The sequence below is a fragment of the Achromobacter deleyi genome (assembly GCF_902859705.1).
GTDB lineage: Bacteria > Pseudomonadota > Gammaproteobacteria > Burkholderiales > Burkholderiaceae_B > Achromobacter > Achromobacter deleyi.
Genome location: NZ_CADIJO010000027.1, coordinates 1 through 54,425, shown reverse-complemented (window position 1 = coordinate 54,425; position 54,425 = coordinate 1). Strand labels below are relative to the sequence as shown.

Below are 54,425 nucleotides of genomic sequence, written 5' to 3'. Positions count from 1 at the left end.
GTGGCGCCCAGCGCGATTGCGGCGGACGGGCACGTGAGCCTGGTGCGACCGAAGCGCGGCTATGTGGTGCCGCGCGCGCTGGAAACGGATGAAATGCCGGGCGTGGTCGAGGCCTACCGCCGTGGCGCGCTGCTGGCCAAGGAAGCGGGTTTCGATGGCGTGGAAGTGCACGGCGCCAATGGCTATCTGCTGGACCAGTTCCTGCAGGACAGCACCAATCACCGCACGGATGGCTACGGCGGTTCGCTGGAAGGCCGCGCCCGCCTGATGCTGGAAGTGATCGACGCGTGCGTGAGCGTGTGGGGCGCGGGCCGGGTTGGCCTGCACCTGTCGCCGCGCGGCGATTCGCACACGATGGGCGATTCGGATCCGCTGACGACGTTCAGCTATGTGGCGCGTGCGGCGCGCCGCCGTAGCCTGGCGTTCCTGTGCGTGCGCGAGCACGAGGGCGCGGACAGCATCGGCCCGCAACTGCGCGAAGCGTTCGGCGGCGTGTACATCGGCAACGAAGGCTACACGCGTGAATCGGCCGAAGCCGCCATCGAAGCAGGCCGCGTGGATGCGGTGGCGTTTGGCGTGCAGTACATCGCCAACCCGGATCTGGCGCAGCGTTTCGCCAAGAACGCGCCGTTGAACGCGCCGGACTCGTCGACGTTCTATTCGGCGGGCGCCGCCGGCTATACCGACTATCCGGCCCTGGCGGCCTGAATCTCAATGCAGGGCCGCGCGCATCGGGTAGGTGAACAGCCCGTAGTGCGCGGCGTTCAGGCCCAGGTGGGCCAGCACGGCGGCGGCCAGGCCGCCATAGCGATAGGCCACGCCGTAGCCGACGCCGGCAATGCCTGCCAGCAGCATCCACTGCCAGCCGCCGGCGTAGTGCGCCAGGCCGAAGAGCAGCGCGGCGACCGCTAGCGCGGCCGTCGCGCCCCAGCGCTGGCCGCGCCAGCAGTGCGCCAGGCGCTGCTGCACGTAGCCGCGAAACAGCGCTTCTTCAGCCAGGGTCACCAGCAAGGCGTTGTTGACCAGCCAAAGCCAGCCGGACGCCGGCCATTTCGGCGCCCATCCCACCACACCCAGCAACAAGGCCAGCCCCAGGCAGGCTGCGATGGCGGCGGCGCAGGCGGCCAGCGCAGCGCCGACCGTGGCGCGCGCGTTGGCGCCGGCCATGACGGGTGCGGCGGCCAGGATGACCCAGAATGCGACCAGCGGCTTGTCCAGGTTCAGGTACATGCCGAAGGGCACGGCGTCGGGCGTCAGCGCGGTGCGCGGGATGACCAGCGGGTTGTGAAAGCCCGGCAACCAATGCAGGAACAGCAGCACGGCCAGCGCCAGGAACAGGGTGTGGCCGGCAGCGCGCAGGGCGGGCGGCGAGGCAGGGCGGACCAGCATGGCGGCCATGAACAGCAGCGCGGGCCAGGCCAGGGCCAGCGGCTCGATGCCGCCTTCGGTCCAGGCCCAGGCGTAGGCCGCGGTCAGCGGCAGCAGCGACCAACGGCGGGTGGCCGGCAGCCACAACAGGGCGGCGGCCAGGAACAAGAGCGAACCGGGAGAGGCGAGCGGCATGAATCTTCCTGCGATGAAACGGCAGCCAGTGTAAGCGCCTCGGGCTTTTCATTTCCGCGCTTTCAGGCGACCATGCCGCAGCGGCGGCAAGGGCCGGCCGCGAATCGGCGGGCCTGCCCGCACAAGGAGCAACAATGAAAATGATCGCCTGGTTGATGTTGGCGGCAGCAATCCTGCCGTTCGTGTCGACGATCGTGGCCAAGGCCGGCGGCAAGAAGTTCGACAACAACGATCCGCGCGCCTGGCTGGCCCGCCAGGAAGGCTGGCGCGCCCGCGCCAATGCGGCGCAGATCAACACCTTCGAAGCGCTGCCGTTCTTTTTCGGCGCGGTGCTGTTCGCGCTGTACACCCAGGCGCCGCCCGCGCACGTGGCCACGCTGATGGCGTGCTGGCTGGGCGTGCGGTTGGGCTATCTGGCGATGTACCTGGCCGGCTGGGGCGCGCTGCGTTCGCTGGTGTGGGCGATCAGCATGGGCTTTACGATCGCCATTCTGTTCTCGGGCGTGTAGCCGCGTGCGCAAACGGCGTATCGCGGCGGGCGTGGCCGTCGTGGCGGTGGCGCTGCTGTATGTGGGCAATGCCGACTGGACGACGTCCGAGCCGGGCGCGCTGCCGACGCTGCTGGCGCACCGCGGCATCGCGCAGCGCTACGATACCGCCGGCATGCAGCCCGATACCTGCACGGCCACGCGGATCGTGCCGCCCGTCCACGGCTACCTGGAAAACACGATCGCGTCGATGCGCGCCAGTATCCAGGCCGGCGCCGACATCGTCGAAATCGACGTGCATCCGACCACCGATGGCCAGTTCGCCGTGTTCCATGACTGGACGCTGGACTGCCGCACCGACGGCCAGGGCGTGACGCGTGACCATTCCATGGCCCAGCTCAAGGCGCTGGATATCGGCTATGGCTATACGGCGGACGGCGGCAAGACGTTTCCGTTCCGCGGCCTTGGGGTGGGGCTGATGCCGACGCTGGACGAGGTGCTGGCTGCTTTTCCGCGCCAGCGTTTCCTGGTCAACATCAAGAGCCGTGATCCGGCCGAGGGCGAGGCCCTGGCCCGCGTGTTCAATGCCATGACGCCCGAGCGGCGGCGCGACTTCATGGCCTATGGCGGCGACGAGCCGATGGCGCGCCTGCGCCAGTTGGCGCCGGAGGTGCCGACCTTGACCCGGTCCGGCCTGAAATCCTGCCTGCTGCGCTACGTGGCGCTGGGCTGGTCGGGGCATGCGCCGCAGGCCTGCCGCGGCATGCTGGTGATGGTGCCGATCAATGTCGCGCCGTGGCTGTGGGGCTGGCCGGGGCGATTCCAGGCGCGCCTGCGCGATGTGGGCAGCGTCCCGTTCCTGATCGGACCCTATCACGGCGAAGGCTTTTCAACCGGCATCGATACGCCGGACGACATGCGCCGCGTGCCCGCCGGCTATACCGGCGGGATCTGGACCAACGAAATCGAAGCGGCGGCGCATGCCTTCAAGGGCCGCAGCCCCTCGGCGTCGTTTCCCTGAAGGCCACGAGGCGCTGCGTCACTTCCATTCGAACACGGCGCGCGCCGTGCCGCTGTTCTGCACGGTCACTTCGCGATCTTGCGCCTTGCCGTTGAAGGTGGCGGACACCTTGTAGCTGCCGGCCGGCAGTTTCACCAGCATGTACGGGCCTTCGGATTCGGCTTTCAGCACCTGCTTGCCATGGGCGTCCTGGATGCTGACGGCGACGTTGGCCACGTAGTCGGCCTTGCCGTCGCGCTGGGCGGCGAAGGTCAGGGCCAGCGGGTAGTCCTTGGCGGCGGCCTTGAGGGCTTCGGATTCGTCCAGGCCGATGCCGCCGCTGACGTACTGCACGCTGCCCTGGTGCTTGACGGCGGGCAGGGCCGCCTGGGCGGTAGTCAGGATGCCGGCGACGGCCAGGCTGCCCAGGGCCATCACGGCGGCCACGGTGCAGCGTTCGATGCGCTTGTTCATAAGGGTCTCCTTACGGATTGATCACGCGGATTGATCACGCGACAGAAATTCGACCGTCTTGCGCGCCGCGAGTTCGCCGCGGATGCAAACGGATGCCCGTGGATGGTTTCCGAGGCTCATTTCAGGATATCGCTTGCCGCGCCGTCGCGCCAGGCAAAGGCCAGGGCGCTTTCGCCGTTGGCCGAGCCGTCGGGGGCGAAGCGCCTTTCGGTCAGCTCGGCCGCGCCGCCGTCGTGCAGCGCCAGCACGGTGGAACTGCGGGTGCCATAGTTTGGGCTGATGATGAACGGGCTGCTCAATAGTCTTTCACGATCCAGCGGCAGGCCGGTGGCGGGCAGGTCGGCATCGTCGGCGGGCTGGCGGTCGGCCAGGGCGGCGAACAGCGCCGGCAGGTCGGGCTGGGGATCGTGCTGCAGCACCCGTTCAAAGGCCGCCCGGGTGCGCGCCAGCTTGGGCCAGGGCGTGTCCAGCAGGTGGTTGGACAGCGCGTAGACGCCGGGCGCCAATGCGCGCGGCGCGCCGTCGCGGTTGCTGGCGTACCAGGCGCCGCGGGCGTCGCCCACGATCAGGTTGAAGCCGTTGTAGGCCTGGCCGGCGGCGTGGACCGCGGCAAGGTACCCGGCGGGCGTGGCCGTGCCGCGCAGGAAGTCTTCGACCAGCGCGCCGCGCGAGGGCGCGTCGGCGATCTGCCGGCCGGGCTCGCGAAAGTTGGTGACCAGGGCATAGCGGCCGCCCGTGGTCGCGCCCATCCAGGTGCCGCCGGCCAGGCCGTCGCGGCCGCCATAGACGTTGGGCGCGTCCGGCCATTGCGCCGCGGGCAGCGTGGGCCGGGCGTGGAATTCGTCGCGGTTGGCGGCGATCAGGACGGGGATGCCCGGCACGGCGTGCAGGGCCAGGACGGCGAGACACATGGTTCAGACCTGGTGGACGTTCGATGAGGAAGGGGCGGGCTTGCCTGGCGTGGCCGCGAATTCCGGGCCGGCCAGCGTGGCGCGCAAGGACTCGATGGCGGCGGCCGCTTCGTGCAGCGCAGGCACGGGCGCGTCGATGACGTCAGCGGCCACGGGGCCGCCCTGCGCCACGGCCTCGGCCATGGCATGCAAGGCGCCGGCCAGTTGCGCCAGTTCGGCGGGCGTGGGCGGCGTCTGGTCGGCGGGCAGCGACCAGGCGGTGTCCGATATGGCGTTGGCCACGCGTTCCAGCGCCACTTCCACCGGCCACCACGCCAATGCCCGGCGGCTGACCAGGCGAGGTTCGGACAGGCCGCGTTGCAGCGCGATGCGCAGGTCCGACAGCCGAGCGTAGGCTTGTGCGCGCAGGTCGTGGCGGGTGGCGCCATCGGCCTGGAATACGGTGTTGAGATAGGCGGCCAGCGTATCGATGGCGGTGGCCACGGCCTGGTCCAGGTTGTGGCGTTCAAGGCGCATCCAGGGCAGGTAGCCCACCGCCAGCACGATGCCGGCGGCCACGGCCACATCCACTAGCCGCGCCAGCGCGATGGGCCAGCTGCCCGGCTGCAGGGCGCCGATCAGCAGCATCAGGATGGGCAGCAGGATGGCCGAGAACAGGCCGTAGTTGCGGCGGATCGACCAGGGCAAAAGCGCCGCCAGCGCCACCACGGTGACCAGGCTGGCGATGCCGCTGCGGTCCAGCGCCAGCACGGTGGCGCTGATGGCCACGCCCACCACGCTGCCGGCGCAGCTTTGCAGCGCGCGGGCAAAGACTGAACCGAAGTTGGGCTTGAACACCACCACGACGATCAGCGGCACCCAGTAGGAACGCGGCAGCGCGAAGGCGTGGGCGACGACTTCGGCGGCGATCAGGCATAGCCCCAATCGCACCAGGTAGCGCACCGTGGTCGGACCGGGCCGGTAGGTGCGCGCCAGCACGCGCCACGGGGTGCGCGGCCGCGCGGGCGGCAGGGCGGGAAAGGCGTCGGGCTGGGCGGGGCCGCTGCCGTCCAGCAGCGGCTGCACGCGCGCCAGCGCATCGGCCAGGGCATCCAGCCCCGCGCTGCGCAAGGTGGCGATGTCGTCGGCGGGCGCGGGCGGGGCGTCGTTTTCGACGCGGTCGGCCAGGTGGTTCATGACGCGGGCGCCTTCGTGCGGCAGCACCCGTCCGGCGCGGGCCAGCGCCAACGCGGCGTCGGACAGCGGCGTACAGGCTTGCAGTTGCGCGGCCAGCCGGGCCAGCCGGGGCGACGGGCCGGCGGCGCGGCGGCGGGCGGCCAGCACGGTGTCGTAGGCGGTGGTCAGCGCGGCTTCCATGTCGCGCCGCGCCGCCATGATGCGCGAGGTGCCGATGGCCGCGAACATGGCCGCCAGCTTGCGATAGGCGGTGGCGACGGCGGCGCGTTCCGGCGCGATGGGGTTGACGACCCAGCCCAGCAGCGTGAGTGCCAGGCCGAACAGGCCGCCGGCCCCCACCAGCACCGACGGCAGCCAGGGCGGCAAGGTCGAGGTGAGGCTGGTGCCGACGATGACGTAGGTGGCGAATTGCAGCGTGGCGACGGCGGCGATGTTGTTGAAGGTGCCGACGAGGCTGGCAATGAGCACCAGCACGGTCATGCCGGCGGCGCTCCAGAGGCCGTGGCCGGACAGGAGGTTGCCCAGGAAGTAGCCCAGCGCGCCGCCGAAGACGGTGGACCCGATGGACAGGGCGCGGTTGCGGTAGGGGCCGCCGTTGTCGCCGGTGATGGCGGGCAAGGCGCCCAGCGCGACCAGGGCGGCGGCCGCGCTTTGGTCCAGGACCAGGCCGACGGCGGTGGGCAGGCCGATGGCCAGGGCGGCGCGCAGGGCGACCCAGCGGCTGACGGGCGACGGCTCCATGTGCGCCAGGCTCATGAGCCAGCGCATGTTGGAAGCGCGTGCGCGCGGTGGGTGGGTCGGGCGGGACAAGGCGGCCTCGGGGCGCGGGTTCGTGGGGGGTCTAGCCTTTGATGAGCGGGGCTTCTTGCGGCGAGGCGAGCCGGAAGTAGTCTTCGGTGCGCATCAGGATCGACGCATCTAGCCGCCCGGCGTTGAAGACGATTTCATCGTGGCGTTGGCGCAGGGTGGGGTCGACCATGAGGTGCAGGTCGGGGTTGAAGCTGAAGGGCGGGATGGCGCCGATTTCGCAGCCGGTGAGTTCGCGGGCAAGGTCCTGGGAGGCCAGCGAGGCTTTCTTGCCGCCGGCGGCGCGGGCGATGGCTTCCAGGTCGGCCTGCTGGTCGGCGGGGAAGACGGCGAGGACGTTCTTGCGTTGGTTGGACGAGATCTTGACACGGCAGACCAGTGCCTTGGCGCCTTGGCTGACGGCAGTGCCGCGGACGGCGGCGACTTCTACCGAGCGGCCGGCAGCGGGGTGGGAGATCAGGCGGAAGGTAGCTTGGTGTTGGGTCAGCAGTGCTTGTAGGCGGGTGTAGACGTCCATGGTTGATGTCTGTTTGGGGGTGTTTGGGGAGCTATGGGGATGATACGCCGGGTGGGGGCTTGGGCGGTTGGGGTGGGCTTCGTAGGTCGCCCTGGGGGCTGGGCCTTGTTGTGGCGAGCGCCCACGATTGCGGTCCGGAGCCTTCGCTCCGGACTTCCCCCTCGTCATCTTCGTCCGCCTTCGGCTCCCTTCAGATTCCCTCGGGCGCATCGAGGTTGCTCGCCACAACAAGGCCCAGCCCCCAGGGCTGCGGGTGGCGAGGGTTGGGGCGTTGTTGCGCTTGGAGGGGGGGTGGGTTAGATGTCGCCTGTGAAGGCGTAGCCCCAGCCCCAGACGGTTCTTATCGGGAGTTCCATGTTGGTTTCCTGGGCTTTTCTTCTCAGGCGGCTTACGACGACGTCGGTGCGGCGTACGGATTCGCGGCCGGCTTGGGGGTCGCCGGGGGGGAGGTCGCCGCGGGGCAGGCGTTTGTCGGGGCTGGTGGTGAGTTTGAGGAGGAAGTCACGTTCGGCTTGGGTCAGGGCCAGGCGGGCGCCGCGGGGGCTGACCAGGGTCCAGGCGGCGTCCTGGAATTGCCATTTGCCGTTGCCGTCGGCGGGGGCAGAGTGGGTGGGGCGGGGGTCGGAGTCGTGGGGGCGGCGGCCGGTGATGGGGACGCGGCGGACCAGGGCTTGCAGGGCGGCGGCGATTTCGGCGGTGGCGACGTCGGGTTGGAAGCAGGCGTCGGCGCCGCAGTGCAGGCCCAGGATGCGGTTTTCGGGGGAATCGAAGGTGGAGACGGCGACGATGCCGGCGGTGGTATCCATGGCGCGCAGACCTGCGACGGCCATGCAAAGGTCGGTGAGTTCGGCTTCCATGACCAGCAGCGGGGTGCGGCGGGCCTGGAACAGGCGGAACAGGCCGTTGGAATCTTCGCAGCAGCGGGGCGAGAAGCCCATGCCGGCCAGGGCGTCGCTACGGCGGGTACGTTGGCGGGAATCAGGCGAGAAGACGATGAGGTCTAGTAGGTCATTCATGAATCGTTGTCGAGATCTGTGCAGCTTCAGCGCATGCATGATGCATCGGATACAACGGATTCCTAAACGTCGCTCAACACCACTTTCTGACCCGAATTCTCGGACATGGCCTCGCAAGGCCTGATTTGGCGCGGGTTTGCGGGCTATTGCGAAGATTTTGCGGCGGCCTGGGCGGGGGGCGTTTCGTTCCACCAGCCACCACCCAGCGCTTGCAGCAAGGCGGCGGTGTCGGCGTAGCGCGCAGCGTCGGCGGCGCTGCGCGACAGTTGGGTCTGCAGCAGCTGGCGCTGGCTGTCGAGCAGGCTCAGGTGGCTGATGCCGCCGGCCTGGTAGCGGCCCTGGGCGATGCGGTCGGCATCCGCCGCGCGGCGCCAGGCGGCGTCGTAGGCGTCGTAGGCGTGCGCATCGGTCTGCACGGCGCGCAGCGCGTCGGCGACCTGGCGGAACCCGTCCAGCACGGTCTGGCGGTAGGCGGCCTGGGCGGCGTCGTAGGCGGCTTGCGCCGAACGCGTGCGGGCGCGCAGTTCACCGCCACGAAACAGCGGTTGCACCACGCCCAGCCCCAGGTTCCATACGTTGACGCCATCGGTGATATCGCCGGCCCGCGTGCGTTGCGACCCGAAGCTGGCGGTCAGGGTGAACCGGGGATACTGGTTGGCCGTGGCCACGCCGACGTCGGCCGAGGCCTGGTGCAGCAAGGCCTCGGCGGCCAGGATGTCGGGCCGCTGGCGAGTCAGCGCCGATGGCACGCCGGCGGGAATCTCGGCGGGCAGCGTCAGGTCGGCCAGGCGTAGCGGCGGGGCCTGCCAATCCGCGGGCAGTTGGCCCAGGTAGGTGGCCAACTGGTGGGTGGCCTGGGCCAGCTGGTATTGCAGCGGCGGCAAAGTGGCCTGGGTCTGGGCCAGCAGCAGTTCCTGGTTGCGCAGATCGGCCTCGGCGATGCCGCCCGCGGCCAGGCGCTGGCGCATGATGTCCTGCTGGCGTTGCTGCGCGGCCAGCAGCTCGCGCGTGACGGCGATGCGCTCGGCCAGGTCGGCCTGGCGGATGGCGGTGGTAACGACGTTGGCGGCCAGCGTCATGCGGGCCGCCTGCCATTCGTGCGACTGGTAGTCCACCTGGGCGGCCAGGCCTTCCAGCGCGCGGCGGTTGCCGCCAAAGACGTCCAGCGTGTAGGACACGTCAATGGACGCGTTGTACAGCGTGAACGGGGCCGGCTGTTCGGTCACGGGCACGCCATAGGCCGACGGGTCGACCTTCTGGCGGGTGGCGGACAGGTTGGCATCCACGGCGGGCAGCAGGCGGCCGCCGGTCTCGGCGCTCAGGTCTTCGCCGGCCTGGCGCAGGCGGGCGCGGGCCTGGTCCAGCGTGGGGCTGGCGTCCAGCGCCTGGCGCACCAGCGCGTCCAGCGCGGGCGATTGAAACAGCTGCCACCACTGCGCGGGAATGTCGGCGGCGGTGATGCGCGGCTGCGCGCCAGTGTCGGCGTCTTGCGGCGCGGCGTAGGCTGACACGGCAGGCGCGGCGGGGCGGCTGAAATCGGGGCCGACGGCGCAGCCGGGCAGCAGGGCGCAGGCGGCCAGCGCCGCGGCGCGGCGGGCGAGGGGCAGGCGAGGGCGGGGGCAGGACATGGCGGCCTTCAATCCAGGGTGCGGCGGTAGAACTTCACGGCGGCGGTCATGACGATGACGGTGAACAGCAGCATGGGCCAGATGGTGGGCCAAAGGTCCCACCAGCCGTTGCCCTTGAGCAGGATGCCGCGGATCAGCCGGTTGAAGTGGGTCAGCGGCAGCAGGTTGCCCAGGTACTGCGCCCATTTGGGCATGCCCAGGAACGGGAACATGAAGCCGGACAGCAGCATGTTGGGCAGGAAATAGAACATCGTCAGCTGCATGGCCTGCAACTGGTTCTGCGCCAGCGACGACAGCGTGATGCCCACGGTCAGGTTGGCGGCCACGAAGATCAGCGCGCCCAGGTACACCGTCAACAGGCTGCCCAGGAACGGCACATGGAAGACGAAATACGCGGCCAGCAGGATGATGGTGGCCTGGATCAGGCCGATGGCGATGTACGGCACGATCTTGCCGGTCATGACTTCCAGCGGCCGCACCGGCATGGCCAGCAGGTTTTCCATGGTGCCGCGTTCCCGCTCGCGTGTCATGGCCAAGCCGGTCATCATCACCAATGTCATGGTCAGGATCACGCCCATCAGGCCGGGCACGGTGTTGTATTGCGAGATCTGCTCTTCGTTGTAGAGCTGGTGCACCCGCACGTCGAACGGCGGCTGGCCGCCCGCCAGGTGCGCCAGCGGACCGGTCAGGTCCTTTTGCGCCACGGCCTGCGCCAGCTGGTTGGCCGAGCCGATCGCCAGGCCGGTCGCCATGGGGTCGGTGGCGTCGGCCTCGATCAGCAGCGCCGGGCGCTCGCCGCGCAAGAGCTTGCGGGTGAAGTCGGGCGGAATGGTCACCACGAACAGCACGCGGCCTTGCGCCAGCGCTGCGCGGCCGGCTTCTTCGTCGGCCAGTTCTTCCACGATGTTGAAGTAGTCCGACGACTTCATCGCCGCCACGAAACTGCGGGTGAACGGGCTGTGGTCCGCCACGATGACGGCGGTGGGCAACTGCTTGGGGTTGGTGTTGATGGCGTAGCCGAACAGCGCCAGCTGCATGATGGGAATGCCCACGATCATGCCGAAGGTGATGCGGTCGCGCCGCAATTGCAGGAATTCCTTGAGCACCATGCTCCACCAGCGCGACCACGAGAAACCCTCCAGGTGACGTCTCATGCCGGGCTCGCGAAGTTGTCGGAAGAACGATTCATCAGGTAGATGAAGACGTCTTCCAGGCTGGTGTCGATGCGTTCCAGCCGCAGGTCCTGGCCGGCCACGGCGTCGTTCAGCGTGCGTTCGAGCTGCGCCGCGTCGCGCCCGCTGATGTGCAGCGCCGACCCGAAGGCCACCGTCTGGTCCACGCCCGGCGCACCGCGCAACTGCTGCGCCAGCGGCACCAGGTTGTGGCCGTGGATGGCCCAGGTGGTCAGGTGCTGCTCGGCAATGACCTCGTCGGCCGTGCCCTGGGTCAGCAGCTTGCCGTAGGAAATGTAGGCCAGCTTGTGGCAGCGTTCGGCTTCGTCCATGTAGTGGGTGCTGACCAGCACCGAGATGCCGCGCGCGGCCAGCTCGTGCAGCTGTTCCCAGAAGTCGCGCCGCGCGGTCGGGTCCACGCCCGCGGTGGGTTCGTCCAGCAGCAACAGGCGCGGCTGGTGCAGCAGGCAGGCGGCCAGCGCCAGCCGCTGTTTCCAGCCGCCCGACAGCGACCCCGTCAGTTGCCCGGCGCGGCTTTGCAGCCCCAGGTCTTGCAGCGCGCGGTCGACGGTTTCGCGGCGCTGGGGCATGCCGTACATGCGGGCCACGAAATCCAGGTTCTCGCGGATGGTCAGGTCGTCCCAGTAAGAGAACTTCTGGGTCATGTAGCCGACCTGGCGCTTGATCTGCGCGCTGTCCTTGATGATGTCGTAGCCCAGGCAGGTGCCGCTGCCCGAATCCGGCGTCAACAGGCCGCACATCAGGCGGATGCTGGTGGTCTTGCCGCTGCCGTTGGGGCCCAGGAAGCCGAAGATCTCGCCTTCGCGCACTTGCAGCGACACGTCGTTGACCACGTGCTTGTCGCCGAAGTGCTTGTTCAGGCCATGCACGTCGATGACGTAGCCGCCCGGCGCCGTGGGCGATGCGGTGGGGCCGTTCATTGCAGTGCCGCCTCGACCGGCTGGCCGGGATGCAGCCGCGTGGCGGCGTCGGGCGCGGGGCGCGCCTCGACCATGTAGACCAGCTTGCCGCGGGTTTCGCGGCTGTAGATCACCGGCGGCGTGTATTCGGCCTGCGGCGAGATGTAGTCGATGCGTACCGGCACCGGGTCGCCGCAGCCATCGCAGCGCACGGTGGCGGCCTGGCCGGGTTTCAGCGCGCCGGCCACGGCCTCGGGCACGAAGAAACGCACCTTGATATTGCCCGGCGGCAACAGGCTGACGACCGGGCTGCCGGCCGGCACCCATTCCCCCACGCGGTACAGCGTGTCGAACACCAGTGCGGCGGTGGGGGCGGCCTGGCGCTTCTGGGCGAGCGTCCAGTCGGCCTGGGCCAGCGCGGCGCGGGCAGCCTCGACCTGGGCGGCCTGCGCCCGGCGTTGATCCTGGCGGCCGGGCAGGTTGGCCACGTCCAGCTGGGCGCGCAGTTCGCGCACGCGCGCCGCGTCCGACTGCGCCTGTTCACGGCTGTCGTCCAACTGCGCGCGGGCCACGCCGCCGATGCGGAACTGGGCGGTGTCGCGCGCCAGTTGCGCGGCCGATCGCCGGCTGGCGGCTTCGGCCTGGGCCAGCTGGGCGCGGTTGACGTCGACTTCGGCCGGGCGCTTGCCGGTGGCGATGTCTTCCAGCTGCGCATCGGCGGCGGCCAACTGCGCGCCAGCCTGGTCGCGGGCGGCGGTTTCGCGGGTGGCTTCCAGCGCGAACAGCGGCGCGGCGGCGGCCACCTGTTGGCCGCGTTGCACTGCCAGGCTGTCCAGCCGGCCGGCCTCGGACGAGGCGATGTACAGGTATTCGCCTTCGACATAGCCCTGGTAGACCGCGTCATTGCCCTTGCCGCAGGCGGCCAGCAGCAACAGGCAAAGGGCGGCGGCGGTGGGGCGCGCGAGGCGCAAGGCAGGGTCGGTGCGCATGATCAGCGTCCTGGGGCGGGCGTGGGGGGAAGCAGGGTGTCGGCCATGGCGTCGGGCGGCGCCAGGTCGGCGGAATCGGCGGGGGCGAAATGCCTGGCGTCGGCTGTGGTGTCGGCGTGGGCCATGTTGGCGGTGAGCGGCGTGATGGGCGTGAACAGCCCGCCCGTCAGCATGGCCACCGCGTGGGCCGCGATGGCCTCGTGGCCGATCGCCTGGGCGGTCGGGTCGTCCTGCCAGATGCGGCGCCACAGGCTGGATGTGGCCAGCGGCAGCAAGGTCAGCCCCAGGATCGACAGGAACACAAGCCGCGGCTCGACCCCCGGCGTGATGGCGCCAGCGCGCTGGCTGTCGGCGATCATGCCGGCAAACACCTGCAGGCGCTGCGACGGCAGGTGGCGCAGCACGCGTTCGCGCAGCTGGCCGCCTTCGTTGACCACCTCGTGCATCCACAACGCCGGCAGCCACGGCCGGTCGGCGGCGCAGCGCACCAGGCGCGAGACGATTTCGGTGATGACGGCGCGCGCGGTATCGGCCGGGCCGACCACGCGGCGGGCGGTTTGCGGCACCGGGCTCCAGACGAAGCTGATGACCGGCACCACGCGTTCCAGCACCACGGCATCGAGCAATTGGTCGCGGCTCTTGAAGTAGTAATGCAGCATGGCCGAGGTGACCCCGGCGCGCTCGGCGATGTGGGCGATGCGGGTAGCGGCCACCCCCTGGGCAGCGAACAGGTCGGTGGCAGTGTCCAGCAGCTGGTCGCGGACGGCGGCGTTGTCGGGGCGGGGCGGGCGGCCCGGACGGCGGGCGGGGGCAGGCGAAGTCGGCATGCGGCAGATTCTAATTAAATATTTAATTAATTAAAAGGGGGGAGTGCGGCAGGGTTGGCGGACAGGCCGGCCGGCAACGATGGTGTAATGCCCTGAAGGCTTGCCAGCGCGGTTCGTTTTGCCGCGTTTCCCAGGGCAGGCCATGATCCGGAACAGAAGGAGCCTGCACGCCATGCCGCAATCGTCCTCCCTCAACCGCCGCGTCGTCCTGGCCGCCCGCCCGCAGGGCGAGCCTGCCGACAGCGATTTCCGCCTGGAAACCGACGCGGTGCCTCAACCCGGTCCCGGCCAGCTGCTGCTGCGCACGGTCTACCTGTCGCTCGACCCCTATATGCGCGGCCGCATGAGCGATGCGCCGTCCTACGCCGAACCCGTGAAAGTCGGCCAGCCCATGGTGGGCGGCACGGTATCGCGGGTGGTGGCGTCCAACCACCCCGACTATCCGGTAGGCGAGTGGGTGCTGGGCCAATCAGGCTGGCAGGACTATGCCGTGTCCGACGGCGCCGGCCTGCTCAAGCTGGGCCAGTCGCCCGACCGGCCATCCTATTCGCTGGGCGTGCTGGGCATGCCGGGCTTTACTGGCTACATGGGCCTCTTGGATATCGGCCAGCCCAAGGCCGGCGAAACCGTGGTGGTGGCGGCGGCCAGCGGCGCGGTCGGCGCGGTGGTGGGCCAACTGGCCAAGATCCACGGCTGCCGCGCCGTGGGCATTGCCGGCGGCGCCGACAAGTGCCGCTATGTCGTCGACACGCTGGGCTTTGACGCCTGCATCGACCACAAGGCCCCCGACATGGCCGAACAGCTGGCGCGCGCCGTGCCGCAAGGCATCGACGTGTATTTCGAAAACGTCGGCGGCGCCGTGTTCGACGCCGTGCTGCCGCTGCTCAATCCGCGCGCCCGTGTGCCGGTGTGCGGCTTGATCTCGGCCTACAACGCGACGAGCCTGCCCGACGGCCCGGACCGCCTGCCGCTGCTGATGCGCACCATCCTCACCAAGCGCATCAAGATGCAGGGCTTCATCATCTTCAATGAATACGCGCACCGCTACGGCGAATTCCGCGAGGCCATGCAGGGCCTGCTGAAAGAAGGCCGCATCCAGTACCGGGAAGACGTGGTCGACGGCCTGGAAAATGCGCCGCGCGGCCTGATGGGCCTGCTCAAGGGCGAAAACGCGGGCAAGCGCATCGTGCGCGTCGGCCCCGATGCATAGGAGCGCAACATGAATATCCTGATCGTGCTGACTTCCCACGACACGCTGGGCAACACGGGCCGCAAGACCGGCTTCTGGCTGGAAGAGTTTGCCGCGCCGTACTACGCCTTCCTGGATGCGGGCGCGACGCTGACGCTGGCCTCGCCGCAGGGCGGCCAGCCACCGCTGGACCCCAAGAGCGACGACCCCGACGCCCAGACCGACGACACCCGCCGCTTTCGCCAGGACCCCGCCGCGCAGCAGCGCCTGGCCGCCACGCGCCGCCTGGCCGAGGTGCAGGCGGCCGACTACGACGCGGTGTTCTATCCCGGCGGCCATGGGCCGCTGTGGGACCTGGCCGAAGACCCCAAGTCGGTCTCGCTGATCGAGACCATGCTGGCCGCCGGCAAGCCCGTGGCCGCGGTGTGCCATGCGCCCGGCGTGCTGCGCCACGCCAAGACCGCCGACGGCAAGCCGCTAGTCCAAGGCCGCCAGGTGACGGGCTTTTCCAACGCGGAAGAAGCGGCGGTGCAACTGACCGACGTGGTGCCTTTCCTGGTGGAAGACGAACTGGCCGCGCTGGGCGGGCTGTACACCAAAGGGCCGGACTGGCAGCCGTATGTCGTGTCCGACGGGCTCTTGATCACCGGGCAGAATCCCGCCTCGTCGGTGGGCGTGGCGCAGGCGCTGCTGGACCGCCTGAAGGCGTGATGCGCGGGCGCGTTGGCAGGCTGGCGGGATGCCTGCCGACGCCATGCCGATGTCTGCATCGTTGTACGGCCCGATGCGCCGCGCAGGCCGCGCGCTTGTGTCAGAATTGATACTTTCTGACACAGGCGCGCGGTTCCGTTGCAACCGCGCGCGCCATGCCTAATGCCTCCAGACTTGCCCCCGCAGGACGCGTCCGCGCCTGCTGCCTGTTCCGCCGGTTCTTGTGAAGCCGCGCTGTTCGCCGCGATGCAGGCTCGCGATCTTGCCACCGGCCGTCATTGCCATCGCGTCGTCGCCCTGAGCGTGGCGCTGGCCCACGCTTGCGGCTTGCCCGAAGACGAACAACAGGCCGTTGCCGTGGCCGCCCGCCTGCACGACGTAGGCAAGATCGGCACCCCCGACCGCGTGCTGTTCTCGCCCAAGCGGTTGGAAAAAGAAGATTGGGAAATCATGAAGTCGCACGCCGCCGTCGGCGCCGACATCATCATGCATAGCGACATGCCGCAGCGTGAACAGATCGCGCTGGCCGTGCGCCATCACCACGAACACTTCGATGGCTCAGGCTATCCCGACGGCCTGGCCGGGCACGACATTCCGCTGCATTCGCGCATCATCTCGTTGGCCGACTCCTACGATGCGCTGGGCGACGCGCGGCCCTATCACCCGGCGCGCACGCACGCCGAGATCCTGCGCATTCTGAATGTGGAAGCCGGGGCCAAGTGCGACCCGGACCTGCTGCGCGTCTTCGAGACGATGATCCAGCACAGCCCGCTGCGCGTGCCTTGACCGCAGAGGGTGAGGCGCGCGCCGCGTGGGCGGCGCGCGCGAGATCACTTCAGCTTGTAGTGCGCGGCCACGCCGGCCAGCTCTTGCAGCGTGCGCTGCTGCCAGGCGGCGTCGTGGCCCAGTTCCTCGGCCAGGATGCGCGCGACTTCCGGCGCGGCCATCAGGGCGGCGTCGGCGTCCAGGAACAGCGCGCGGTTGCGGCGCGCCAGCACGTCTTCGGCGCTACGCGCCAATTCGAAACGCGCCGCGAAACGCACGTGTGCTTCGGACAGGCCGCTGCTTTTCACCAGCATGCGGTCCGCGCCGGGCAGGGCCTTGAGCGCGGGCAGGTCGCTACCGTAGTAGCTGTCCGGCGTGCCGGCGTGTTCCTGCGAGGGCGCAAGGCCGTTCGCGCCATGCAGCGCCAGCGATTCGGTGCGGCAGCTGGCCTGCGTCAGCAACTGGTGCTGGATCGCCGTATCCACCACATCCTGCGCCATGCGGCGGTAGGTCGTCCACTTGCCGCCCGTGACCGTCACCAGCCCGGCCTGCGACACCAGGATGGTGTGCTCGCGCGACAGCGACTTGGTGGAGGCATCGCCGGTGGCCTTGACCAGCGGCCGCAGGCCCGCCCAGACGCTGGTGACATCGTCGCGCGTGGGCTTGCGGCTGAGGTAGCGCGCGGCCGTCTGCAGGATGAAGTCCACGTCCTGCGCGCCGGCTTCCGGGTCCAGCGGCAGATCGTTGCGCGGTGAATCGGTGGTGCCCACGATGGTGTGGCCGTTCCAGGGCACCACGAACAGCACGCGGCCGTCGTCAGTCTTGGGAATCAGGATGGCGCGCTTGCCGGGCAGGAAGTCCTGCGGCAGCGTCAGGTGCACGCCCTGGCTGGGCGCCACCATGGTCGGCGCGTTCTTGTCTTCCATGCGGCGCACGCTGTCGACCCATACGCCGGTGGCGTTGATCACGCAGCGCGCGCGCAGCGTGAAGGTGGCTTCGCCCAGCGCGTCCTGCGCGGTCACGCCGTCGACCTTGCCGCCGGTGGTGGTCAGGCCCGTGGCGCGCACGTAGTTCACCGCCGTGCCGCCCAGGTCGAACAGGGTGCGCATCAGGCTGAGCGCCAGACGCGCATCGTCGAACTGGCCGTCGTAGTACAGCACGCCGCCTTTCAGGCCGCGGCCGTTGACGTTTTCGGCCAGCGTGGGCGCATTGGCCAGCGTGTCGCGGCGCGACAGCCAGCGGCTGGGCGCCAGGTTCAGCTTGCCGGCCAGCATGTCGTACATCTTCAGGCCGATGCCGTAGAAGGGCTGGTCCAGCAGGTTGTAGGCCGGCACCACGAAGCCCAGCGGCCACACCAGGTGCGGCGCGTTCTGGTTGAGCAGGCCGCGTTCGTGCAGGGCCTCGCGCACCAGGCTGATGTTGCCTTGCGCCAGGTAGCGCACGCCGCCGTGGACCAGCTTGGTGGCCTTGCTGGACGTGCCCTTGGCAAAGTCGGCGGCTTCGATCAGCAGGGTGCGGTAGCCGCGGCTGGCGGCGTCGACGGCCGTGCCCAGGCCGGTGGCGCCGCCGCCGATGACGATCACGTCCCAGGCGGGCGTGTTGTCCAGTTGCGCCAGCAGGCGGTTGCGGTCGGGCGGGGTGACAGAGGCGGACGTTTGGTTCATATGCAAGGGGGCGGCTGGGCCGCTAGGTAATCAGTGCGGTGTTTCGTAGGGGCAGGGCCCCGCGTCAGGCGGCCTTGGCGGCGTTCGGCGCGGCGGCGACCTCGCAGCGCACGCCGGAATCCAGCAGCACCTGGGCCAGCGGTTCCTGCGGATGCGCGTCGGTGAAAAAGCGGTCGATCTGCGAAATGTGCGCCAGTTCCACCATGGCCTGGCGCTTGAACTTGCTGCTGTCGGCGGCCAGCCAGACCTCGCGCGATTGCTCGATGATCGTGCGCGCCACGCGCACTTCGCGAAAATCGTAGTCGCGCAGCGTGCCGTCGGCCTCGATGCCGGAAATGCCGATCAGGCCGATGTCGACCTTGAACTGGCGAATGAAGTCCATGGTGGCTTCGCCGACGATGCCGCGGTCGCGCGAACGCACCACGCCGCCGGCCACGATGACCTCGCAATCGGGGTTGTCCGACAGGATGTCCGCCACGTGCAGGTTGTTGGTGATGACGCGCAGGCCGCGGTGGCGCAAGAGGGCGCGCGCGATGGCCTCGGTGGTGGTGCCGATGTTCAGGATCAGCGAACAGCCGTCGGGCACGGCGCGGGCCACGGCCTCGGCAATGCGTTGCTTGCCGGCCGCGTGCAGCCCCTGGCGCTTGCGGTAGGCGATGTTCTCGATGGTCGACGCTTCGATGCGCACGCCGCCATGAAAGCGCGACAGCAGGCCGGCTTCGGACAGGATGTTGACGTCGCGCCGCACGGTCTGCAGCGTGACGTCAAAGCGTTTGGCAAGCTCTTCGATCGTGGCCGAGCCTTGGGCTCGCACCATTTCGATCAAGGCGCTTTGTCTAGGATTCAGTGTCATGTTCGCATCATAAAACAACAAAAGCGAAAAATAATGACGCACTGCAAGATTGTTTTTTGTTCGCTTCTTCGGTAAAACGCACAAAAAACGAAAGCGATCTGAAAGAAAACCCCCGCAGGAGACCAGATGCAGCTGACCCTGGACAGGATAGGTTTGCGAGCCGGCTCGCAGACGCACCTGTATCCGATGACCCTGGCCCCGGTGCCGGGCGCCATGACCGTTTTGCTGGGGGCCACCCTGGCGGGCAAGACATCGCTGATGCGCATCATGGCCGGGCTGGACCGGCCTACCGAAGGCACGGTGCTGGCCGACGGCCGCGACGTGACCGGGGTGCCGGTGCGCCAGCGCAATGTCGCCATGGTCTACCAGCAATTCATCAACTATCCGTCCATGACGGTGTTCGACAACATCGCCTCGCCGCTCAAGCTGCGCGGCGAAGCGGGCATCGCCGACAAGGTCGGCGCCATGGCGGCGCGGCTGCACATCGATCACCTGCTGGCGCGCTACCCGTCGGAACTGTCAGGCGGCCAGCAGCAGCGGGTGGCCCTGGCCCGGGCCCTGGCCAAGAACGCGCCGCTGATCCTGCTGGACGAACCCCTGGTCAACCTGGACTACAAGCTGCGCGAAGAACTGCGCGACGAGCTTTCAGCCTTGTTCGCGCAGGGCCGTTCCACCGTGGTGTATGCCACCACCGAACCGGGCGAAGCCCTGTTGCTGGGCGGCCACACCGCGGTGCTCGATGCCGGCGAACTGCTGCAATATGGCCCCACGGCCGAGGTCTTTCACCGGCCCAATTCCATCCGCGTGGCGCGCGCGTTCAGCGATCCGCCCATGAATCTGTTCGCCGCGCACCGTAACGAACAGGGCTTTGCGTTGCAGGGCGGCATCACCGTGAACCGGCATCTGCCGCCCAGCACGGGCGCCGACCTGACCGCCGGCCTGCGCGCCGGGGCGCTGGACGTCACCCCGCGCCCGGGCCACATCGCCCTGGACGGTGTGGTCAAGCTGGCCGAGATTTCCGGGTCCGACACCTTCGTGCATGCCCGCACGGCGGCCGGCGACGTGGTCGCGCAGTTGCCCGGCGTGCATCGCTACACGCTGGACCAGCCGCTGACGCTGTATTTCGACCCGGCGCAGACCTACGCCTTTGGCGCCGATGGCGCCTTGCTGGCCGCGCCCGCGCGCCGCACCGCAACAGGGGCCGAGTGATGGCGCAGATCGAGCTGGACCTCTCTCATTCCTACGTCGCCCACCCCCAGGCCGACGAGGACTATGCGCTGCTGCCGCTGAAATTCACCTTCCGCGACGGCGGCGCCTACGCCTTGCTGGGCCCGTCGGGCTGCGGCAAGACCACCTTGCTCAATTGCGTATCGGGCCTTTTGCGCCCGTCCCACGGCCGCATCCTGTTCGACGGCCAGGACGTCACCGGCAAGACGCCGCAGGCGCGCAATATCGCCCAGGTGTTCCAGTTTCCGGTGGTGTACGACACCATGACGGTCGCCGAGAACCTGGCTTTTCCGCTGCGCAACCGCGGCGTGCCGCCCGAGCGCATCCGCGAACGCGTCGGCCGCATCGCCGAAATGCTGGAGATGTCGCACGTGCTGAATCGCCGCGCCAGCGGCCTGACCGCCGACGCCAAGCAGAAGATCTCGCTGGGCCGCGGCCTGGTGCGCAACGACGTGTCGGCCATTCTGTTCGACGAACCGCTCACCGTCATCGACCCCCAGCTCAAATGGGAACTGCGCAGAAAGCTCAAGGAAATCCACCACGAATTCAAGCTCACGCTGATCTACGTGACGCATGACCAGACCGAGGCGCTGACCTTTGCCGACCAAGTGATGGTGATGGCGCGCGGACGCGCGGTGCAGGTGGGCAGCGCCGACGACCTGTTCGAACGCCCCGCGCATACCTTCGTGGGCCACTTCATCGGTTCGCCCGGCATGAACTTCCTGCCCGCGCAGTGGCGCGATGGCGCGCTGCGGGTGGGGCAGTGCCGCGTCGATGGCGTATCCGATGCCCTGGCGGCCAGGCTGGCTCAAGCCGGCCCGGTCAAGCTGGGCGTGCGCCCCGAGTACCTGCGCCTGACCGACGCCCAGGCGCCCGGCGCCTTGCCGGTGCGGGTGGACAGGGTGCAGGACGTGGGCACCTACACGCTGCTGGTGGCCGACTTCGAAGGCACGCCGCTGCGGGCCCGCCTGGGCGCCGACATTCCCGCCATCGCGCCCGGCGCCACGGTGTGGCTGTCGGCCCTGAATCCGCACACGTGCTTTTACCGCGACGAGGAACTGATCCGATGAAACCGATCAATCACCGGGCCTGGTTCCTGGTTCTGCCCGTGGTGCTGTGCGTGGCGTTTTCGGCCATTCTGCCGCTGATGACCATCGTCAATTACTCGGTGCAGGACATCATCTCGCCCGAGCGCCGCGTGTTCGTCGGCACCGAATGGTTCGCCGCCGTGCTGCAGGATGAAGAACTGCACGGCGCGCTGTTTCGCCAGATCGGCTTTTCGCTCGCCGTGCTGGCCATCGAGATCCCGCTGGGCATCCTGCTGGCGCTGTCGATGCCGGCCAGCGGCTGGCGGGCATCGGCGGTGCTGGTCATCATCGCGCTGTCGCTGCTGATTCCCTGGAACGTGGTGGGCACCATCTGGCAGGTGTTCGGCCGCACCGACATCGGCCTGCTGGGCGCGACGCTGTCGTGGCTGGGCGTGGACTACAACTACACCGGCAATGACGTCGACGCCTGGGTCACCGTGCTGGTGATGGACGTGTGGCACTGGACGCCGCTGGTGGCGTTGCTGTGCTATGCGGGCCTGCGCGCCATTCCCGACGCCTACTACCAGGCCGCCCGCATCGACGGCGCTTCGCGCCTGGCCGTGTTCCGCTTCATCCAGCTGCCCAAGATGCGCGGCGTGCTGATGATCGCGGTGCTGCTGCGCTTCATGGACAGCTTCATGATCTACACCGAACCCTTCGTCCTGACCGGCGGCGGGCCGGGCAACGCCACCACCTTCCTGTCGCAATACCTGACGCAGAAGGCCGTGGGCCAGTTCGACCTGGGCCCGGCCGCGGCGTTCTCGATCATCTACTTCCTGATCATCCTGCTCTTGTGCTTCATCCTCTACAACTGGATGCAGCGCGCCGGCACCACCGGCGGCTTTGACGAGGAGCGTGCCAATGCGTGACCCATCCACCTGGTGGCGCGGCGCCTTCCTGGCGCTGTACCTGGTGTTCGCCATCCTGCCGCTGTACTGGATGCTGAACATGTCGTTCAAGACCAATACTGAAATCGTCAGCACGCTGACCCTGTGGCCGCGCGATTTCACGGTGGAACACTACCGCAAGATCTTCACCGATCCTGCCTGGTATTCGGGCTACATCAATTCGCTGATCTACGTCGTCATCAACACCGTCATCTCGCTGGCCGTGGCGCTGCCCGCCGCGTATGCGTTCTCGCGCTACCGCTTCATCGGCGACAAGCACGTGTTCTTCTGGCTGTTGACCAACCGCATGACGCCGCCGGCCGTGTTCCTCTTGCCGTTCTTCCAGCTGTACAGCTCGTTCGGGCTGATGGACACCCACCTGGCCGTGGCGCTGGCGCACCTGGTATTCAACGTGCCGTTGGCCGTGTGGATCCTGGAAGGCTTCATGTCCGGCGTGCCGCGGGAAATCGACGAAACCGCGTATGTCGACGGCTACTCGTTCCCGCGTTTTTTCCTGACGATCTTCCTGCCTCTGATCAAGTCCGGCGTCGGCGTGGCGGCGTTCTTCTGCTTCATGTTCAGCTGGGTCGAACTGCTGCTGGCCCGCACGCTCACGTCCGTCAACGCCAAGCCCATCGTCGCCACCATGACCCGAACCGTCTCGGCATCAGGCATGGACTGGGGCGTGCTGGCTGCGGCGGGCGTGCTGACCATCGTGCCCGGCGGCATCGTCATCTGGTTCGTGCGGCACTACATCGCGAAGGGCTTCGCGATGGGCCGCGTTTAGGACAGGGGGCACACATGTTCAGCTGGATGGTATGGACCACCCCGGTCGCCGTGTTCTTCTCGTGCATCGTCCTGATGCTGGTGGGCATGACGGTCTGGGAACTGAAATCGCCCACGGTCGAGCGCAAGGGCTTCCTGCCCCTGCGCACCACCCGCGGCGACCGCCTGTTCATCGGCTTGATGGCCGCGGCCTGGCTCAACCTGGCGTTCCTGGGTTTCGGCCAGAAGGCGGTGGAATGGTTTTCGCTGGATGAGCCGCCATCGGTGTGGATCAGCTTCGTGCTGTCCATGCTGCTGCTGGCGTTCATCATGAGAAAAGGCTGAAAGGGGCAACAGAACCCCACGCGACATCAGCGGTTTGGAAGGACTATCGGCCAGCGTCTTCCCCGGCCAGCGGTCCGCAGCACGATACGGGAAGACTAATCGAGGAGACAGGTCATGAAATTGCGCATGCACGCCATGGCGGCCGCCATCGCCCTGATCGGTACGTCAGGAGCCTGGGCCGGCGAGCCGGAAGCGAAAAAGTGGGTCGATTCGGAATTCCAGCCGTCGTCCCTGTCCAAAGACCAGCAGATGGCCGAGATGAAGTGGTTCATCGAAACCGCTGCCAAGCTCAAGGCCAAGGGCGTCACGGAAATCAACGTGGTGTCCGAAACGATCACCACGCATGAATACGAGTCCAAGACCCTGGCAAAGGCCTTCACGGAAATCACCGGCATCAAGGTCAACCACGACCTGATCCAGGAAGGCGACGTGGTCGAGAAGCTGCAGACCTCGATGCAGTCCGGCAAATCCATCTACGACGGCTGGATCTCCGATTCCGACCTGATCGGCACCCACTACCGCTACGGCGCCATCCTGCCGCTGTCCGACTACATGGCCGGCGCCGGCAAGGAATGGACCAACCCGGGCCTGGACCTGAAGGACTTCATCGGCACCAAGTTCACCACCGCGCCGGACGGCAAGCTGTACCAGCTGCCCGACCAGCAATTCGCCAACGTCTACTGGTTCCGCGCCGACTGGTTCGCCCGGCAGGACCTGAAAGACAAGTTCAAGGCCAAGTACGGCTACGACCTGGGCGTGCCCACCAACTGGTCCGCCTACGAAGACATCGCCGATTTCTTCTCCAACGACGTCAAGGAAATCGACGGCAAGAAGGTCTATGGCCACATGGACTACGGCAAGAAAGACCCGTCGCTGGGCTGGCGCTTCACCGATGCGTGGCTGTCCATGGCCGGCGCCGCCGACAAGGGCCTGCCCAACGGCCTGCCGGTGGACGAATGGGGCATCCGAGTCGCCGACGACAAGTGCACCCCCGTGGGCGCGTCGGTCGCGCGCGGCGGCGCCACCAACAGTCCGGCCGCCGTCTACGCGCTGACCAAGTACGTCGACTGGATGAAGAAGTACGCGCCGCAGCAGGCCATGGGCATGACCTTCTCGGAATCCGGCCCGGTGCCCGCGCAAGGCCAGATCGCCCAGCAGATCTTCTGGTACACGGCCTTTACCGCCGACATGACCAAGAAGGGCCTGCCGGTCGTCAACGAAGACGGCACCCCCAAGTGGCGCATGGCCCCGTCGCCGTATGGCCCGTACTGGAAGGACGGCATGCAGAACGGCTACCAGGACGTCGGCTCGTGGACCTTCTTCAAGTCCACCAACCCCGACAAGATGGCCGCCGCCTGGCTGTACGCCCAGTTCGTCACGTCCAAGTCGGTCTCGCTCAAGAAGTCCATCACCGGCCTGACCTTCATTCGCGACAGCGACATCCACAGCGACTACTTCACCAAGAACGCGGCCAACTACGGCGGCCTGATCGAGTTCTACCGCAGCCCGGCACGCGTGGCCTGGACCCCCACCGGCAACAACGTGCCCGACTACCCCAAGCTGGCCCAGCTGTGGTGGAAGAACGTCGCCACCGCCGTCACTGGCGAGAAGACCCCGCAGGCCGCCATGGACAACCTGGCCAATGAAATGGACCAGGTCATGGCCCGCCTGGAACGCGCCGGCATGGCCCAATGCGCGCCCAAGCTGAACGCGAAGGGCGATCCGAACAAGTGGCTGTCGGATCAGCACGCGCCGTGGAAGAAGCTGGGCAATGAAAAGCCCAAGGGCGAGACGGTGGCTTATGAAAAGCTGCTGGAAGCCTGGAAGGAGGGCAAGGTGCGGTAAGCGCATCGACGCCTGAGGTTTTTCATCCCGCGCCACGGCTGGTCCGTGGCGCTTTTTTCTGGATGTCAAAAACGTAATCTCCCTATCCGCTTTCTGTCTGCATCGCCTTCCTAGAATGAATTCCGTGCAGTACCCAACGTGATTCTTAGGAGTGTGAAGCATGCAGATTCTTCGTAAAACCGCTTTGTTCCTGGCCCTGGCGACGGGCGTGTCGGGCGCCGCGCTGGCGCAGCCGGTGGCATCGGCCGGGGCGCCGGCCACGGCGTTGACCAGTCCGTATGGCCAGTCGTTGACCCGCGCCGAAGTGCTGGCCGATCTGGCGCTGTGGAAGCGGGCCGGGGTGGACCGGTTCTGGCGCGGCGAGGCCACGCCGGATATCTACAGCCCGGAATACAAGGCCGCGTTTTCGGAATACGTGCGGCTGCGCACGGGGCCGGATTACCAGGCCGAGGTGCAGCGCCAGACTGACGCGCGCCGCTAGCCGCGAGAGGGCCTGGACGTGAGCCACATCCTGCTCACCGGCATGCCCGAGTCCGGCGACAGGTTGCAATTCGCGGACCTGGAGCTGGACCTGCTGCGCTTTCGGGCATGGCGCGATGGCCAGGCGCTGCTGTTGACGCCCAAGGAATTCGGGCTGCTGGCCTTGCTGATGGGCAGCCCGGGCGCGGTGTTCACCAGCTGGCAGCTGGCCGAGCAGGTCTGGAAGACCAAGGCGCATGTCCACGGGCCGCAGCACGTCAAGTGCCAGGCGGTGGCGATCGCCATGCGGCGATTGCGCAAGAAGGTCGATGGCGGCTGCCGGCCGCGGCTGCTGCACGTGATCCGCGGCGGCAGCTTCATGTTGGCCGCCGGGCCGCTGTGACGGCGCGCGTCCGGCCCAGGTCGCGCGGCAGCCATCCGCCTGGTTGTGGGGCCAGCCCATCGGCATCTTGGCAGGCCACGCCGCCTTCGGCTATATTCCTGCCAACGGAGATGGTGTTCCTCCTTTAACCACCGCGCCTTGCGCGGTTGATGACGCCTACAGAAACCTGACCAACGTCGGGGCTGTAGGCGTTCGCATTTTTGGCCTCATCTGGCTTTAATTGCGACTTCATCTGCGGCTTCTGTTCAGCCTTGAACCATTGGTCAGCCCGAGTCCTTTCGAGCCTTGACCCATGCCGCGATTTCCCCGTGTAGAACCCTTTGAGCTCTTGCCCTACGCCGGCAAGTGGTTCGCAATTGCGTCCCTGGTCGGCGCGCTGGCCGGCTGCGCGTCGGCGATCTTTCTGGTCGCCCTGGACCTGGCCACCGGCTGGCGGCAAAGCCACGCCTGGGTGATCTGGCTGCTGCCGGTGGCCGGCTTTGCGGTGGGCTACGTGTACCACCGGCTGGGCAAGTCGGTGGATGCCGGCAACAACCTCATCATCGACGAGATCCATGACCCCAAGAAGGTCGTGCCGCTGCGCATGGTGCCGCTGGTGCTGGGCGGCACGGTCGTGTCGCATCTGTTCGGCGCGTCGGTCGGGCGCGAAGGCACCGCGGTGCAGATGGGCGGCGCGCTGGCGGACCAGCTGACGCGCCTGCTCCGGCTGGAACGCGAAGACCGCCGGGTGTTGCTGATGTCGGGCATCAGCGCCGGTTTTTCGTCGGTGTTCGGCACGCCGCTGGCCGGCGCGGTGTTCGGGCTGGAGGTGCTGGCCATCGGCCGCATGCGCTACGACGCGCTGTTTCCCTGCCTGGTCGCCAGCATCGTGGCCGATCAGGTCTGCCTGGCCTGGGGCATTCACCACACGGCGTATGCGATCGGCGCGATCGCACCCGTGGGCGTGGCCAGCGTGGCGGCGGTGTTTGCGGCGGGTATCGTTTTTGGCCTGGTCGGCATGTTGTTTGCGGCCGCCGTGCACAGGCTGGCGGGCGGGGTCAGGCAGGCTATTGCCTACGCGCCGCTGCGCCCAGTGGCGGGCGGCATCGTCATCGCGACGGCGGTGTGGGCGCTGGACGCCTACCGCTACATCGGCCTGGGCATTCCCGACATCGTGCGTTCGTTTCAGGCGCCGATGGCGCCGTGGGACTTCCTGGGAAAGTTCGCCTTTACCGTGGCCTCGCTGGGCACGGGCTTCAAGGGCGGCGAAGTCACGCCGCTGTTCTATATCGGCGCCACGCTGGGTAATGCGCTGGCGCCGCTCTTGCACATGCCGTTCGCGATGATGGCCGGTATCGGCTTCGTGGCTGTGTTTGCCGGCGCGGCCAACACGCCGATCGCGACCACGCTGATGGCCATGGAACTGTTCGGCGCCGACATCGGCCCGCTGGCGGCCATCGGCTGCGTCACGGCCTATCTGTTTTCCGGACATGCGGGCATCTACCGGGCCCAGCGTGTCGGCCATCGCAAGCATCACCGGCAAGGGCAGGGCGGCGGTTCGGCCGACTTATCCTTGTCAGACCCGCCGCCGGGTGTTCACGCTGTCGCCGCCAAGGCGGCACCGGCCCGGCCACTTTCGCGCCATCAACAGGAGAAGCGCACATGACCAAGATCATCCTGGCCCGCCATGGCCACGTCGACTGGATTTCACCGGAACGGTTCCGGGGCCGGGCAGAGGTGCCGCTGTCCGATCTGGGGCAGCGCCAGGCCCGTGTGTTGGGCGCACGGGTCGCCAAGTCGTGGCGGCCTGATGCCCTGTACACCAGCCCGCTGTCGCGCTGCGTGCGCACGGGTGCCGAAATCGCCAGCGCAACGGGTGCCAGCGCCGGCATTCTCGACGCCTTGGCCGACACCGATTACGGCGAATGGCAGGGGCTGACCCACGAAGAGGTGCGCGCCCGCTGGCCCGAGCAGCATCGGCTTTGGCTGCAAGCGCCCGACCTGGCGGCGATTCCGGGCGGCGAGACGCTGGCGGGCGTGCTGGCGCGAGGCATCGGCGTGCTGCAGTACGTGATGCAGGCGCACGCCGGGCAGACCGTGGTGCTGGTGGGGCACGACAGCATCAACCGCATCCTGCTGTTGCAGGCGCTGGGGCTGCCCTTGTCGCGCTACTGGCGCATCACGCAGCAGCCGTGCTGCGTCAATGAAATCGACATCGACGGCGAGACCTTCACGCTGCATCGGCTGAACGAGACCCTGCATACCGAGGGCATCGTGTAGCGGCCAGGGTGGCGTGGCCGTTCGGGATCAGGCGTGCTCGGCGCTGGCCTGCGGGGTCTCGCGGGCCGCCAACTCCGCCAGCGTGTCGGCCTGCCAGGCGAATTCGATGGTGAATGCGTCCGGGTCCGAGATTGCTCCGTAACCGCCCTGGCCGTACACCGCGGCGTAGGCGGCGTATTCCGCGGCGCGCAGCGCCTTGCCGGCCAGCGCGGCGGCGACAGCGTACGTCGCGGAGACGGCGGCATGGCCGCAGCCGTCGATGGAGGTCGAGCCGGGGTGATGGTTGGCCAGGCGCGCAGCCAGCGCAGAGGCGTCGGCCAATTGCGCGTCGGTGGCGGTGCCCACGAGATAGCGGCCCAGCGTCGCCAGGCAGGCGATGGCCTGCGGCGCTTCCAGCAGGTGTTCGACCCGCTGCGTACAGGCGTGGCCAAAGGCCAGGCGCAGGGGCGCGTGGGCAGGGGCATCCAGGTCCAGCTGGCTGGCCAGGCGTTCCAGGGCGATGTTCATGGTGAGGCTCCTTGCGAGCGGTCAGGGCGGGGCGACCGGCGTCAGTCAGGCCTTGTCAAAGCGCGGCGAAACAGGCTGGCGTGATGGCGCCGACGCTTCATTTTTACGCCGCCGCCCGCTACAGGTGAAATGAAATAAATTCGCTGATTGATGAGAAAAATCGCTCAGAACCGCGACCGCGGCAACGGCATGCCATCGACCGCTTGCCCTTGATGCCCTGCGGTATGCTGTGCGCTTTTCCCGCCTGCCGCCGCCACCTGCTCCATGTTCAAGCGCACGCCCGCCACCACCGCCGCCATTGTCGAAGGCCGCATCGAGCAGATGCGTGTCGCCGTGCCGCTTGTCCGAGGCAACGTCCATATCGTGGTGAATGGGGTGTCGGTGTTTGGCGCCTTCGAGAACGCCGCCGACATCCGCACGTTGCAGGGCCTGCAGCAGCAAGGCGTGCCCGTGCGCGTCGGCGTGCTGGATGGCCCGCAGTCGCTGCGCCACTTTTCGTGGCTATCCGCCGCGCAAGGTCCCGGTATCCCGCCGCGCTACTACGTGGACCTGCGGCGCCGCGCCTGGCGCAGCATCGGCATCGGCACCGCGCTGGCGGCCGCGTTGATCGCGGGCTGCTTCCTGCTGGACCTGGGGTCCTTCGTGCAGGTGCTGATGCTGGTGGTGGCGCTGACGGTGGCGCTGTTCGCGTTGATCCTGGCGGGCTGCTCCCTGTACGGCCTGTGGGACAACCGCCTGCACCGGCCGGCCATCTTGCAGAGCGAAGCGGGGTATCGCCAGCAGCAGGGCAGGCCGGTCTCGCCGGGTGCCGCTGCTTCCTCCGCCGCTTCGGCGCTGCAGGCGGACAAGCAGCGGCTTGGCGAACCTCAGTTCAGTGAACGACTCATCGCCGATGCATCGCCCGAGATCCTCCATGTACACGGCGTATTGACGTCCTTGACCCACGAGGCGCGGCCCGGGACGCGGCACCGTCCCAGCTCCGGCGTCTACCGCTTTCAGGTCGGCCGTCATCCCTACGCCTTGCATGTCGGCGAAGACCTGGGCAACGTCCAGCCTTTCCTGGCCGAGGGCGACCGCGTCGAATTGGCCGCCTATGCCGGCGAGATTCCCGGCGCAGGGCCGCACCGGCTGGTCTACGGCCTGCGCAATTGCGAAGATGACCGCGTCTATGTCTGTCATCGGCACTTTCGTGGTGCCCATACCCGAATCGGCCCGGTCGGCGTCGGCTTGAGCCAGCGCGTGCCGATGCTGGCGCTGCTGGGCAGCCTGCTGCTGGTGACCTGGCTGGTGGTCGTGGGCTTTCTTCATTTCGGCGGATCGCCCCAAGAGCATGCCGACCTGCCGGAGCTGGCGGCATTCCTGTTCGCGATCCTGCTGTTCGTCTGGGCCTGCTTCGCCGTGCCGCTGCTGTATCTGGACACGCGCTGGCGCCTGGGGCGGCCGACGCGGCGTCAGCGCATTCTCGAGCGCATCTACCGTACGCTGGATCTGGGCACGCCGTTCGCGCCCAAGGTACGCATCGAAGAAGTGTAGTGACCGGTCACCGCCGTGTCAGCACAGGGCCGATGGCAGCGGATATAGTTGGCAGTTCCATTGACCCCACAGGTGCTTCGATGAAAAGCCATTACCCCACGTTCCGCGCCGGCGCGGCGCCCGGTCTCGTGCACAAGCTGGGCGGCCTGCCGTGGGGGCTGCCCATCGCACACTGGCCGATATGCCGGGAGTGCGGCCGGGCCATGAGCTTTCTGGCGCAAGCGCCGGGGCAATCGGCCGAGACCAATGCGCCCGACCTGGATATCCCCGCGGGCGAAGTCCTGTTCGCCTTCAAGTGCGAATGGGACAGCATCTGCAGCTTCTGGGAAAGCGACGGCGGCGCCAATGCCGTCTTCAGCCTGCCGCGCGCCGCCCTCGGCGATGCCCCCACGGCCCCGCCTGAGCACGCCGAAGATGGCTTGCCCGAACTGATCCCGGAATTGGGCATTGCCCGTTGGCGCATCGACGACGATGGCGCCCCGCCCGAACTGGAAGCGGATTTCTACGACTACGGTCGCCACGACGGCCTGCCCGACGACATTGCGCATCCCCATGACTGGGCCACCGAGTGGCGCACCAAGTACAACGGCGTGCCGTACTGGACCGCCAACGGCGCGCAGGGCGTGCCGCCTGGACGCCTGCTGTTGCAGATCGACAATTGCGTGCCGATGCAAGACGGCGGTTACCAGGAAGTCGCCAACTTCTGCTCGGACGGCACGGCGTTTGTCTTCGTCGATGCATCGCAGAAGCCGCCCGTGTATTCGCTGCTGATCAATCGCTGAGCGTCGGGCAGGCGTTGCTGCCACGCCCCGGCTTCTCGGAACCTGACCATGTCCCACCCCGCTGCCGATGACGTGATTGCGCTGTATCAGGACCATGCCGCCGCATTCGAGAAACTGCGCGGCGCGCACGCCTTGATCGAGCGCGCCTGGCTGGCGGATTTTCTTGGCCTGATGCCGGCGGGCGCCGCGCCACGGGTGCTGGACCTGGGGTGCGGCGCCGGCACCCCGATCGCGCGGCACCTGATCGAGCAGGGTTGCCACATCACGGGGGTGGATACGTCACAGCCGCTGCTGGATATCGCCCAGGCGTCGTTCCCTGAGCACCGCTGGATTGCGGCCGATATGCGGCAGTTTTCGTGTCCCGACACGTTCCAGGGCGTGATTGCCTGGCACAGTTTTTTCCATCTGACCCCCGACGACCAGCGGCCGATGTTCGCCCGGTTTCGCCGCCTGGCCGCACCGGGCGCGGCCTTGATGTTCACCAGCGGCCCCGCGCAGGGGCATGCCATCGGCCAGTTCGAAGGCCGGCCGCTCTACCACGGCAGCCTGGACCCGGCCGAATATCGCCAACTGCTGGCCGACAACGGTTTCGAGGTGCTGCGCCACGTGGCAAACGATCCGAACTGCGGCGGCGCGACGATCTGGCTGGCGCGTCAGGCGATGGCCGCGTAAAGGCCAGGTGCCGGGACTTGGCGTTAAAAAAAGCGCGCCCCGGTCCCCCGGCAGCGCGCGTCGACGCGCCATCCCTCCCTTCGCGGAGTCTGGCGTCATCAAATCAGCCTTCGCCATCAACAGCCTGTTATGACTTGCCGCTCCTAGAACCGGTGCCGGATGCCCATGTTGACTTCGGTGGCCTTGGCGTTGTCCAGGAATGCCCAGTTCGTCGTATACGACGCAACGGCATACAGGTCCGTGCGCTTGGACAGGTTGTAGTTGTAGCCCAGGCTGTACGTATTGCTGGCCGAATCGCCGCCGGTCAGCTGCTTGCTGTTGGCATCGGCGCGCTGCCACGACGCGAATGCGCCGCCGGATTTGCCCACGGGCGCGGCCACGGCCAGCATGTAGGAATTGGACCGGAAGCCCTTGGCGAATGCATACGACGGCGTTCCAGTGAACGTGCCGATGCTGCCGCCGTTGGGCAGGCTCTTGCCGGCGAACCAGCCGTCGGTGATGCGGTTGTAGGCCAGCGCCACTTTGAAGACCTCGAAGTCGTACGAGCCGCCGACGATGTACGAGCGCGGCGTGGCGTCGACCTGGTTCTGGTTGAGCTGGTTGGACGCGTTGAGCTGGTCGTAGGTGGCAAAGCCCATGAGCGGGCCGTTGTCGTAGCGCAGTCCGGCCGTGATGGCGCGGGTGTTGTCGGCGGTGGCGAAGCCGGTCTGCGCGGTGCGGCGGTCGTCGGCGTTGAAGGCGTAGCCGACCGCAGCCTTGAAGCCGCCCAGGGACGGGGTTTCATAGACGACCAGGTTGTCGTAGCGCACGTAGTAGGCCGAGCTGAAGCCCAGGCCGGCGCCGGTGCTGAGCTGGTTGAAGCCGCCGCCGAACGACGACCCGAACATGCCCGAGAAGTAGCGCGCGGCCACGTTGTACTGGCGGCCCAGGCGGATTTCGCCCCACTCGGCGCTGCCCAGGCCTACGGTGGCTTCGCGGCCGAACAGGCGGCTGTTCTGCAGCGAGCTGCCGTTGCGGCTGTCAAAGCCGGATTCCAGCTGGAACACGGCGTACAGGCCGTCGCCCAGGTCTTCCTTGCCGCGCAGGCCCCAGCGCGAACCGGCGGTGGTGCCGGTGGTGGACCCGATGCGGCTGTTGTCGATGCTGGTGCGGCGGCCGGTGGCGGGGTCGGTGTAGGTGCCGTCGACGTTGGCGTAGCCGATGCCGGTGTCGATCAGGCCGTACAGCGTGACCGACGATTGCGCGGACGCCGCGCCGGACAGGGCGGTGGCGGCCGCGGCGACGAAGAGTTTTTTCATGAAGAGCTCCGGAGGCGGAATGCAGGAAAGAAGCGGATGCGCCACGCAGACGGAAGGCTTGACGTCCTGCCGCGTGGCGAATCAAAGTCTGACCGCCGCGGACCGACAGTTCGCGAACATTAAAATGACAATTCCGATCGCGGCCCGTCTCACGGCGGGTCATGGTTTTCTGCTAGATCCTTCACCCCGACTCGTTGCCCCTATGTCCGCCGCCGCCGCTTTCGTTCGTTCCCTTCGCCTCTGCCTGGCCCTGTTGCTGGCATCTGCCGGCACGGCCCAGGCCGCGGGCTTTCAGCGCCTGAGCCTGCCCATGGACATGAACGGGCCGGCCTTGCAGGGCGGCATCTGGTATCCCTGCGCAGCGCCGGCCGGCCAGGTCAAGATCGGCCGCGTCGAGATGGCGGCCACGCCGGACTGCCCGATCACCGAGGGCGCCAAGCCGCTGATCGTGATGTCGCACGGGTCGGCCGGATCATTCCTTGGCCATCACGACACCGCGGTGGCGCTGGCGGACGCGGGCTTCGTGGTGGCGGCCATCAACCATGTGGGCGACAACGCGCTGGACAAGTCGCGGCAGGGGTATCTGTCGATCTTCTCGACCCGCCCGCGCGAAATGCGGCGGCTGATCGACTACCTGGCCGGCGCCTGGCCGGGCAAGGCGCAACTGGATGGCCGGGTGGGGTTCTTCGGGTTCTCGCGGGGCGGCTATACGGGGTTGGTGCTGGCGGGGGCCGTGCCCGATTTCAAGCAGGGGCTGAGTCTCTGTGCGGGCGAACCGGGGCTGCCGATGTGCCGCGATATTCGCGACGGCAAGATTGCCGCGCAGCCGTATGTGCGCGATGAACGGATCCGCGCGGCGGTCATCGCGGACCCCCTCAATGCGTTCACGGCGGACACGCTCAAGGCCGTCTCGATCCCGGTGCAGTTATGGGCGTCGGCGCAAGGCGGCGATGGCGTCACGCCGTCCAGTGTGGATGCCGTGCGCGCGGCTTTGCCGCAGGCCGAGTTTCACCGGGTCGACGGCGCGGGGCATTTCGCGTTCCTGGCGCCTTGCTCGGCGGGGCAGGCCGAGGCCATGCCCGCGATCTGCGCCGATGCGCCCGGGTTCGACCGGGCGGCATGGCATCGTGAATTCAACGCGAAGGTGATCGCGTTCTTTCAGTCGGCGCTGCGCTGACGCGAAGCGCGTCAGCGCGCCGGCCCCTGCCGGCGAGCCTGCTGCGCCGCCCGCTGCCGGGCCGCGGCCCGCGGGCCGTCGCGCTGGGTGACGTAATTGCGATAGTGCTGGAAATCCTTGCCGGCCAGCGCCAGGTACAGGCCGGTGGCGACCATGAAGCTGCTGAACACATAGACCTTCAGCCAATAGCCGATGGGCAAGTCGAGCAGCGAGATGCCCAAATACATGTTCATGATGCCAAAGCCAAGCAGCACCAGCATCAGCAGCCAACGCGCCCATTCGCTGCCGCGGTACAGCCAGATCAGCAAGGCCGCCGGCACGATCATCTTTTGCAAGACCGAGAAATCGCCCTGCAGCAAGGGCATGATCTGGTAGCTGGACGAGGCCACCGTGCCGCCCAGCGCGATGAACCAGAAGCGCTGGCTGGTGGGCGCGCGGCGCCGGGGCGCGGGACGGGATTCGCTATCGTTCTGAAGCATCGGGTCTCCTTGGCGAAGCGGCCAGTGTAGCGTGCGTGGCGCGCACGGCACGGGTAGACTGGCACCTGGATTTTTTCCGGAGCGCCGCCTTGGCTACCTCGTTGCGCCGATACACCGAGCTTCCCTATCTGATCGATTTTCTCCAGTCCGGCGAACTGGCACTGCTCAATCCGAAGGCGTGGGACGATCGCAACGATTCGTTCTACATCGAGGAATATGCGCGGGCCAAGCGCTTGCAGGGCATCTACGCCTTGTGCCTGGCCGAGGCGTCCGAGACCTATCATCACTGGCGCGTGTTCTCGCACGGCAGCGGCGGGGTCTGCATCGAATTCGACAAGGAAAAGCTGGTGGCGCAGGTGGCCGGCGTGCCCGATATGCGCGCCGAGACCGTGCAGTACCGCACCATCAAGTCGCTGCGCGAGCAGCCGCCGGCCGACGCTGACCTGCCGTTTCTCAAACGCCACGCCTTTCGCGACGAAAAGGAATTCCGCCTGTTCGTATGCCGCAAGACGCGCGACACGCCGGTGCTGCGGGTGCCGGTCGAACTGGCGGCCATCAAGCGCGTCACCCTCAGCCCATGGCTGCCGGCCACGGTGTGCGACCAGGTCAAGAAGGTGCTCAAGGCCATCAAGGGCTGCGAGAAGCTGCGCGTGTTCCGGTCCACGCTGGTGGACAACGAAGACTGGAAGAAATTCGCCAGCGCGGGCCGCAAGGAGCCGGCATGACGCAAAAGCGGGCGGATGGCGTGATGTCGCCCCTGGAAATCGTGGAGGCATTCCAGCAACGGGGCTGGAAGAACAACGACCCCATGGGCCAGGTGCTGCGGCTGCGGCAGGAAGATCCCCAGGCCTTGGGCGAGCTGGTGCGCTTGTTCCTGGACCGCGGGCTGGAACACGCCACGTTCATCGACGCCGCCCTGGACCTGATGGACGACGCCACGCATGCCGACGTGCTGCGCCAGGCCTGGCAGCGATCCCGGCGTGGCGAGACAGCCAGCGGCTTGGCCGAAGTGCTGGACTGCGCCGCGGCGCAATGGCCCGGGGTCTTCGCCGACGATTGGGATCATCTGCTCGCGGCCGCGCACCAGGGGCAGGGCGGCCCGCGCTTTGGCGTGGACCTGGCCTGGCGTACGCTGGATGCCGACACGGCCCGCGCATGGCTGGCGGATGTTGGCCCGCAGGCCGAAGAAGGGTCATTGGAATACCTGAAGGCCCGCGCCGTGCTGCATTCGCGCCACCCGGATCTGGTGCTGCAGGCCTGGCGGCGCGTGTTCGCGCCGCAGGATGAATCCAACGGCATCTATTGGCTGATGGCGGTGGGCTATGCCGAAGACAACGGGCAGGCCCGGGCGCTGCACGGTGAACAGCCGCTGCACATTCGTTTCAGCGCGGCCCAGCGCAAATTGATGATGGCTTCTCAGCCGGCCTGGCGGCGCGATATCCAGCGCCTGCATCCGACGTGGGGGGCCGTGAACGCTGCGCCGCCCGTCGCGATTGCCGCGTCAGTTGCCGAAAAGGCGCCACAGTCCGATGCGCCCGCGGTCGCCGCGGGCCGCATGGGCGGCACCCTGACCGCCACCTGTGGCCTGTGCCACGGCCCGCTGCACCGCCTGCTGGCCTTGCAGCAACCGGCGCAAGCCGGCATCGATTGCGCGACGCCTCTGGAATTCGCCACCTGCCTGGCGTGCCAAGGTTGGGAGGCGGATGCCGAAGTGCTGTTCTTTCAGCACGACGGCCAGGGCGCGCCGCAGGCGCATCCATCGCAGCGCCGGGACGACCCGCTTGTCCCCGAGTTTCCCACCGGGCCGTTGCTGCAAGCGGACGTGACGCTGTTCCAGGCGCCCAAGCGCTGGACCTGGCAGGACTGGGGCGATTCCAACGGCCGCCAGAACCTGAGCCGCGTGGGCGGCCCGCCCAGCTGGGTGCAGCAGGCCGAATACCCGCCGTGTCCCGATTGCGACACCCGCATGGCGTTTGCAATGCAGCTGGATTCCGACCTGCCGCAGGAAGGCGGCGGCGAATGGTCGTGGGGCAGCGGCGGCTGCAACTACACCTTCTGGTGCGCGCATTGCCGCATCAGCGGGCATCTTTGGCAGTGCACCTGAGCGGGCGCTGGGCGCCCCGGAGCGACGGCCCGCCCAGTTTCGAATAGCGCCCTGGTCAGCCCAGGCTGCGCAGCGCGGCGCGCACCAGCGAATTGTGCACGCCGCCGCCCGCCATGACGCCCGATGCGCTGGCAAGCGTGGCATTGGCCATCGGCAAGGTGGCGTCGCCCGCCGCGAACACGCCCGGCACCGTGGTCTGCTTGAAGTCATCGACCCGCAGGTAAGGCCCCATTGGTCCTTCATCGAAGGCGCAGCCCAGCTGCATGGCCAGCGGACTGGCCATGTGGACGCGCGCGGCCACGAAAATCGCATTGATCAACAGGCGGCGGCCATCGGCCAGCTGCACCGCGTCGATGTGCGGCGCCTGGCCCAGCAGGCCCACCACAGGCGTGCGTTCGATACGCACGCCGCGCGCCGCCAGCAGAGCGGCCTGTTCGGCGTCGGGTTCGAATTCCCCTTGCGTGAAATACGTGGTGGGACCCCAGTCGGGCAGCAGCGCGGCCTGGTGAGCCGACAGCGGATGCGCCGCCAGCACGCCCAGCGGGCGGTCAGCCACTTCGTAGCCATGGCAGTAGGGGCAGTGCAGCACCGTCTGGCCCCAGCGTTCCTGCAGGCCGGGCAGGGCCGGCAGTTCGTCTCGCATGCCGGTCGCCAGGACCAGGCGGGACGCGTGCAGCACGCGGCCGTCGTCCATCGTGACCAGGAAGCGCCCGGCCGATTCCTCGGCAAGGGTGGCGGTGCCATCGACGAAATCCACGGTGCCATAGGCGGCCAGTTGGTGGCGGCCGATGCGCACGATCTCGGCGGGCGATTTGCCGTCCAGGCCCAGGAAACCATGCGAATGCGCGGCGTAGCGGTTGCGCGGCAGGCCGGCGTCCACCAGCGCGATGCGGCGGCGGGCGCGGGCCAGTTGCATGGCGGCGGACAGGCCGGCGAAGCTGCCGCCGACGATGACGGCGTCGTAGCGCGGGGGTTGGATTTCCAGTTGCATGGCTTTCTCGATACTTTAAAAGTTGCATGATACGGCGGACTTTGCTTTTCACGCAACTTATAATGTTTCGATCAAAGACCCAGGAACCTTCCCCGATGCGCAGCGACAACCGCCTGTCACGCATGCTGCACGTGCTGATCCACATGGCCGAGCACGATGCGCCGCTGACCTCCGAGACCATCGGCAAGATGCTCAATACCAACCCCGTGGTGGTGCGCCGGATGATGTCCGGCCTGCGCGAGCATGGCTACGTGCAATCCGAAAAAGGCCATGGCGGCGGCTGGGTGCTGACGCGCAAGCTGGCCGACCTGACGCTGCTGGATGTCTACCAGGCGCTGGGCGAGCCGCCCATCTTCGCGCTGGGGCTGGCCGACAGCGAACCCGAATGCCTGGTCGAACAGGCGGTGAACGCCGGGCTGGAAGGCGCGCTGGTCGAATCGCGCCGCCTGCTCCTCGAACGTTTTGCGACGATCAGCATCGACCAGCTGGCGCGCGACTTCCAGGAACGCCTGAAACAGCACCCGGAATGCGACCGGCGTCCGCCCGGCCATCACCCGGACGGCAAGCAGCACTGCGGCTAGAGCGCGATCAACCCCCGCACCACATCGGCCAGCGTCACCTGGCCCTTCAAGATGCTGTCGCGCGGGCCTTCGAAGTCGATCCAGCCTTCGTTGAAGCCATCGAGCATCTGAATGCGCGGCATCGGCTCTTTCATGCCCTGGGCGGTGAACAGAGCGCCCCAGGTTTCACGCGGCACGGCCTGCACCGACACGGGCGTGCCCAGTGCGTCGGCAAAGGCGCGGCCGGCATCGTTCGGGCTGATGCGCTGCGGGCCTTCCAGCTCGACCACGCGCAGGCCCGTCCAGGTGTCTTGCAGCAACTGCGCGGCGATGCGGCCGACGTCGGCGGTTGCCACCATCGGAATGGCGCGGTCCAGCGGTTGCAGGAAGGATGCGATCAGGCCGTCATCGCGCGCCGACGCCACGTCCCACGCGAAGTTCTCCATGAACCAGCCCGGCCGCAGAAAGGTCATGGGCACGGGCAGGCGCCGCAGCGCCTGTTCCATCAGTGTGCGCTGCGTCAGCAGGTTCTGCTGCGTCGATTGCGCGCCGATGGTCGACAGGCACACGACCTGGCGCGGCTGCCCCAGCGCGATGGCCGAGGCCACCGCGTCGATGGCGGCGCGCGCTTCGGGAAAGCCGGGCGCGGGGTCGAATTGGGGCGGCGGCAGGATGAACGCGCCGTCCACGTTTTCGAAGGCGCGGGCCAACGCCGCCGCGTCGGTCATGTCGGCGATGGCGATGTCGCAGCCGCGGGCAGCCCAGGCTGCGGCGTTGGCAGGGTTGCGCAGCACGGCGCGCACGGGCAGGCCTGCTTGCAGCAGGGTCTCGGCGACCGCGCCGCCGACCTTGCCGCTGATTCCGGTAATGGCATACATGAGAGGTTCTCCAGACACTGGCGCGATGCGGATCGATCACGCCGGAGCAAATCGTAGTGCTCGGCCTTTGTTGAGAGAATGGCAATTCAGTCATAACATTCATGACTTCAGATCAGGAGTCTCGAACATGGCGCTGGATGGCCGGGTATTGGCAAACATCGGCGTGCTGACCGCCGTGGTGGAAAGCGGCAGCTTTGCGCGCGCCGCCGAGGCGCTGGGCATCACCGCGTCCGGGGTCAGCCGGGCGGTGGGGCGGCTGGAGGCCGGCGTGGGCGTGCGCCTGCTGGATCGCACCACCCGGGCCGTCGCGCTGACGGACGAGGGCCGCCGGCTGTACGAACAGATCAATCCGCTGGTGGCGGGCATCGGCGAGGCCATCGCCACCGCCGGCGGTGCGTCGGCGGCGGTCAAGGGGCGCTTGCGCGTCAATGTAGACGCGTTCTTTGCCCGCCTGATCCTGGCGCCGCACCTGGCGCGCTTCCTGGAACGCCACCCGGACCTGACGCTGGACCTGGCCACGCGCGAACAACTGGGCGACCTGGTGTCCGACGGTTTCGACATCGCGGTGCGCTTCGGCGAACCGCCGTCGTCATCGCTGGTGTCCCGCAAGTTGCTCGATACGCGTTCGGTGACGGTGGCGGCGCCGTCGTACTTGCGCAAGCATGGCGTGCCCGCGACGCCGGCCGACCTGGCGCGCCACGCCTGCATCCAGATGCGCAGCACCATGACCGGCCAACTGCTGGAATGGAACTACCGCAAGAAAGGCCGGACCACGCGCGTGGAAACGTCGGGGCCGCTGCACCTGACCGACGGCTGGACGATGCTGGGCGCCTGCCTGGGCGGCGCGGGCATCGCCCGTTTCAAGGCCAGTGGCGTTCAGGACCTGATTCGCCAGGGCAAGCTGGTCGAGCTGCTGCCCGACTACATCGGCGACCGCTATGCGCTGTACGCGCTGTATCCGTCGCGCCATTTGCCGGCGGCCAAGGTGCGGGCTTTCATCGATTTCGTCAGCAGCATCCTGGACGATCCGGCGGGCTAGCAGGGGCGAGGGGCGGACCGTCTGAAAGGGGGGTAGCAGCGGGCGCAGATAGCCGCCGCCGGTGTATTCTCGCAATCGAGCCGCGCCCGCATCCCGGGCGGCCGGCCCGCGCAAGAAAACACGGGCGGTGCTCATCCGCGCCAGCCCGGAACTGCCCGCACAGGAGACACCCCAAATGCTATTGACCGAAGAACAGCTCAGCGTCCAGGACATGGCGCGCCGTTTCGCCCAGGAACGCCTGGCGCCCCAGTCCGAACGCTGGGATCGCGACCACCACTATCCGGCTGACGCCATTGCCGAGATGGCCCAGCTGGGCTTTTTCGGCATACTGGTGCCCGAGGAATGGGACGGCAACGCCAGCGGCTACCTGTCGTACGCGGTGGCGCTGGAAGAAATCGCGGCCGGCAACGGCGCCTGCTCCACCATCATGAGCGTGCACAATTCGGTGGCCTGCATGCCGATCCTGAAGTACGGCACCGACGCGCAGAAAGACCAGTTCCTGCGGCCCCTGGCCACCGGCCAGCACATCGGTGGCTTTGCCCTGACCGAGCCGCAGGCCGGGTCGGACGCCAGCAGCCTGCGCACGCGAGCGGTGCGCGACGGCGATCATTACGTCATCAACGGCGCCAAGCAATTCATCACCTCGGGCCGCACGGGCCAGACCGTGATCGTGTTCGCCGTGACCGACCCGCAGGCCGGCAAGCGCGGCATTTCGGCGTTCATCGTGCCCACCGATACGCCGGGCTACCAGGTGGTGCGGGTGGAAGACAAGCTGGGCCAGCATCTGTCGGATACCTGCCAGATTGCGTTTGAAGACATGCGCATTCCGGCCGCGTGGCGCCTGGGCGAAGAGGGCGAGGGCTACAAGATCGCGCTGTCGAACCTGGAAGGCGGCCGTATCGGCATCGCCTCGCAATCGGTAGGCATGGCGCGCGCGGCGTTCGAATGCGCGCGGGACTACGCCCGCGATCGCCAGGCGTTCGGCAAGCCCATCATGGAACACCAGGCGGTGTCGTTCCGCCTGGCCGACATGGCCACCCAGATTCACGCGGCCCGCCAGATGGTGCTGCACGCCGCGGCGCTGCGCGAGGCCGGCAGGCCGGCGCTGACCGAAGCGTCGATGGCCAAGCTGTTTGCGTCGGAAATGGCCGAAAAGGTGTGTTCGGCCGCGATCCAGACGCTGGGCGGCTATGGCTACCTGGCCGACTTTCCGGTGGAACGCATCTACCGTGATGTGCGGGTGTGCCAGATCTATGAGGGCACCAGCGACATCCAGCGCCTGGTGATCGCGCGGGCCCTGTAAAGGGTCAGTCCAGCAAGGCCTGCACCGCCGCTTGCGCCTCGGGCGCCAGCGGCTGCTCACGCTGCAACAGGGCGATCTTGTCCTTGAATTCCTTGACCACGTCGGGCCGGATCTGCTTCATGGCGCGCACGGTCTGCGCCAGCAGCAGCCGGGCATTGACGCTGTGCGGAAAGTCCAGGCATTGGCGCAGATTGCCGTCGATGATCTCGCGTTCGCCGTTCAGGTGGCCGGGGCGCTTGTCGTCGGCGCCATTGCAGCGCACGGCCAGCAGTTGCTCCAGCCGCAGCAGGTAGCGCGGGAACGCCGCGCCGTCGGGCACCGTGTAGTTGCGGGGCGCATTGCTGGGAGTCTGCGCCGTGGCGCGGGCCACCAGCGCCACCAAGTCTTCGGTCAGGCGCTGAAGGGCGGCCGTGGGGTCGGCCATGGGGAAATGGGCGTTCAAGGTGCCGACGCATTCCTCGTCATCCGTGCGCAGCACGCGCACCTGGGCCTGCCAGGGCTCGGTGGTGGTGACGAGGTGCGAGATCACCACGAAGTCGCTCTGGGCCTCGCATTGCTGGGCGTAGCGGATGGCATCGGCGTCGTCCCAGGCCACGCCGCTGAGCACGAAGCCCGGTTCGGGTTCGGTCAGCCACGGCACCAGCGTCTGCGTGCGCAGGCCGCAGCGCAGCGCCAATTGCTCGTTGAAGTACAGCGGCAGCGCGCGGCTCAGGCGGCCGGTGGCGTCGGCCAGCTGGCGTTCGGCGTGGTCGGGCGCGGCGTCGACTTCGGCCGAGCCGCCCAGGAATGACACCAGCGGACGATTCGGCGCAATCGGGTCGAACAGCGCGGCGGCGGGCGATTCAGGCGCGAGCCACACCGGGCCGCGGCCCAGCAGCATGGCAAAGCGCATTTCGGTGGATTCGGGCACGCTGCCATCGCCCAGCGCGGCGCGGGCCAGTTCGGTGTCCCAGTACGCCAGGTTTTCCTGCCAGTCGGGACGCTGCTGCGCGTAGAGCTGGTCGAGAATGCGGCGGGCGTCGTCGTACTGGCCCAGTTCGGCGTGGGCGCGGATCAGGTTGTTGCCGACCATGACGCCATGCGCCGCCGCGTCAAAGCGCGGTCCGGCCAGTTGCAGGATGGGTTCGATGGCGCCGGCGTTGCCCAGGTCGGCGCTGAGCTGCATCAGCAGGCCGGCGGGCGTGGGCGTGCCGGCGCGGGCCAGGGCTTCGCGGTACAGCGCCAGCGCGCCGGCCAGGTTGTGCGCGCCCAGTTCGGCGTGCGCCAGCCACAGCTGCGCGCGCCAGCTGCCGGGCAGCGCCGCGACCTTGCGCATGGCGGTCACGCCGGCCACGTCGCCGCCGTATTCGCGGTGGATGGCCTCGTACCAGCCCAGGCCGTTTTCCTGGTTGGGGTCCCGTTCCAGCGCGCGCCACAGGGTGTCGCGGGCAAGGGCCTCGTCGCCGCGTTCGTCGTGGATCTTGGCCAGGTTGGTCAACGTGACGCCGGTTTCGCCGTGCTGCTGCATGTAGGCCCGCAGCACGCGTTCGCTGTCGTCCAGCCGGCCGGTCTTCATGTAGACGATGGCCAGGAGCACCGCGGCGCGCTCGGCGGCGGGTTCCAGGGCGACCAGGCGTTCGGCCGGCTTGAGCATCTCGTCGACGAAGCCATCGCCCAGCGACTGGATGATCAGGCTGGCCAGCGAATCGGCATCGTCCCAGTGGCGTTCGATGGCGCCGGCCAGCACGTTGTCGCGCCATTGCTCGCGGGTCACGAAGATTTCGCGGCCGTAGGCGTCGTAGGCGCGGATCAGGTTGGAAGTATCGTCGGCGTCGGGGGTGTCTTGGGGGCTCATGCGGGTGTCCGGTGATCTGGACACCCACTATACCTATACCCGAATCACCAGGCGTAACGCGCCGTCAGGTTCACGGACCGGCCGTAGCCGTAATAGCACCAGGTGATGCTGTTGCACGCCGTGATGTATTCCTTGTCGAACAGGTTGTTCACGGTCAGCAGCAGGCGCCAGTTGCCGCGGGTGTAGTGCGCCTGCGCGTCCACCAGCGTGTTCGAGCCGCTCTTCCATTGGTTGGCAGAATCGCCGTAGCTGCTGCCCGTGTAACGCACGCCGCCGCCCAGGCCGAAGCCCGGCGCGATGTCCTGCGGGAAGCGGTAGTCCACCCACAGCGCCGCCTGGTGGCGCGGCTGCGACTGGACCTGCTTGCCGACGGTGGCCGGGTCGGTGGATTGCTCGACCTTGGCATCGGTGAACGTGTAGCTGCCGATCACGGTGACGCCCGTGGTGACCTGGGCGCGGGCTTCGAGCTCGACGCCGCGCGAGCGGATCTTGCCCTGCTGGATTTCGTAGCCGAACACCGGCGCGTTGACGTCGGTGACCAGCACGTTCTTCTGACGCAGGTCGAACACCGCCACGGTGTACAGCGATTCGCTGTTGGGCGGACGGTACTTGATGCCCGCTTCCACCTGCGACCCGGTCACGGGCACGAACGGCGTGCCCGAATAGGTGCGGCCGATGGCCGGTTCGAACGAGGTGGCGTACGAGATGTACGGCGACAGGCCGGATTCGAACAGGTAGTTCAGGCCCGCGCGGCCGGACCACTTGCGGTCCTGCTGGCTGCTGCGGGTGTTGGCCAGCTTGTCGTCGGTCTTGGTGTCGACCCAGTCGTGGCGGCCCGAGAACGTGCCGACCCAGCCGCCCCAGCGAACCTGGTCCTGCAGGTACACGCCCATCTGCTCCTGCACTTGCAGCGTGTGCTGGGTGTCGGCGGGCTTGGTGATGGGCTGGGTGCCGTAGACGGGGTTGAAGGCATCCAGCGTGGGCGCATCAAAGCCCATGCCCACGGCGTAGTCGTTGCGCGACCGCTTGTAGTCAAAGCCCGCCAGCAGGGTGTGCGACAGCGGCCCGGTGTCCAGCTTGTATTCGGCCTGGTTGTCGATGGCGAACATGCGCGAGTCTTCGCGCGGGGTGTAGGTGTAGCGGTTCAGCGTGGTCAGGCTGCCGGGGGCAAAGCCCAGCAGGCCGACCGACGGGTGGTTCACGTCGGCCCAGTTCATGCGGGCGTTCTGGCGCAGGGTCAGCTGCGAATTGACGCGGTGCGCGAACAGGTAGCCGATGGACTGGGTGTTCTTCTCGTAGCGGTCAAAGCCGGGTTCGCCGCCGTAGAAGCTGGGGCCGATCTTGCCGTTGGGGTTGGGCAGCAGGGTGCCCTGGGCGGGCAGGAAGCCGCCCCAGCCGCGCGAGCGCGCGCCTTGCAGCATCGCCAGCACGGTCAGGCTGGTGTCGGCGGTGGGGTTCCAGGTCAGGGATGGGGCCAGCAGGTAGCGGCGGTCGTAGCCGTAGTCGCTGGGCGTGCCGCTGTCGCGCGCCAGGCCCACCACGCGGTACAGCACCTTGCCGTCTTCGGTCAGCGGGCCGGTGAAGTCGCCGGTCAGTTCCTTGCGGTCGTCGGTGCCATAGGACAGGCCCAGTTCACGCGCGGCCTCGGCCTGCGGGCGCTTGCTGACGGCATTGATGAAGCCGCTGGGCGGCAGCGCGCCGTACATGACCGACGACGGGCCTTTCAGGACCTCGATGCGTTCGAGCGCATAGGGTTCGTAGCGGGTGTTGGCGGTCCAGGCGCCGGCGGGCAGCGGCAGGCCGTCCAGGTACTTGGCGGGGGCAAAGCCGCGCACGCGGATCCAGTCGCCGCGCGGGTCCTGGCCGTAGGCGGCGGCCACCACGCCCGAGGTGTAGCGCAGCGATTCGTCGATGCCGGTGGCGCCTTGCAGTTCGATCTGTTCGCGCGTGACCACCGAGACGGATTGCGGCGTTTCCAGCAGGTCGCTGTCGGTCTTGATGCCGGTGGACGTGCGCCGGGCCACCGCGCCGTAGACGGGGCTGGTGGCGGTTTCTTCGCTGCCGGTGACGGTGATCTGGTCCATCTGCTGCACCGGCGCGGCGGCATCGCGCGAGATCACCACGGCGCCGCCGTCGATGCGCGCCGACAGGCCGCTGCCCGCCAGCACCCGGTCAAAGGCCTCGCGCACCGTCAGGTTGCCGGACACGGCGGGGGCCGTCAGCCCCTGCACCAGGTCGCCGCCCACGATCAGGTCCAGGCCGGCCTGGCGCGCCACGGCGTTCAGCGACTGGCCCAGCGGCTGGGCCGACAGCGCGGTCTGGATGCGCACGTCGCCCGCTGGGGTCTGGGCGTGCGCGGCGGGGCCGGCCAGGCCCAGCCAGAGCGCCAGGGTCAGGGGCGCGAGAGTAAACCGGGGGTGTTGCATGCAAGTCCTCGTCAGAGCATGAGAATGGGTACATTTCTCATGTAGACGCGGCAGCCGAAAAAAACCCTAGGTCCGGCGCGCATCATCGGACCGATTCAATGACGGCGGGGCTATCGCGGGTGTCGACCCGCAGGGGCAGGGCCTGCGGCAGGATGCGGTAGAAGCTGGCCAGGTTGCGGCTGTCGAAGCTGCCGGTCAGCCGCAGGGCGGCCACGCGCGGATCGTTCAGCGCCGGCACGGGGTGGCCGTAGCGGCCGAATTCGGCCAGCGCCTGGGCCAGGGTGGCGTTGTCGAAGGTCAGCCGATGGTCCAGCCAGGGCGCGACGGCGGCGGCGTCGATCGGCGCAATGCGCCCCGGCATGCCGGCGGCGTTGATGGCCAGGCGCTGCCCCGCGGTCAGGTCGGCGGCGTAGCGGCGGCTGTCGGGCAGCCAGAACTGCCACCAACTGGCCGGGTGGGCCGGCGCCACGCGCACATGGCCGGCGGCCACGTCCACCTGCACGCCGGGATAGCCGGGCACCGCCGGGGTGTGGCGCACGTTGAAACGGGTGCCCACGACCGTCACGCGCACGTCGCCGGTCACCACGTCGAACGGCCGCTGCGCATCGCCATGCACCTGGAACATGGCCTGGCCCTCGGCCATCGTCACCTCGCGGCGGTGCGGATAGAACGCCACGTCGATGCGCGTGGACGAATCCAGGGTCAGGCGGCTGCCGTCGGGCAGCGCGATTTCCTGCTGCTCGCCGGGCGCGGTGACGTACTGGGCGCGGTATTGCGGGGCGGCGGGCGCCAGGGCAAACAGGGCAATGGCCAGGGCGGCACAGGCGGCCAGCAGCGCGGGGGCGAATTGCCAGAAGCGGCGGCGCGGGGGCGTGGGGCGTCGAGGCGGGGCGTAGGCGGCAGGCGCGGCGTCCATCGCGCGCAAGCGGTCGAGCGCCGTGTCGGGCAGGGCATCGAGCCCGTTCCAATCCGCGTCCCAGCGGGCATAGGCGTCGGCGTGGCGCGGGGATTCGGCCAGCCAGGCCTGGAAGGCGGCCTGGGTGGCGGCGTCGGGCTGGTCTTTGCGGCGCACCAGCCAGTCCAGCGCGGCGGCATCGACCGCGGCGTCCTGGGCGGGGGTGGACTCGGGCATCGGGTTCATGGCTGCAACGATTCCTGGCGGACGTCCGGCGCGGCGCCGGCACGGGCGTCCCAGTCGGACTTGCCGCGGCGGCAGGCCTGCATCGCCAGCTTGATGTGCTGTTCGACCATCTTGCGCGAGATGCCCATCTGGTCGGCGATCTCGGTGTGCGACAACCCGTCGAAACGATGCAGCACGAAAGCCTGGCGGCAGCGCGGGGGCAGGGCGGCGATCACGGCCAGCATGGCGTCGACCGCCTGGGCCGACATGGCGGCCGTTTCGGGCTGGCATGCCGCGGGCGCGGCGATATCGTCCAGGCCGGTGTCATCGGGATCGGGGTCATGCGGCTGGGCCTGGCCGCGCACCACGTTGCGGCGGTGCTGGTCGGTCAAGAGATTGCGCGCGGTGCGGTAGAGCAGGGCGCGCGGTTCCAGCAGTTCGCGTTCGCCTTGCTGGGCCGACAGCACGCGGGCGTAGGTTTCCTGCACGGCATCCGCTGCCGCATCCGAATTCCTGATGGCTCGGTTGCAGAAGTTCAGCAGTTCGCGGTAGTAGCGCTCCAGCACGGCGAGTCAGACGGATCGGGTCGGGCAAGCCATGGGCCAGGGGATTCCGGCAGGCGCATCGCTTCAGCAGGTTGTAATGAGAATTGATACTCATTATTACACAAGCGGGCCGATCAGGCTTGCGTGCGTTGCACGGCGCGGGCGGCGCGGCGACGGCGCAGCCACAGGGTGTAGATCACGACGTTGCCCACCACCAGCAGGGCGGCCAGCAGCATCTGGATGTTGCGCGTCAGGCCGTCCGGGTAGATCACGGCCAGGATGTAGTGTTCGATGAAGCCGCCGCCATAGCCTTCCTGGCCGGCCTGCTGGCGTAGCGACACTTCCAGCGGCGTCAGCGGGCAGATCCAGCCCATGCCGATGACCATCGCGCCCCAGGCCAGCGCGGGCAGGTGCAGGTAGGCCAGGCGCCAGCGCCACAGCGCCAGCAGGCCGCCGAACACCACGAAGGCCACGAACAGGCCGTGCAGCACCAGCACCGCGTCGGCCAACAGGCGATAGATCATGCGAGGGAACTCCAGGTTCAAGCACCGGGCGCCGGCCAGGGCGGCCGGGCGCGGATCAGGGCTTCAGGTCGCGCAGCAGCTTGGCCAGTTCGGGCGCCGTCATCAGCGACACGCCCTGGGCGCGGGCGTATTGCAGGGCGTTGTCCGACACGTCGCCCAAGGCGATGTAGATGGCTTCGCGCGCGCCGCGCTTTTCCCGCACGGCCTGCAGTTCGCGCAGCGGCTCGACGCCGGTGCGGGCGGCCTTCCAGCGCTTGGCGCTGACCAGGGCCACGTGGCCATCCTTGCTGAGGGCGAAGTCGGCGCCCGGCGCGTTCAGCCGTTCGACCTCGCAGCCGTCGCGGCGAAAGCCCGCTTCGACGACCGCGGCGAATTCGGTCCAGGACATGGCCGCGGTGGCTTGCGCCACGGCCTCGACCCGGGCGCCCGACGGGGCGCGCAACTGCTTGTAGGCCGCCATGATGGCGATGACCGCGAACGGCACGGCCGCAAACACGCCCATGGCCGCGTACTCCAGCGGCAGGGCGGCGAACCCGCCCACGGCCAGCACCAGGGCCACCCCGGCGCTCATCCACCACGGCGAGCGCAACAGCACCGCGAAGATGGAATTCTGCGACATCTTGAGCTTCATGCTTCGCGCACCACGATGCGGACGTCGCCACAGGTGACGATCTGGCCGGGACGGATCTTGGCCGTCTTGCGGCTTTCGACCACGCCGCCGACGCTGACGTGGCCATCGGCCACCAGCATCTTGCCGGCGCCGCCGCTGTCGCACACGCCGGTGGCTTTCAGCAGCTGGTTCACTTCAATATAGGGGCTGCCTTCGGCAAGCGTGAATTCAATGATGGGCATGTCGCGAACAAACAGTGGAAAGAGAAAACGGGCCGATCAGCCCTGGCTGCCGGGCGGGTTGCCGCCGGGGGGATTGGCGCGGGCGTCGCCCGCATTGGGGGCGGCCGGGGGCGCGACCGGCGCCGTCGGGACAACGCCCGTAAGGTCGACCGGGGCCGGCCGGACATTGCCGGATTCGGCGCGCGCCATCCAGGCGATCAGCGACGAGCGCATGGCTTCTTCGACCGACATCTGGATCGGCTGCACCCATTCCTGCGGCACGAACACGGTGTAGCCGCCGATCATGTAGCCCATGGGCAGGTACACCGCCACGCGGTCGCCCTGGGTGAAGCCTTCGGGCAGGCCGTCCAGGTTGCGCCGTGTGATCAGGCCCACCAGTTCCAGTTGCTGGCCGGGAATGCGCAGCACCACCACCTGCTGGGCGGTGCTCTTGGAACCGGGCGAGAAGTAATCGGCAAAGCTCTTGAGCGACGAATAGATGCTCTTGACCACGGGCAGGTTGGTGAAAGGCATTTCCACCAGCAGCAGCACGCGCTTGACGCGCTCTTTGGACACCAGGTAACCGATCGCCAGAATGCCCAGAATGCCCAGCAACAGGCCCAGCCCCGGAAAATAGAAGCCGCCGATGAACGGACGCAGGAACGTCAGCGCGACCGCTTCCGTCCACGCCAGGAAGATATAGAGCACGTAGATGGTCAGGGCCAGCGGCAGGACGGTGATCAGGCCGCGGAAGAAGTATTTGTAAAGACGCGTCATAGTCGAGAAAAAGCAAGAAAATCGGGGGCGGTCCATGCACGGCTGGAACCAGAACGGCCGCCAGCATAGCAGCCGACGGCGCGGGCGCCGGTAACAAGGCGCGGGAAGCGTTACCGGTCGACGGGCAGGTACAGGGTCTCCTTGATTTCCTCCATCACCACATAGCTGCGCGATTCCGCCGAGGCGGGCAGGCGCTTGAGGATTTCACCAAGCAGACGCCGGTATTCGTTCATTTCGGTCAGGCGGGCCTTGACCAGGTAGTCGAAGTCGCCCGACACCAGGTGGCATTCCATGACCTCGGGTACATACAGCAGTTCTTTTTTCACCTTGTCGAACACGTCGCCCGACTTGGCAGACAGCTTGATTTCCAGGAACACCAGCAGGTTCTTGCCGAGCGCGGCCGGATTGACGCGCGCATGGTAACCGGTGATGACGCCTTCGCGTTCCATGCGCTTGACCCGGTCGGAGCAGGGGGTGGCCGACAGGCTGACCCGCTCGGCCAATTCGGTGACCGAAATGCGGCCTTCCCGCTGCAGGATATCCAGGATTTTCAGGTCGATACGGTCCAGGTCGCGCATTTCACTTTTGGGTGGCAAAAAAGCGGGGGTGTCCGAGAAAAAGCACTGCCAAAGAAAAATAATCAGTGTTTTTCACTGCGATGAGGCTCATAGACTACCGAAATTCCTGACCAAAACCAAACTTCGGAAAGAATCATGCATGTGATCGTCCTCGGCAGCGGCGTCATCGGCACCACGACCGCCTATTACCTGGCCCGCCAGGGCGCCAAGGTGACGGTGCTGGATCGCCAGCCCGGCGCCGCCCAGGAAACCAGCTACGCCAATGCCGGCCAGGTCTCGCCGGGCTATTCGACGCCCTGGGCCGCGCCCGGCATTCCGCTCAAGGCGATCAAGTGGCTGTTCAAGAAGCACGCGCCCCTGGCGATCCGCCTGGACGGCAGCCTGTACCAGCTGAAATGGATGGCGGCCATGCTGGCCAACTGTTCGGCCGAGCGCTACGCCGTCAACAAGGAACGCATGCTGCGCCTGGCTGAATATAGCCGCGACTGCCTGCGCGAACTGCGCATCGACACCGGCATCCACTACGAAGAACGCACTCGCGGCACGTTGCAGCTGTTTCGCACCGACGCCCAGATGGAAGCCGCGCGCCGCGACATCGCCGTGCTCGAAGAAGTCGGCGTGCCCTACGAACTGCTGGACCGCAACCGCCTGGTCAGCGCCGAACCCGCGCTGGCGCGCTCGCTGCACAAGCTGGCCGGCGGGCTGCGCCTGCCCAACGACGAAACCGGCGATTGCCGTCTGTTCACCACCCGCCTGGCCGAAATGGCCGCGGCGCTGGGCGTGGACTTCCGCTACAACCAGCCGGTGGCTGGCCTGACCACGGCCGGCGGCCAGGTGACCGGCGTGCGCGTCGGCGACCAGGTGCTGACCGCCGACCGTTATGTCGCCGCCTTCGGCAGCTATACCCGCGGTTTCCTGGAACCGCTGGGGCTGGACCTGCCGGTGTATCCGGTCAAGGGCTATTCGCTGACCATTCCCATGAAGGACGAGGCCGCCGCACCGGTGTCCACCATCCTGGACGAAACCTACAAGATCGCCGTCACGCGTTTCGAGAACCGCATCCGCGTGGGCGGCATGGCCGAATTGTCGGGCTTTGACCTGCGCCTGAAAGACGCGCGCCGCAAGACGCTGGAACTGGTCGTCAACGACCTGTTCCCTGGCAGCGGCGACGTGCCCCGTGCCGAGTTCTGGACCGGCCTGCGGCCCATGACGCCGGACAGCACGCCCGTCGTCGGCCCCACCCGCTACGGCAACCTGTTCCTGAACACCGGCCATGGCACCCTGGGTTGGACCATGGCCTGCGGCTCGGGCAAGCTGGTGGCCGACCAGGTCATGGGCCAGCGTCCGCAGATCCGCACCGACGGCCTGGACCTGTCGCGTTACGACCGCCACACGGCGGCCCACCGGCCGCTGGTGCTGGACGGCAAGGGCGCCTGACGCCCGCCGGTTTTCCGCTTTTCCCGGCCGCCGGCCATAAGCCGGCGCCTCAATGGCCCGCTCGGCGCAAAATGCCGGTCGGGCCATTGTTCTTTGGCGGGCCGCCGGCCTCTACAATCCGGGCATGACTCATTTCCTGCATACCGCCGATTGGCAGATCGGCCGTCAGTACGGCCAGTTCGAGACCGACGATGCCGCCTTGCTGGCCGAGGCCCGTTTCGACGCCGTGGCCCGCATCGCCGCGCTGGCCGCTGAGCGCCAGGTGGACGCGGTGCTGGTGGCCGGCGATGTCTTTGACACGCAGGGCGTGTCCGATCGCACCATCCGCCGCCTGTTCGCCGCGCTGGCCGCCTACAGCGGGCCGTGGGTCATGATCGCCGGCAACCACGACGCCGCGCTGGCCGACAGCGTCTGGAGCCGCGCGGCGCAGCTGGACTGCATTGCGCCCAACGTGCACGTGCCGCTGCGTCCGGGTGTGGTGGACCTGCCCGCGCAGAACCTGGCCGTGCTGGCCGCGCCGCTGACCCAGCGGCACACCTATGACGACGTGACGCAGGCCTTCGACGCCATGGACACCGAGCCGGGCCGCCTGCGCATCGGCCTGGCGCACGGCAGCGTGGCGGGCCGGCTGCCCGACACCATCGACGCCACCAACCCCATCGCGCCCGACCGCGCCGCCCGTGCGCGGCTGGACTACCTGGCGCTGGGCGACTGGCACGGCTGCCTGGCCATCGACGAACGCACCTGGTATGCCGGCACGCCCGAACAGGATCGCTTTCGCGGCAACGAGCCGGGCTATGCGCTGGACGTGCGCATCGCGGCGCCGGGGGCGGTGCCCGTGGTCGAACGCGTGGCCACCGGCAAGTACCGCTGGTCGGCCTGGACCGAAACGCTCAGCCTGCCCACCGATGCCCAGGCGTTGGCGCAGCGCCTGGCGGGCCTGCGGGCCGAAGACGTGCTGCGCCTGGAATTGCAGGGCCACGTCAACGTGCCCACCTGGGAAGCGCTGCAACGGGCGGTAGACCAGGCCGCCGCCCAGGCGCGCGCCGTGCTGCCGGACTTCTCCGGCCTGCTGCTCGAACCCGACGAGGCGGACCTGGCGCAACTGGGCGCCAGCGGCTACGTGGGCGAAGTGGCAACGCAATTGCAGGCGATGCAGGCCGACCCGGAACAGGCGGCCGTTGCCAGCGAGGCGCTGCGCTTGCTGCTGCGGTTCCAGCGCGACGGGGCAGGGGGCAATGCCGCGCCCCGGGACGCCGCCGGCCGTGACACCGCAACCCAGGGGAGCCTGCAATGAAGCTCTCGCGCATTGCCCTGGAAGAATTCCGCAAGTTCCGCCAGCCCCTGGTGCTGGACGGTCTGCAAGACGGCCTGAACCTGTTCGTCGGCCCCAACGAGGCCGGCAAGAGCACGGTGGCCGCGGCCATTCGCGCGGCGTTCCTGGAACGCTACAGCACGCGCACCGTGGCCGACCTGGCGCCGCGCGGCGAATCCGGCGCGCGCCCCAGCGTGGAACTGGCGTTCGCCCATGCGGGCCACGACTATCTCTTGAAAAAGCAGTTCCTGTCGCGCGCCCGCTGCGAATTGCTGATCGACAACGGCGCCCAGCGCCTGGAAGGCGAAGAGGCCGAGAACGCGCTGGCCGCCTTGGTGGGCTTTGAATTGGCCACGCGCGGGCAGAGCAAGCCCGACCTGGCTGGTGTGCCCGGGCTGCTGTGGATCCAGCAGGGCGATGGCCAGAACCTGCAAGCGGCCGCGGGCCATGCCGGCGGCCACCTGCGCGAGGCGTTGACGCAGCTGTCGGGCGAACTGGCCTCGGGCGATGGCGACCGGCTGTACGAACGCGTGGCCGCCGAACGCGCCGCGCTGCTCGATGCGCGCAACGGCCGCCCCAAGGGCATCTACAAAGACGCCGAAGACGCCCTGGCCAGCGCCCAGGCCGAACGCGACACCTGCGCGGCCGCCAAGGTCCAGCTGGACGCCGACGTCGACCGCCTGGCCAGCCTGCGCGCCGAGCACGCGCGCGCCGATGCGGGCCAGCCCTGGAAAGACTTCGAGGCCCGCGCCGCCGATGCCCGGGCCCGCCTGGCGGCGGTCGCCAAAGAGCGCGAGGCCTTCGACGGCCTGCAACGCGAACAGCGCCAGGCCGCGCAGACGCTGGCGGTGCTGCAAGAGCAGGTGCGCCGCGATCAGCAGGACGAGGCCGATCTGCGCGCCCTGACGGACGAGGCCGCCGCCGCGCGCGCCCGCGTGCAGGACGCGCAAGAGCCGCTGGCTCGCGCCCGCAAGCAGCGCGACACGCATGCTGCCGCCGCCGAACAGGCCCGCCAGCGTGTCGCCGCGGTGCAGGCCGTGGCCGACCGGCACGACCTGGAACACCAGCTGCAACAGCTGGACCGCGACGTCGAACGGCTGGACGGCGCGCTGAAAGAAGCCACCATCTTGATCGAACAAGGCTCGGCCCTGAAGGCCGAAGCCGTGCGCATCGAGATCGCCGATGCCGACATCCAGGCGCTGCGCAAAAGCGAACGCGCCCTGGGCGACCTGCAATTGCAGCAACAGGCCATCGCCACGCGCGTGGCCTACACCTTCGAACCTGGCCGCGAAGCGCGGCTGGACGGCGTGGCGCTGTCGGGCAATGGGGAAGTGCTGTTGACCAGCGCGGCCGAGCTTGATCTGCCCGGCGTGGGTCGCCTGCGCATCGAACCGGGCGGCAAGGACCTGCCGGCGCTGATGCGCGAGCTGGCCGAAGCGCGCGCCGCCAGCGCCGCGCTGCTGTCGCGCCTGGGCGTGGCCACTGCCGCCGATGCCGAAGAACGCCACGCCCGCAGCACCGCCTTGCAGCGCGAGCTGGACGCCATGCGCAAGACCCTGGCCATTCATGCGCCAAAGGGCATCGACGTGTTGCGCGGCCAACGTGACGACGCCCTGGCCCGTCGCAGCGCCTTGCGCGAGCGGCTGGCGGCCCTGCCGCCCGCGGCCGAGGCAGGCGATGTCGACCTGCCCGCCGCACGCCAGGCGCTGCGCGACGCCGAGAGCAGCGCGGCCCAGGCGACAGAAGCGCTCGCGGCGGCCCAGCGTG

General features: G+C 68.2%; 55 protein-coding genes and 1 riboswitch (1 of these 56 running past the window's edge). Of the genes, 28 read left to right on the top strand and 27 right to left on the bottom strand.

What is annotated here, in order from left to right:
* Positions 1 to 708, top strand: partial view of an alkene reductase gene (locus tag HV798_RS26755; RefSeq protein WP_175195188.1) — the 3' portion only. It extends 348 nt beyond the left edge of the window; 708 of the gene's 1,056 nt are visible here — the last part of the coding sequence; the start codon falls outside the window, past its left edge; its stop codon occupies positions 706 to 708.
* Between the two features lie 3 nt (positions 709 to 711).
* Here HV798_RS26755 and HV798_RS26750 read toward each other — a convergent pair whose 3' ends face one another.
* Entirely contained in the window at positions 712 to 1,563 is an 852-nt protein-coding gene (locus HV798_RS26750; protein WP_175195190.1) for a CPBP family intramembrane glutamic endopeptidase, read from the bottom strand.
* A 134-nt stretch (positions 1,564 to 1,697) separates the two neighbouring features.
* Here HV798_RS26750 and HV798_RS26745 point away from each other — a divergent pair, with 134 nt between their 5' ends.
* Together HV798_RS26745 and HV798_RS26740 are read left to right on the top strand one after the other, a co-directional pair.
* On the top strand, positions 1,698 to 2,072 hold the full coding sequence (locus tag HV798_RS26745; protein WP_025140443.1) for an MAPEG family protein: 375 nt from the start codon (positions 1,698 to 1,700) through the stop codon (positions 2,070 to 2,072).
* A 4-nt stretch (positions 2,073 to 2,076) separates the two neighbouring features.
* Positions 2,077 to 3,072, top strand: a complete 996-nt coding sequence (locus tag HV798_RS26740; protein ID WP_175195192.1) for a glycerophosphodiester phosphodiesterase family protein — start codon at positions 2,077 to 2,079, stop codon at positions 3,070 to 3,072.
* A gap of 18 nt (positions 3,073 to 3,090) precedes the next feature.
* Here the strand turns inward: HV798_RS26740 and HV798_RS26735 are convergent, their stop codons facing one another.
* The 10 genes from HV798_RS26735 to HV798_RS26690 all read right to left on the bottom strand — a co-directional run bounded on the left by HV798_RS26735 (position 3,091) and on the right by HV798_RS26690 (position 13,488).
* Positions 3,091 to 3,525 carry a carboxypeptidase-like regulatory domain-containing protein gene (locus HV798_RS26735; protein ID WP_025140441.1) on the bottom strand — a complete coding sequence of 145 codons (435 nt, stop codon included), beginning with the start codon at positions 3,523 to 3,525 and terminating at the stop codon, positions 3,091 to 3,093.
* 116 nt (positions 3,526 to 3,641) lie between these two features.
* Complete coding sequence (locus HV798_RS26730) at positions 3,642 to 4,436, bottom strand: NRDE family protein (RefSeq protein WP_175195194.1); 795 nt, start codon at positions 4,434 to 4,436, stop codon at positions 3,642 to 3,644.
* A 3-nt stretch (positions 4,437 to 4,439) separates the two neighbouring features.
* Positions 4,440 to 6,380, bottom strand: a complete 1,941-nt coding sequence (locus HV798_RS26725; RefSeq protein ID WP_175195196.1) for an FUSC family protein — start codon at positions 6,378 to 6,380, stop codon at positions 4,440 to 4,442.
* Positions 6,381 to 6,453: 73 nt separating this feature from the next.
* On the bottom strand, positions 6,454 to 6,936 hold the full coding sequence (locus HV798_RS26720) for a YbaK/prolyl-tRNA synthetase associated domain-containing protein (RefSeq protein WP_175195198.1): 483 nt from the start codon (positions 6,934 to 6,936) through the stop codon (positions 6,454 to 6,456).
* Positions 6,937 to 7,232: 296 nt separating this feature from the next.
* Complete coding sequence (locus HV798_RS31885) at positions 7,233 to 7,952, bottom strand: response regulator transcription factor (RefSeq protein WP_175195200.1); 720 nt, start codon at positions 7,950 to 7,952, stop codon at positions 7,233 to 7,235.
* A gap of 143 nt (positions 7,953 to 8,095) precedes the next feature.
* The gene (locus tag HV798_RS26710; protein ID WP_175195202.1) at positions 8,096 to 9,580 is read right to left on the bottom strand and encodes an efflux transporter outer membrane subunit; all 1,485 of its coding nucleotides are present in this window, start codon (positions 9,578 to 9,580) and stop codon (positions 8,096 to 8,098) included.
* Between the two features lie 8 nt (positions 9,581 to 9,588).
* Positions 9,589 to 10,734, bottom strand: a complete 1,146-nt coding sequence (locus HV798_RS26705) for an ABC transporter permease (protein ID WP_175195204.1) — start codon at positions 10,732 to 10,734, stop codon at positions 9,589 to 9,591.
* Positions 10,731 to 11,693 carry an ABC transporter ATP-binding protein gene (locus HV798_RS26700; RefSeq protein ID WP_025136351.1) on the bottom strand — a complete coding sequence of 321 codons (963 nt, stop codon included), beginning with the start codon at positions 11,691 to 11,693 and terminating at the stop codon, positions 10,731 to 10,733. Before HV798_RS26700 ends, HV798_RS26705 begins: the two co-directional genes overlap by 4 nt.
* Complete coding sequence (locus HV798_RS26695) at positions 11,690 to 12,661, bottom strand: HlyD family secretion protein (RefSeq protein ID WP_025136352.1); 972 nt, start codon at positions 12,659 to 12,661, stop codon at positions 11,690 to 11,692. The genes HV798_RS26700 and HV798_RS26695 overlap by 4 nt, the downstream gene beginning before the upstream one ends.
* A 2-nt stretch (positions 12,662 to 12,663) precedes the next feature.
* A complete protein-coding gene (locus HV798_RS26690; protein ID WP_175195206.1) occupies positions 12,664 to 13,488 on the bottom strand; it encodes a TetR/AcrR family transcriptional regulator in 825 nt (274 codons plus the stop codon).
* A gap of 172 nt (positions 13,489 to 13,660) precedes the next feature.
* Here HV798_RS26690 and HV798_RS26685 point away from each other — a divergent pair, with 172 nt between their 5' ends.
* From HV798_RS26685 to HV798_RS26675, 3 genes are all read left to right on the top strand, one after another.
* A complete protein-coding gene (locus HV798_RS26685) occupies positions 13,661 to 14,698 on the top strand; it encodes an NADP-dependent oxidoreductase (RefSeq protein ID WP_175195208.1) in 1,038 nt (345 codons plus the stop codon).
* A gap of 9 nt (positions 14,699 to 14,707) precedes the next feature.
* Positions 14,708 to 15,388, top strand: a complete 681-nt coding sequence (locus tag HV798_RS26680; RefSeq protein ID WP_025136355.1) for a type 1 glutamine amidotransferase domain-containing protein — start codon at positions 14,708 to 14,710, stop codon at positions 15,386 to 15,388.
* Between the two features lie 162 nt (positions 15,389 to 15,550).
* Entirely contained in the window at positions 15,551 to 16,174 is a 624-nt protein-coding gene (locus HV798_RS26675; protein WP_175195210.1) for an HD-GYP domain-containing protein, read from the top strand.
* A 44-nt stretch (positions 16,175 to 16,218) separates the two neighbouring features.
* On the opposite strand, the gene HV798_RS26670 is transcribed toward HV798_RS26675, so the two are convergent.
* Both HV798_RS26670 and HV798_RS26665 read right to left on the bottom strand, forming a co-directional pair.
* Entirely contained in the window at positions 16,219 to 17,817 is a 1,599-nt protein-coding gene (locus tag HV798_RS26670; protein WP_175195212.1) for a glycerol-3-phosphate dehydrogenase/oxidase, read from the bottom strand.
* A gap of 64 nt (positions 17,818 to 17,881) precedes the next feature.
* Positions 17,882 to 18,670, bottom strand: a complete 789-nt coding sequence (locus HV798_RS26665) for a DeoR/GlpR family DNA-binding transcription regulator (RefSeq protein ID WP_025136358.1) — start codon at positions 18,668 to 18,670, stop codon at positions 17,882 to 17,884.
* A 126-nt stretch (positions 18,671 to 18,796) separates the two neighbouring features.
* Between HV798_RS26665 and HV798_RS26660 the strand changes: the two genes are divergently transcribed.
* The 10 genes from HV798_RS26660 to HV798_RS26615 all read left to right on the top strand — a co-directional run bounded on the left by HV798_RS26660 (position 18,797) and on the right by HV798_RS26615 (position 27,948).
* Positions 18,797 to 19,879 carry an ABC transporter ATP-binding protein gene (locus HV798_RS26660; RefSeq protein ID WP_175195214.1) on the top strand — a complete coding sequence of 361 codons (1,083 nt, stop codon included), beginning with the start codon at positions 18,797 to 18,799 and terminating at the stop codon, positions 19,877 to 19,879.
* On the top strand, positions 19,879 to 20,967 hold the full coding sequence (locus tag HV798_RS26655; RefSeq protein ID WP_175195216.1) for an ABC transporter ATP-binding protein: 1,089 nt from the start codon (positions 19,879 to 19,881) through the stop codon (positions 20,965 to 20,967). The genes HV798_RS26660 and HV798_RS26655 overlap by 1 nt, the downstream gene beginning before the upstream one ends.
* A complete protein-coding gene (locus HV798_RS26650) occupies positions 20,964 to 21,854 on the top strand; it encodes a carbohydrate ABC transporter permease (protein WP_025136361.1) in 891 nt (296 codons plus the stop codon). The genes HV798_RS26655 and HV798_RS26650 overlap by 4 nt, the downstream gene beginning before the upstream one ends.
* Positions 21,847 to 22,659, top strand: a complete 813-nt coding sequence (locus HV798_RS26645; protein ID WP_175216590.1) for a carbohydrate ABC transporter permease — start codon at positions 21,847 to 21,849, stop codon at positions 22,657 to 22,659. The genes HV798_RS26650 and HV798_RS26645 overlap by 8 nt, the downstream gene beginning before the upstream one ends.
* 14 nt (positions 22,660 to 22,673) lie before the next feature.
* On the top strand, positions 22,674 to 22,982 hold the full coding sequence (locus HV798_RS26640) for a DUF2160 domain-containing protein (RefSeq protein WP_047992707.1): 309 nt from the start codon (positions 22,674 to 22,676) through the stop codon (positions 22,980 to 22,982).
* A 114-nt stretch (positions 22,983 to 23,096) separates the two neighbouring features.
* On the top strand, positions 23,097 to 24,827 hold the full coding sequence (locus HV798_RS26635; RefSeq protein ID WP_025136364.1) for an ABC transporter substrate-binding protein: 1,731 nt from the start codon (positions 23,097 to 23,099) through the stop codon (positions 24,825 to 24,827).
* 160 nt (positions 24,828 to 24,987) lie between these two features.
* On the top strand, positions 24,988 to 25,308 hold the full coding sequence (locus HV798_RS26630) for a DUF4148 domain-containing protein (protein WP_025136365.1): 321 nt from the start codon (positions 24,988 to 24,990) through the stop codon (positions 25,306 to 25,308).
* Between the two features lie 18 nt (positions 25,309 to 25,326).
* Complete coding sequence (locus HV798_RS26625) at positions 25,327 to 25,689, top strand: winged helix-turn-helix domain-containing protein (protein WP_025136366.1); 363 nt, start codon at positions 25,327 to 25,329, stop codon at positions 25,687 to 25,689.
* A 97-nt stretch (positions 25,690 to 25,786) separates the two neighbouring features.
* Positions 25,787 to 25,855: riboswitch (Fluoride riboswitch) on the top strand.
* A 126-nt stretch (positions 25,856 to 25,981) separates the two neighbouring features.
* Positions 25,982 to 27,334 (top strand): voltage-gated chloride channel family protein, encoded by a 1,353-nt coding sequence (locus HV798_RS26620; protein ID WP_175195221.1) that lies wholly within the window; start codon positions 25,982 to 25,984, stop codon positions 27,332 to 27,334.
* Positions 27,331 to 27,948 (top strand): histidine phosphatase family protein, encoded by a 618-nt coding sequence (locus HV798_RS26615; protein ID WP_175195222.1) that lies wholly within the window; start codon positions 27,331 to 27,333, stop codon positions 27,946 to 27,948. The genes HV798_RS26620 and HV798_RS26615 overlap by 4 nt, the downstream gene beginning before the upstream one ends.
* A 27-nt stretch (positions 27,949 to 27,975) precedes the next feature.
* On the opposite strand, the gene HV798_RS26610 is transcribed toward HV798_RS26615, so the two are convergent.
* The gene (locus HV798_RS26610; RefSeq protein WP_175195224.1) at positions 27,976 to 28,455 is read right to left on the bottom strand and encodes a hypothetical protein; all 480 of its coding nucleotides are present in this window, start codon (positions 28,453 to 28,455) and stop codon (positions 27,976 to 27,978) included.
* Between the two features lie 264 nt (positions 28,456 to 28,719).
* Between HV798_RS26610 and HV798_RS26605 the strand changes: the two genes are divergently transcribed.
* From HV798_RS26605 to HV798_RS26595, 3 genes are all read left to right on the top strand, one after another.
* Positions 28,720 to 29,988, top strand: a complete 1,269-nt coding sequence (locus tag HV798_RS26605; protein ID WP_175195226.1) for a hypothetical protein — start codon at positions 28,720 to 28,722, stop codon at positions 29,986 to 29,988.
* A gap of 80 nt (positions 29,989 to 30,068) precedes the next feature.
* Positions 30,069 to 30,770 carry a hypothetical protein gene (locus HV798_RS26600; protein ID WP_175195228.1) on the top strand — a complete coding sequence of 234 codons (702 nt, stop codon included), beginning with the start codon at positions 30,069 to 30,071 and terminating at the stop codon, positions 30,768 to 30,770.
* A gap of 48 nt (positions 30,771 to 30,818) precedes the next feature.
* Positions 30,819 to 31,442, top strand: a complete 624-nt coding sequence (locus tag HV798_RS26595; RefSeq protein ID WP_175195230.1) for a class I SAM-dependent DNA methyltransferase — start codon at positions 30,819 to 30,821, stop codon at positions 31,440 to 31,442.
* A 143-nt stretch (positions 31,443 to 31,585) separates the two neighbouring features.
* Here HV798_RS26595 and HV798_RS26590 read toward each other — a convergent pair whose 3' ends face one another.
* Positions 31,586 to 32,740 (bottom strand): porin, encoded by a 1,155-nt coding sequence (locus HV798_RS26590; RefSeq protein ID WP_175195232.1) that lies wholly within the window; start codon positions 32,738 to 32,740, stop codon positions 31,586 to 31,588.
* Positions 32,741 to 32,942: 202 nt separating this feature from the next.
* Here HV798_RS26590 and HV798_RS26585 point away from each other — a divergent pair, with 202 nt between their 5' ends.
* Complete coding sequence (locus HV798_RS26585) at positions 32,943 to 33,917, top strand: alpha/beta hydrolase family protein (protein WP_175195234.1); 975 nt, start codon at positions 32,943 to 32,945, stop codon at positions 33,915 to 33,917.
* Positions 33,918 to 33,928: 11 nt separating this feature from the next.
* Here the strand turns inward: HV798_RS26585 and HV798_RS26580 are convergent, their stop codons facing one another.
* Positions 33,929 to 34,396 carry a hypothetical protein gene (locus HV798_RS26580; protein ID WP_175195236.1) on the bottom strand — a complete coding sequence of 156 codons (468 nt, stop codon included), beginning with the start codon at positions 34,394 to 34,396 and terminating at the stop codon, positions 33,929 to 33,931.
* 89 nt (positions 34,397 to 34,485) lie between these two features.
* On the opposite strand from HV798_RS26580, the gene HV798_RS26575 reads away from it, so the two are divergent.
* On the top strand, positions 34,486 to 35,121 hold the full coding sequence (locus HV798_RS26575; protein WP_025136378.1) for a DUF2971 domain-containing protein: 636 nt from the start codon (positions 34,486 to 34,488) through the stop codon (positions 35,119 to 35,121).
* Entirely contained in the window at positions 35,118 to 36,500 is a 1,383-nt protein-coding gene (locus tag HV798_RS26570) for a hypothetical protein (RefSeq protein ID WP_175195238.1), read from the top strand. The genes HV798_RS26575 and HV798_RS26570 overlap by 4 nt, the downstream gene beginning before the upstream one ends.
* 55 nt (positions 36,501 to 36,555) lie before the next feature.
* On the opposite strand, the gene HV798_RS26565 is transcribed toward HV798_RS26570, so the two are convergent.
* A complete protein-coding gene (locus HV798_RS26565) occupies positions 36,556 to 37,491 on the bottom strand; it encodes an NAD(P)/FAD-dependent oxidoreductase (RefSeq protein WP_175195240.1) in 936 nt (311 codons plus the stop codon).
* Positions 37,492 to 37,586: 95 nt separating this feature from the next.
* Here HV798_RS26565 and HV798_RS26560 point away from each other — a divergent pair, with 95 nt between their 5' ends.
* Positions 37,587 to 38,072, top strand: coding sequence for an Rrf2 family transcriptional regulator (locus HV798_RS26560; protein ID WP_175195242.1), 486 nt, complete (start codon positions 37,587 to 37,589; stop codon positions 38,070 to 38,072).
* On the opposite strand, the gene HV798_RS26555 is transcribed toward HV798_RS26560, so the two are convergent.
* Positions 38,069 to 38,929, bottom strand: a complete 861-nt coding sequence (locus HV798_RS26555; RefSeq protein ID WP_175195244.1) for an NmrA family NAD(P)-binding protein — start codon at positions 38,927 to 38,929, stop codon at positions 38,069 to 38,071. The two genes, HV798_RS26560 and HV798_RS26555, sit on opposite strands and share 4 nt — an antisense overlap.
* Positions 38,930 to 39,056: 127 nt before the next feature.
* Between HV798_RS26555 and HV798_RS26550 the strand changes: the two genes are divergently transcribed.
* Together HV798_RS26550 and HV798_RS26545 are read left to right on the top strand one after the other, a co-directional pair.
* The gene (locus HV798_RS26550; protein WP_175195246.1) at positions 39,057 to 39,968 is read left to right on the top strand and encodes a LysR family transcriptional regulator; all 912 of its coding nucleotides are present in this window, start codon (positions 39,057 to 39,059) and stop codon (positions 39,966 to 39,968) included.
* A 175-nt stretch (positions 39,969 to 40,143) separates the two neighbouring features.
* Positions 40,144 to 41,271, top strand: coding sequence for an acyl-CoA dehydrogenase family protein (locus tag HV798_RS26545; protein ID WP_175195248.1), 1,128 nt, complete (start codon positions 40,144 to 40,146; stop codon positions 41,269 to 41,271).
* Positions 41,272 to 41,275: 4 nt separating this feature from the next.
* Here the strand turns inward: HV798_RS26545 and HV798_RS26540 are convergent, their stop codons facing one another.
* From HV798_RS26540 to HV798_RS26500, 9 genes are all read right to left on the bottom strand, one after another.
* Positions 41,276 to 43,105: a tetratricopeptide repeat protein gene (locus tag HV798_RS26540; protein WP_175195251.1), complete on the bottom strand. Its 1,830-nt coding sequence runs from the start codon at positions 43,103 to 43,105 to the stop codon at positions 41,276 to 41,278.
* Between the two features lie 44 nt (positions 43,106 to 43,149).
* Complete coding sequence (locus HV798_RS26535) at positions 43,150 to 45,531, bottom strand: TonB-dependent siderophore receptor (RefSeq protein ID WP_175195252.1); 2,382 nt, start codon at positions 45,529 to 45,531, stop codon at positions 43,150 to 43,152.
* Positions 45,532 to 45,613: 82 nt separating this feature from the next.
* Positions 45,614 to 46,672 carry a FecR family protein gene (locus tag HV798_RS26530; protein WP_175195254.1) on the bottom strand — a complete coding sequence of 353 codons (1,059 nt, stop codon included), beginning with the start codon at positions 46,670 to 46,672 and terminating at the stop codon, positions 45,614 to 45,616.
* Positions 46,669 to 47,217, bottom strand: a complete 549-nt coding sequence (locus tag HV798_RS26525) for a sigma-70 family RNA polymerase sigma factor (RefSeq protein ID WP_175195256.1) — start codon at positions 47,215 to 47,217, stop codon at positions 46,669 to 46,671. Before HV798_RS26525 ends, HV798_RS26530 begins: the two co-directional genes overlap by 4 nt.
* A gap of 113 nt (positions 47,218 to 47,330) precedes the next feature.
* Positions 47,331 to 47,720, bottom strand: coding sequence for a DUF2784 domain-containing protein (locus HV798_RS26520; protein ID WP_175195258.1), 390 nt, complete (start codon positions 47,718 to 47,720; stop codon positions 47,331 to 47,333).
* Between the two features lie 55 nt (positions 47,721 to 47,775).
* Positions 47,776 to 48,351, bottom strand: a complete 576-nt coding sequence (locus HV798_RS26515; protein ID WP_175195260.1) for a restriction endonuclease — start codon at positions 48,349 to 48,351, stop codon at positions 47,776 to 47,778.
* Positions 48,348 to 48,572, bottom strand: a complete 225-nt coding sequence (locus HV798_RS26510) for an RNA-binding S4 domain-containing protein (RefSeq protein ID WP_025136391.1) — start codon at positions 48,570 to 48,572, stop codon at positions 48,348 to 48,350. The genes HV798_RS26515 and HV798_RS26510 overlap by 4 nt, the downstream gene beginning before the upstream one ends.
* Before the next feature lie 36 nt (positions 48,573 to 48,608).
* Positions 48,609 to 49,328 (bottom strand): DUF502 domain-containing protein, encoded by a 720-nt coding sequence (locus tag HV798_RS26505; protein WP_175195262.1) that lies wholly within the window; start codon positions 49,326 to 49,328, stop codon positions 48,609 to 48,611.
* Positions 49,329 to 49,438: 110 nt separating this feature from the next.
* On the bottom strand, positions 49,439 to 49,906 hold the full coding sequence (locus HV798_RS26500) for a winged helix-turn-helix transcriptional regulator (protein ID WP_054422406.1): 468 nt from the start codon (positions 49,904 to 49,906) through the stop codon (positions 49,439 to 49,441).
* A 135-nt stretch (positions 49,907 to 50,041) separates the two neighbouring features.
* Here HV798_RS26500 and HV798_RS26495 point away from each other — a divergent pair, with 135 nt between their 5' ends.
* From HV798_RS26495 to HV798_RS26485, 3 genes are all read left to right on the top strand, one after another.
* Complete coding sequence (locus HV798_RS26495; protein WP_175195263.1) at positions 50,042 to 51,343, top strand: D-amino acid dehydrogenase; 1,302 nt, start codon at positions 50,042 to 50,044, stop codon at positions 51,341 to 51,343.
* Between the two features lie 124 nt (positions 51,344 to 51,467).
* Positions 51,468 to 52,640, top strand: a complete 1,173-nt coding sequence (locus tag HV798_RS26490; RefSeq protein WP_175195265.1) for a metallophosphoesterase family protein — start codon at positions 51,468 to 51,470, stop codon at positions 52,638 to 52,640.
* On the top strand, positions 52,637 to 54,425 hold a 1,789-nt coding region (locus HV798_RS26485; protein ID WP_175216589.1), incomplete at its 3' end, for an AAA family ATPase. The genes HV798_RS26490 and HV798_RS26485, both read left to right, overlap by 4 nt.

What these genes read in the sequence shown, in the direction of transcription:
- HV798_RS26655 (WP_175195216.1), top strand. Translation starts at nt 19,879, where the DNA reads ATGGCGCAGATCGAGCTGGACCTCTCTCATTCCTACGTCGCCCACCCC.
- HV798_RS26660 (WP_175195214.1), top strand. Translation starts at nt 18,797, where the DNA reads ATGCAGCTGACCCTGGACAGGATAGGTTTGCGAGCCGGCTCGCAGACG.
- HV798_RS26585 (WP_175195234.1), top strand. Translation starts at nt 32,943, where the DNA reads ATGTCCGCCGCCGCCGCTTTCGTTCGTTCCCTTCGCCTCTGCCTGGCC.
- HV798_RS26595 (WP_175195230.1), top strand. Translation starts at nt 30,819, where the DNA reads ATGTCCCACCCCGCTGCCGATGACGTGATTGCGCTGTATCAGGACCAT.
- HV798_RS26500 (WP_054422406.1), bottom strand. Translation starts at nt 49,906, where the DNA reads ATGCGCGACCTGGACCGTATCGACCTGAAAATCCTGGATATCCTGCAG.
- HV798_RS26505 (WP_175195262.1), bottom strand. Translation starts at nt 49,328, where the DNA reads ATGACGCGTCTTTACAAATACTTCTTCCGCGGCCTGATCACCGTCCTG.
- HV798_RS26580 (WP_175195236.1), bottom strand. Translation starts at nt 34,396, where the DNA reads ATGCTTCAGAACGATAGCGAATCCCGTCCCGCGCCCCGGCGCCGCGCG.
- HV798_RS26700 (WP_025136351.1), bottom strand. Translation starts at nt 11,693, where the DNA reads ATGAACGGCCCCACCGCATCGCCCACGGCGCCGGGCGGCTACGTCATC.
- HV798_RS26565 (WP_175195240.1), bottom strand. Translation starts at nt 37,491, where the DNA reads ATGCAACTGGAAATCCAACCCCCGCGCTACGACGCCGTCATCGTCGGC.
- HV798_RS26685 (WP_175195208.1), top strand. Translation starts at nt 13,661, where the DNA reads ATGCCGCAATCGTCCTCCCTCAACCGCCGCGTCGTCCTGGCCGCCCGC.
- HV798_RS26560 (WP_175195242.1), top strand. Translation starts at nt 37,587, where the DNA reads ATGCGCAGCGACAACCGCCTGTCACGCATGCTGCACGTGCTGATCCAC.
- HV798_RS26555 (WP_175195244.1), bottom strand. Translation starts at nt 38,929, where the DNA reads ATGTATGCCATTACCGGAATCAGCGGCAAGGTCGGCGGCGCGGTCGCC.
- HV798_RS26640 (WP_047992707.1), top strand. Translation starts at nt 22,674, where the DNA reads ATGTTCAGCTGGATGGTATGGACCACCCCGGTCGCCGTGTTCTTCTCG.
- HV798_RS26710 (WP_175195202.1), bottom strand. Translation starts at nt 9,580, where the DNA reads ATGTCCTGCCCCCGCCCTCGCCTGCCCCTCGCCCGCCGCGCCGCGGCG.
- HV798_RS31885 (WP_175195200.1), bottom strand. Translation starts at nt 7,952, where the DNA reads ATGAATGACCTACTAGACCTCATCGTCTTCTCGCCTGATTCCCGCCAA.
- HV798_RS26690 (WP_175195206.1), bottom strand. Translation starts at nt 13,488, where the DNA reads ATGCCGACTTCGCCTGCCCCCGCCCGCCGTCCGGGCCGCCCGCCCCGC.
- HV798_RS26550 (WP_175195246.1), top strand. Translation starts at nt 39,057, where the DNA reads ATGGCGCTGGATGGCCGGGTATTGGCAAACATCGGCGTGCTGACCGCC.
- HV798_RS26645 (WP_175216590.1), top strand. Translation starts at nt 21,847, where the DNA reads ATGCGTGACCCATCCACCTGGTGGCGCGGCGCCTTCCTGGCGCTGTAC.
- HV798_RS26730 (WP_175195194.1), bottom strand. Translation starts at nt 4,436, where the DNA reads ATGTGTCTCGCCGTCCTGGCCCTGCACGCCGTGCCGGGCATCCCCGTC.
- HV798_RS26515 (WP_175195260.1), bottom strand. Translation starts at nt 48,351, where the DNA reads ATGAAGCTCAAGATGTCGCAGAATTCCATCTTCGCGGTGCTGTTGCGC.
- HV798_RS26695 (WP_025136352.1), bottom strand. Translation starts at nt 12,661, where the DNA reads ATGCGCACCGACCCTGCCTTGCGCCTCGCGCGCCCCACCGCCGCCGCC.
- HV798_RS26530 (WP_175195254.1), bottom strand. Translation starts at nt 46,672, where the DNA reads ATGAACCCGATGCCCGAGTCCACCCCCGCCCAGGACGCCGCGGTCGAT.
- HV798_RS26545 (WP_175195248.1), top strand. Translation starts at nt 40,144, where the DNA reads ATGCTATTGACCGAAGAACAGCTCAGCGTCCAGGACATGGCGCGCCGT.
- HV798_RS26620 (WP_175195221.1), top strand. Translation starts at nt 25,982, where the DNA reads ATGCCGCGATTTCCCCGTGTAGAACCCTTTGAGCTCTTGCCCTACGCC.
- HV798_RS26535 (WP_175195252.1), bottom strand. Translation starts at nt 45,531, where the DNA reads ATGCAACACCCCCGGTTTACTCTCGCGCCCCTGACCCTGGCGCTCTGG.
- HV798_RS26670 (WP_175195212.1), bottom strand. Translation starts at nt 17,817, where the DNA reads ATGAACCAAACGTCCGCCTCTGTCACCCCGCCCGACCGCAACCGCCTG.
- HV798_RS26635 (WP_025136364.1), top strand. Translation starts at nt 23,097, where the DNA reads ATGAAATTGCGCATGCACGCCATGGCGGCCGCCATCGCCCTGATCGGT.
- HV798_RS26615 (WP_175195222.1), top strand. Translation starts at nt 27,331, where the DNA reads ATGACCAAGATCATCCTGGCCCGCCATGGCCACGTCGACTGGATTTCA.
- HV798_RS26735 (WP_025140441.1), bottom strand. Translation starts at nt 3,525, where the DNA reads ATGAACAAGCGCATCGAACGCTGCACCGTGGCCGCCGTGATGGCCCTG.
- HV798_RS26490 (WP_175195265.1), top strand. Translation starts at nt 51,468, where the DNA reads ATGACTCATTTCCTGCATACCGCCGATTGGCAGATCGGCCGTCAGTAC.
- HV798_RS26705 (WP_175195204.1), bottom strand. Translation starts at nt 10,734, where the DNA reads ATGAGACGTCACCTGGAGGGTTTCTCGTGGTCGCGCTGGTGGAGCATG.
- HV798_RS26680 (WP_025136355.1), top strand. Translation starts at nt 14,708, where the DNA reads ATGAATATCCTGATCGTGCTGACTTCCCACGACACGCTGGGCAACACG.
- HV798_RS26600 (WP_175195228.1), top strand. Translation starts at nt 30,069, where the DNA reads ATGAAAAGCCATTACCCCACGTTCCGCGCCGGCGCGGCGCCCGGTCTC.
- HV798_RS26590 (WP_175195232.1), bottom strand. Translation starts at nt 32,740, where the DNA reads ATGAAAAAACTCTTCGTCGCCGCGGCCGCCACCGCCCTGTCCGGCGCG.
- HV798_RS26495 (WP_175195263.1), top strand. Translation starts at nt 50,042, where the DNA reads ATGCATGTGATCGTCCTCGGCAGCGGCGTCATCGGCACCACGACCGCC.
- HV798_RS26650 (WP_025136361.1), top strand. Translation starts at nt 20,964, where the DNA reads ATGAAACCGATCAATCACCGGGCCTGGTTCCTGGTTCTGCCCGTGGTG.
- HV798_RS26665 (WP_025136358.1), bottom strand. Translation starts at nt 18,670, where the DNA reads ATGACACTGAATCCTAGACAAAGCGCCTTGATCGAAATGGTGCGAGCC.
- HV798_RS26630 (WP_025136365.1), top strand. Translation starts at nt 24,988, where the DNA reads ATGCAGATTCTTCGTAAAACCGCTTTGTTCCTGGCCCTGGCGACGGGC.
- HV798_RS26745 (WP_025140443.1), top strand. Translation starts at nt 1,698, where the DNA reads ATGAAAATGATCGCCTGGTTGATGTTGGCGGCAGCAATCCTGCCGTTC.
- HV798_RS26570 (WP_175195238.1), top strand. Translation starts at nt 35,118, where the DNA reads ATGACGCAAAAGCGGGCGGATGGCGTGATGTCGCCCCTGGAAATCGTG.
- HV798_RS26605 (WP_175195226.1), top strand. Translation starts at nt 28,720, where the DNA reads ATGTTCAAGCGCACGCCCGCCACCACCGCCGCCATTGTCGAAGGCCGC.
- HV798_RS26750 (WP_175195190.1), bottom strand. Translation starts at nt 1,563, where the DNA reads ATGCCGCTCGCCTCTCCCGGTTCGCTCTTGTTCCTGGCCGCCGCCCTG.
- HV798_RS26720 (WP_175195198.1), bottom strand. Translation starts at nt 6,936, where the DNA reads ATGGACGTCTACACCCGCCTACAAGCACTGCTGACCCAACACCAAGCT.
- HV798_RS26510 (WP_025136391.1), bottom strand. Translation starts at nt 48,572, where the DNA reads ATGCCCATCATTGAATTCACGCTTGCCGAAGGCAGCCCCTATATTGAA.
- HV798_RS26610 (WP_175195224.1), bottom strand. Translation starts at nt 28,455, where the DNA reads ATGAACATCGCCCTGGAACGCCTGGCCAGCCAGCTGGACCTGGATGCC.
- HV798_RS26725 (WP_175195196.1), bottom strand. Translation starts at nt 6,380, where the DNA reads ATGCGCTGGCTCATGAGCCTGGCGCACATGGAGCCGTCGCCCGTCAGC.
- HV798_RS26540 (WP_175195251.1), bottom strand. Translation starts at nt 43,105, where the DNA reads ATGAGCCCCCAAGACACCCCCGACGCCGACGATACTTCCAACCTGATC.
- HV798_RS26520 (WP_175195258.1), bottom strand. Translation starts at nt 47,720, where the DNA reads ATGATCTATCGCCTGTTGGCCGACGCGGTGCTGGTGCTGCACGGCCTG.
- HV798_RS26675 (WP_175195210.1), top strand. Translation starts at nt 15,551, where the DNA reads ATGCCTCCAGACTTGCCCCCGCAGGACGCGTCCGCGCCTGCTGCCTGT.